Source organism: Shewanella sp. 125m-7 (assembly GCF_052977045.1).
In genome coordinates this window covers 1-57671 of sequence record NZ_JBRILQ010000031.1, presented here as the reverse complement: position 1 = coordinate 57671, position 57671 = coordinate 1, and the positions used below count along the sequence as shown (strand labels likewise).

The 57671-nt window shown below is 45.3% G+C and carries 53 protein-coding genes, 1 other RNA gene and 1 pseudogene (1 of these 55 running past the window's edge); 26 read left to right on the top strand and 29 right to left on the bottom strand.

Translation table 11 applies throughout. The annotated features are described in order from the left end of the window. The 6 genes from ACVBIL_RS14475 to ACVBIL_RS14450 all read left to right on the top strand — a co-directional run. A protein-coding gene (locus ACVBIL_RS14475; protein ID WP_447167675.1) for a hypothetical protein crosses the window boundary here: on the top strand, positions 1-84 show its 3' portion. Its footprint begins 195 nt before the window's first position; 84 of the gene's 279 nt are visible here — the last part of the coding sequence; its start codon lies off the left edge, out of view; it ends in the stop codon at positions 82-84. Between the two features lie 79 nt (positions 85-163). Further along, the gene (locus tag ACVBIL_RS14470) at positions 164-895 is read left to right on the top strand and encodes an ABC transporter ATP-binding protein (RefSeq protein ID WP_447167674.1); all 732 of its coding nucleotides are present in this window, start codon (positions 164-166) and stop codon (positions 893-895) included. 21 nt (positions 896-916) lie between these two features. Further along, positions 917-2218 carry an ABC transporter permease gene (locus tag ACVBIL_RS14465; RefSeq protein WP_447167673.1) on the top strand — a complete coding sequence of 434 codons (1302 nt, stop codon included), beginning with the start codon at positions 917-919 and terminating at the stop codon, positions 2216-2218. Between the two features lie 26 nt (positions 2219-2244). Continuing rightward, positions 2245-3456, top strand: a complete 1212-nt coding sequence (locus tag ACVBIL_RS14460) for an ABC transporter permease (protein WP_447167672.1) — start codon at positions 2245-2247, stop codon at positions 3454-3456. A 105-nt stretch (positions 3457-3561) separates the two neighbouring features. Next, positions 3562-5082 (top strand): sigma-54-dependent transcriptional regulator, encoded by a 1521-nt coding sequence (locus ACVBIL_RS14455; protein WP_447167671.1) that lies wholly within the window; start codon positions 3562-3564, stop codon positions 5080-5082. A gap of 42 nt (positions 5083-5124) precedes the next feature. Then, entirely contained in the window at positions 5125-6492 is a 1368-nt protein-coding gene (locus ACVBIL_RS14450; RefSeq protein ID WP_447167670.1) for a sensor histidine kinase, read from the top strand. Positions 6493-6626: 134 nt separating this feature from the next. On the opposite strand, the gene ACVBIL_RS14445 is transcribed toward ACVBIL_RS14450, so the two are convergent. The 3 genes from ACVBIL_RS14445 to ACVBIL_RS14435 all read right to left on the bottom strand — a co-directional run bounded on the left by ACVBIL_RS14445 (position 6627) and on the right by ACVBIL_RS14435 (position 9019). After that, positions 6627-6863 (bottom strand): DUF1272 domain-containing protein, encoded by a 237-nt coding sequence (locus ACVBIL_RS14445; protein WP_447167678.1) that lies wholly within the window; start codon positions 6861-6863, stop codon positions 6627-6629. A gap of 86 nt (positions 6864-6949) precedes the next feature. Next, positions 6950-7522, bottom strand: coding sequence for a TetR/AcrR family transcriptional regulator (locus tag ACVBIL_RS14440; protein ID WP_447167669.1), 573 nt, complete (start codon positions 7520-7522; stop codon positions 6950-6952). A gap of 69 nt (positions 7523-7591) precedes the next feature. Beyond that, positions 7592-9019, bottom strand: a complete 1428-nt coding sequence (locus ACVBIL_RS14435; RefSeq protein WP_447167668.1) for a coniferyl aldehyde dehydrogenase — start codon at positions 9017-9019, stop codon at positions 7592-7594. A 189-nt stretch (positions 9020-9208) separates the two neighbouring features. Here ACVBIL_RS14435 and ACVBIL_RS14430 point away from each other — a divergent pair, with 189 nt between their 5' ends. The 3 genes from ACVBIL_RS14430 (at position 9209) to ACVBIL_RS14420 (ending at position 10650) form a co-directional block, all read left to right on the top strand. Continuing rightward, a complete protein-coding gene (locus ACVBIL_RS14430) occupies positions 9209-9589 on the top strand; it encodes an STAS/SEC14 domain-containing protein (RefSeq protein WP_447167667.1) in 381 nt (126 codons plus the stop codon). A gap of 90 nt (positions 9590-9679) precedes the next feature. Continuing rightward, on the top strand, positions 9680-10111 hold the full coding sequence (locus tag ACVBIL_RS14425) for a universal stress protein (RefSeq protein WP_447167666.1): 432 nt from the start codon (positions 9680-9682) through the stop codon (positions 10109-10111). A 95-nt stretch (positions 10112-10206) separates the two neighbouring features. After that, positions 10207-10650, top strand: a complete 444-nt coding sequence (locus ACVBIL_RS14420; RefSeq protein ID WP_447167665.1) for a universal stress protein — start codon at positions 10207-10209, stop codon at positions 10648-10650. A gap of 184 nt (positions 10651-10834) precedes the next feature. On the opposite strand, the gene ACVBIL_RS14415 is transcribed toward ACVBIL_RS14420, so the two are convergent. Genes ACVBIL_RS14415 through ACVBIL_RS14405 form a run of 3 tightly spaced genes read right to left on the bottom strand, consistent with a single transcriptional unit; the run spans position 10835 to position 13750 of the window. Then, the gene (locus ACVBIL_RS14415) at positions 10835-11413 is read right to left on the bottom strand and encodes a DUF924 family protein (protein ID WP_447167664.1); all 579 of its coding nucleotides are present in this window, start codon (positions 11411-11413) and stop codon (positions 10835-10837) included. Positions 11414-11415: 2 nt separating this feature from the next. Next, complete coding sequence (locus ACVBIL_RS14410) at positions 11416-12921, bottom strand: PH domain-containing protein (RefSeq protein ID WP_447167663.1); 1506 nt, start codon at positions 12919-12921, stop codon at positions 11416-11418. Further along, positions 12911-13750: a PH domain-containing protein gene (locus ACVBIL_RS14405; RefSeq protein ID WP_447167662.1), complete on the bottom strand. Its 840-nt coding sequence runs from the start codon at positions 13748-13750 to the stop codon at positions 12911-12913. Before ACVBIL_RS14405 ends, ACVBIL_RS14410 begins: the two co-directional genes overlap by 11 nt. A gap of 232 nt (positions 13751-13982) precedes the next feature. On the opposite strand from ACVBIL_RS14405, the gene ACVBIL_RS14400 reads away from it, so the two are divergent. From ACVBIL_RS14400 to torR, 4 genes are all read left to right on the top strand, one after another. Next, positions 13983-14279: a winged helix-turn-helix domain-containing protein gene (locus ACVBIL_RS14400; RefSeq protein ID WP_447167661.1), complete on the top strand. Its 297-nt coding sequence runs from the start codon at positions 13983-13985 to the stop codon at positions 14277-14279. Positions 14280-14482: 203 nt separating this feature from the next. Beyond that, positions 14483-15307, top strand: coding sequence for an ion transporter (locus ACVBIL_RS14395; protein WP_447167660.1), 825 nt, complete (start codon positions 14483-14485; stop codon positions 15305-15307). A 182-nt stretch (positions 15308-15489) separates the two neighbouring features. Further along, positions 15490-16227, top strand: coding sequence for a TorF family putative porin (locus ACVBIL_RS14390; protein WP_447167659.1), 738 nt, complete (start codon positions 15490-15492; stop codon positions 16225-16227). Positions 16228-16459: 232 nt separating this feature from the next. After that, on the top strand, positions 16460-17170 hold the full coding sequence (torR, locus tag ACVBIL_RS14385; protein WP_447167658.1) for a two-component system response regulator TorR: 711 nt from the start codon (positions 16460-16462) through the stop codon (positions 17168-17170). 13 nt (positions 17171-17183) lie between these two features. On the opposite strand, the gene torT is transcribed toward torR, so the two are convergent. Then, the gene (torT, locus tag ACVBIL_RS14380) at positions 17184-18257 is read right to left on the bottom strand and encodes a TMAO reductase system periplasmic protein TorT (RefSeq protein WP_447167657.1); all 1074 of its coding nucleotides are present in this window, start codon (positions 18255-18257) and stop codon (positions 17184-17186) included. Between the two features lie 148 nt (positions 18258-18405). Here torT and torS point away from each other — a divergent pair, with 148 nt between their 5' ends. After that, a complete protein-coding gene (gene torS / locus ACVBIL_RS14375; protein ID WP_447167656.1) occupies positions 18406-21513 on the top strand; it encodes a TMAO reductase system sensor histidine kinase/response regulator TorS in 3108 nt (1035 codons plus the stop codon). Positions 21514-21665: 152 nt separating this feature from the next. On the opposite strand, the gene torD is transcribed toward torS, so the two are convergent. The 7 genes from torD to ACVBIL_RS14340 form a co-directional block, all read right to left on the bottom strand. After that, the gene (torD, locus tag ACVBIL_RS14370; protein WP_447167655.1) at positions 21666-22331 is read right to left on the bottom strand and encodes a molecular chaperone TorD; all 666 of its coding nucleotides are present in this window, start codon (positions 22329-22331) and stop codon (positions 21666-21668) included. After that, complete coding sequence (gene torA / locus ACVBIL_RS14365; RefSeq protein ID WP_447167654.1) at positions 22328-24826, bottom strand: trimethylamine-N-oxide reductase TorA; 2499 nt, start codon at positions 24824-24826, stop codon at positions 22328-22330. The genes torD and torA overlap by 4 nt, the downstream gene beginning before the upstream one ends. A gap of 14 nt (positions 24827-24840) precedes the next feature. Further along, positions 24841-26019, bottom strand: coding sequence for a pentaheme c-type cytochrome TorC (torC, locus tag ACVBIL_RS14360; protein WP_447167653.1), 1179 nt, complete (start codon positions 26017-26019; stop codon positions 24841-24843). Positions 26020-26060: 41 nt separating this feature from the next. Next, complete coding sequence (locus tag ACVBIL_RS14355) at positions 26061-26231, bottom strand: periplasmic nitrate reductase, NapE protein (RefSeq protein WP_447167652.1); 171 nt, start codon at positions 26229-26231, stop codon at positions 26061-26063. A gap of 266 nt (positions 26232-26497) precedes the next feature. Then, entirely contained in the window at positions 26498-26875 is a 378-nt protein-coding gene (locus tag ACVBIL_RS14350; RefSeq protein ID WP_447167651.1) for a DUF2956 domain-containing protein, read from the bottom strand. A 111-nt stretch (positions 26876-26986) separates the two neighbouring features. After that, positions 26987-27490, bottom strand: coding sequence for a YdcF family protein (locus ACVBIL_RS14345; protein ID WP_447167650.1), 504 nt, complete (start codon positions 27488-27490; stop codon positions 26987-26989). Between the two features lie 179 nt (positions 27491-27669). Then, positions 27670-28203 (bottom strand): dihydrofolate reductase family protein, encoded by a 534-nt coding sequence (locus ACVBIL_RS14340; protein WP_447167649.1) that lies wholly within the window; start codon positions 28201-28203, stop codon positions 27670-27672. A gap of 203 nt (positions 28204-28406) precedes the next feature. Between ACVBIL_RS14340 and ACVBIL_RS14335 the strand changes: the two genes are divergently transcribed. Continuing rightward, entirely contained in the window at positions 28407-30287 is a 1881-nt protein-coding gene (locus ACVBIL_RS14335; protein ID WP_447167648.1) for an ABC transporter transmembrane domain-containing protein, read from the top strand. A gap of 22 nt (positions 30288-30309) precedes the next feature. Here the strand turns inward: ACVBIL_RS14335 and ACVBIL_RS14330 are convergent, their stop codons facing one another. Next, the gene (locus ACVBIL_RS14330; RefSeq protein ID WP_447167647.1) at positions 30310-31284 is read right to left on the bottom strand and encodes a DUF4382 domain-containing protein; all 975 of its coding nucleotides are present in this window, start codon (positions 31282-31284) and stop codon (positions 30310-30312) included. 235 nt (positions 31285-31519) lie between these two features. Here ACVBIL_RS14330 and ACVBIL_RS14325 point away from each other — a divergent pair, with 235 nt between their 5' ends. Further along, entirely contained in the window at positions 31520-32032 is a 513-nt protein-coding gene (locus tag ACVBIL_RS14325; protein ID WP_447167646.1) for a lipocalin family protein, read from the top strand. Between the two features lie 82 nt (positions 32033-32114). Here ACVBIL_RS14325 and ACVBIL_RS14320 read toward each other — a convergent pair whose 3' ends face one another. The 4 genes from ACVBIL_RS14320 to ACVBIL_RS14305 form a co-directional block, all read right to left on the bottom strand. Continuing rightward, positions 32115-33713, bottom strand: coding sequence for an AMP-binding protein (locus ACVBIL_RS14320; RefSeq protein WP_447167645.1), 1599 nt, complete (start codon positions 33711-33713; stop codon positions 32115-32117). 596 nt (positions 33714-34309) lie between these two features. Continuing rightward, entirely contained in the window at positions 34310-35731 is a 1422-nt protein-coding gene (ccoG, locus tag ACVBIL_RS14315; protein ID WP_447167644.1) for a cytochrome c oxidase accessory protein CcoG, read from the bottom strand. Positions 35732-35955: 224 nt separating this feature from the next. Next, entirely contained in the window at positions 35956-37416 is a 1461-nt protein-coding gene (locus ACVBIL_RS14310) for a sigma-54 interaction domain-containing protein (RefSeq protein ID WP_447167643.1), read from the bottom strand. Between the two features lie 101 nt (positions 37417-37517). Further along, on the bottom strand, positions 37518-38060 hold the full coding sequence (locus tag ACVBIL_RS14305; RefSeq protein WP_447167642.1) for a thioredoxin family protein: 543 nt from the start codon (positions 38058-38060) through the stop codon (positions 37518-37520). A 278-nt stretch (positions 38061-38338) separates the two neighbouring features. Here ACVBIL_RS14305 and ACVBIL_RS14300 point away from each other — a divergent pair, with 278 nt between their 5' ends. After that, positions 38339-38953, top strand: coding sequence for a LysE family translocator (locus ACVBIL_RS14300; RefSeq protein ID WP_447167641.1), 615 nt, complete (start codon positions 38339-38341; stop codon positions 38951-38953). 94 nt (positions 38954-39047) lie between these two features. Here the strand turns inward: ACVBIL_RS14300 and ACVBIL_RS14295 are convergent, their stop codons facing one another. The 3 genes from ACVBIL_RS14295 to ACVBIL_RS14285 form a co-directional block, all read right to left on the bottom strand. Beyond that, positions 39048-39368 carry a DUF3144 domain-containing protein gene (locus ACVBIL_RS14295; RefSeq protein WP_447167640.1) on the bottom strand — a complete coding sequence of 107 codons (321 nt, stop codon included), beginning with the start codon at positions 39366-39368 and terminating at the stop codon, positions 39048-39050. 73 nt (positions 39369-39441) lie between these two features. Next, entirely contained in the window at positions 39442-39975 is a 534-nt protein-coding gene (locus tag ACVBIL_RS14290; protein ID WP_447167639.1) for a type II secretion system protein, read from the bottom strand. A gap of 59 nt (positions 39976-40034) precedes the next feature. Next, positions 40035-40592, bottom strand: a complete 558-nt coding sequence (locus ACVBIL_RS14285; RefSeq protein ID WP_447167677.1) for a type II secretion system protein — start codon at positions 40590-40592, stop codon at positions 40035-40037. Positions 40593-40870: 278 nt separating this feature from the next. Between ACVBIL_RS14285 and ung the strand changes: the two genes are divergently transcribed. Next, positions 40871-41539, top strand: a complete 669-nt coding sequence (gene ung / locus ACVBIL_RS14280) for a uracil-DNA glycosylase (RefSeq protein WP_447167638.1) — start codon at positions 40871-40873, stop codon at positions 41537-41539. Between the two features lie 79 nt (positions 41540-41618). Here the strand turns inward: ung and ACVBIL_RS14275 are convergent, their stop codons facing one another. The 5 genes from ACVBIL_RS14275 to ACVBIL_RS14255 all read right to left on the bottom strand — a co-directional run bounded on the left by ACVBIL_RS14275 (position 41619) and on the right by ACVBIL_RS14255 (position 45242). After that, complete coding sequence (locus tag ACVBIL_RS14275; RefSeq protein ID WP_447167637.1) at positions 41619-42356, bottom strand: DUF2182 domain-containing protein; 738 nt, start codon at positions 42354-42356, stop codon at positions 41619-41621. Between the two features lie 44 nt (positions 42357-42400). After that, the gene (locus ACVBIL_RS14270; protein ID WP_447167636.1) at positions 42401-43021 is read right to left on the bottom strand and encodes a DUF1326 domain-containing protein; all 621 of its coding nucleotides are present in this window, start codon (positions 43019-43021) and stop codon (positions 42401-42403) included. A 209-nt stretch (positions 43022-43230) separates the two neighbouring features. After that, positions 43231-43851, bottom strand: coding sequence for a 5-formyltetrahydrofolate cyclo-ligase (locus ACVBIL_RS14265; protein WP_447167635.1), 621 nt, complete (start codon positions 43849-43851; stop codon positions 43231-43233). A gap of 806 nt (positions 43852-44657) precedes the next feature. Then, positions 44658-44839, bottom strand: a non-coding RNA gene (gene ssrS / locus ACVBIL_RS14260) — 6S RNA. Positions 44840-44921: 82 nt separating this feature from the next. Continuing rightward, positions 44922-45242: a cell division protein ZapA gene (locus tag ACVBIL_RS14255; protein WP_447167634.1), complete on the bottom strand. Its 321-nt coding sequence runs from the start codon at positions 45240-45242 to the stop codon at positions 44922-44924. A gap of 359 nt (positions 45243-45601) precedes the next feature. Here ACVBIL_RS14255 and ACVBIL_RS14250 point away from each other — a divergent pair, with 359 nt between their 5' ends. From ACVBIL_RS14250 to ACVBIL_RS14220, 7 genes are all read left to right on the top strand, one after another. Beyond that, positions 45602-46177, top strand: a complete 576-nt coding sequence (locus tag ACVBIL_RS14250; RefSeq protein ID WP_447167633.1) for a UPF0149 family protein — start codon at positions 45602-45604, stop codon at positions 46175-46177. Positions 46178-46273: 96 nt separating this feature from the next. Next, complete coding sequence (gene ubiH, locus ACVBIL_RS14245) at positions 46274-47599, top strand: 2-octaprenyl-6-methoxyphenyl hydroxylase (protein ID WP_447167632.1); 1326 nt, start codon at positions 46274-46276, stop codon at positions 47597-47599. A 51-nt stretch (positions 47600-47650) separates the two neighbouring features. After that, complete coding sequence (locus tag ACVBIL_RS14240; RefSeq protein WP_447167631.1) at positions 47651-48871, top strand: FAD-dependent monooxygenase; 1221 nt, start codon at positions 47651-47653, stop codon at positions 48869-48871. A gap of 304 nt (positions 48872-49175) precedes the next feature. Next, positions 49176-50270 carry a glycine cleavage system aminomethyltransferase GcvT gene (gcvT, locus tag ACVBIL_RS14235; RefSeq protein WP_447167630.1) on the top strand — a complete coding sequence of 365 codons (1095 nt, stop codon included), beginning with the start codon at positions 49176-49178 and terminating at the stop codon, positions 50268-50270. 462 nt (positions 50271-50732) lie between these two features. Continuing rightward, positions 50733-51122, top strand: coding sequence for a glycine cleavage system protein GcvH (gcvH, locus tag ACVBIL_RS14230; RefSeq protein ID WP_447167629.1), 390 nt, complete (start codon positions 50733-50735; stop codon positions 51120-51122). A gap of 164 nt (positions 51123-51286) precedes the next feature. Beyond that, positions 51287-54175 carry an aminomethyl-transferring glycine dehydrogenase gene (gcvP, locus tag ACVBIL_RS14225; protein ID WP_447167628.1) on the top strand — a complete coding sequence of 963 codons (2889 nt, stop codon included), beginning with the start codon at positions 51287-51289 and terminating at the stop codon, positions 54173-54175. Positions 54176-54448: 273 nt separating this feature from the next. Continuing rightward, positions 54449-54913, top strand: a complete 465-nt coding sequence (locus tag ACVBIL_RS14220; RefSeq protein WP_447167627.1) for a hypothetical protein — start codon at positions 54449-54451, stop codon at positions 54911-54913. A 25-nt stretch (positions 54914-54938) separates the two neighbouring features. Here ACVBIL_RS14220 and ACVBIL_RS14215 read toward each other — a convergent pair whose 3' ends face one another. Both ACVBIL_RS14215 and ACVBIL_RS14210 read right to left on the bottom strand, forming a co-directional pair. Continuing rightward, complete coding sequence (locus ACVBIL_RS14215) at positions 54939-55991, bottom strand: transposase (protein WP_447167626.1); 1053 nt, start codon at positions 55989-55991, stop codon at positions 54939-54941. Positions 55992-56078: 87 nt separating this feature from the next. After that, a pseudogene (locus tag ACVBIL_RS14210) lies at positions 56079-56501 on the bottom strand (alpha-amylase family glycosyl hydrolase); the annotation flags it as partial. 436 nt (positions 56502-56937) lie between these two features. On the opposite strand from ACVBIL_RS14210, the gene ACVBIL_RS14205 reads away from it, so the two are divergent. Further along, complete coding sequence (locus ACVBIL_RS14205; protein WP_447167625.1) at positions 56938-57348, top strand: hypothetical protein; 411 nt, start codon at positions 56938-56940, stop codon at positions 57346-57348. The last annotated feature ends 323 nt before the right edge of the window (positions 57349-57671 follow it).

Genomic DNA, 57671 nt, shown 5'->3' with positions numbered 1-57671 from the left:
TCGGACGTTAGTGTTGCTGGTTGTGGGGTCGTTCAGCAACTACTTACCGCTGTTTTCGATACGCTGCAGACCTTTGTCGGCTAGCAGCGCATCGCTGTGGAGCTGCAGTCGTTACAGCATTTTATTATCAGATTAGATAGACAGAATTAAGGGAATATTAACCATGTTATCAATGAACAACATCAGCAAAGTATTTAAAACGGATTTAGTTGAAACGCACGCATTACGTGACTTTAACTTAGAGGTTAATGAAGGCGAATTTGTTGCGGTCACGGGGCCATCTGGTTCAGGAAAAACCACCTTTTTAAACATTGCAGGCTTACTCGAAGGCTTTACCCATGGCGACTATTTTCTGGATGGGGTGAATATTTCTAACCTGAGTGATAACAAGAGTGCGGCTATCCGTAATGAGAAAATCGGCTTTATCTTTCAGGGATTTAATCTTATCTCAGACTTGAACCTCGCCGAAAACGTTGAGGTACCACTGCGTTATCGTGGTTTTAACGCCAAAGAGCGTAAAATTCGTGTGGAACGAGCGCTTGAACAAGTTGGCTTAGCGGCGCGAATGAAGCACCTACCTACACAACTTTCTGGTGGTCAGCAGCAGCGAGTGGCGATTGCCAGAGCCTTGGCAGGCGAGCCGCGCTTTCTGTTAGCGGATGAGCCAACGGGTAACTTAGACAGCCTAATGGCGCGTCAAGTGATGGAGCTACTTGAAAATATCAATAAGGCGGGCACCACCATCATCATGGTCACCCATGATGCTGAGCTTGCGCGCCGAGCGCAGCGTAATATTCAGATAGTCGATGGTCAAGTGTGCGATTTCACCATGTACCAAGCTGGGCAGTCGGACCCAAAAGTGCAGTCTATCGCCGATGCAGTGTCAGTTGCTTAATCAACGGCTAGGGAGAGCATGATGTTTTTTTATTATTTGGATTTAGCTTGGCGCAGTATCAAGAAGACGCCTTTTTTATCTTTGTTGATGGTCCTCGCCATCTCTATTGGTATTGGTATCACTATCACTACGTTGAATATCTACAAAATGGCCTCGGTCAACCCTGCTGCCGAGCGTTCATCACAGCTGTTTTCAGTGCGTTTGATGAGTCAAAACATTGATACTTGGGAAGAGATCAACGAGCAAATTACCTATCAAGATGGCTTCAACCTGAGAGAAAGTAGGGTACCGGTTCGCCAAGCCGCGATGTTTCGCACCGGTCTTGCAGTGCAGACGGATGATGAGAACTTTTCGCCGATGCTAGAAGGGGTTCGCGTAACCGACGGTGATTTCTTTGAACTGTTTGATGTGCCATTTATTTATGGCGGTGTGTGGGATAAGCAGGTCGATAGTGAAGGTGGCTACAAGGTGGTGATTAACCAAGAGGTTAATCAAAAAGCATTTGGTGGGGGAAACAGTGTTGGTAAGACCTTACTACTCAATCGTAAGCCATATCAAGTGGTGGGGGTGATTGAAAACTGGAACCCAAATCCAAAGTATTATGACATTAATAATGGCGCCTTTAATGATTCTGAGCAGATCTATGTGCCGTTTTCTTTAGCGCCTATTGAAGAGTTTGAAAGCTGGGGGAATAACAACAGCTGGCGTCATGAAAATATCCAGAGTTATAGCGATAGGCTTAATTCAGAAATGCACTGGCTGCAGTACTGGGTAGAGCTTGATACTCCCGCATTGCAGCAAGAGTATCTGCAGTGGCTGTCTGCCTATGTTGAGCAGCAAAAGCAGCTAGGCCGTTTTGAGCGACCCGATGCCAGAGGTGAGATCTCTGATGTTGAAACTTGGCTGAACGTCAACAAGGTGGTTCCAGAAGATAATAAGATTTTGGTGGGGTTAAGTGCACTGTTTTTGATTGTCTGTTTGGTCAATATGCTTGGGCTGTTACTGGCTAAGTTTTTAAAGCGAGCCCCTGAAGTTGGGGTGAGACGTGCCATTGGTGCCAGTCGCATGCAGATCTTCTCTCAACACATAGTCGAAGTGGGCTTAATTGGTTTTTGTGGTGGCGCCTTAGGGCTACTTTGGGCTTGGACGGCGCTGCATTTCTTATCATCTAAGTTTGAGCTTGAGGCATCGTTGGCTCAGCTGGATCAAAGCATGTGGTTTATCGCACCGATTATTGCAGTGAGCGCTACCATTGTAGCTGGGATTTATCCCGCATGGCGTATCTGCAGCACCAATCCAAGTGTCTACCTAAAAAGTCAATGATTTACAGAGTGAGAAAGGAGCTTACGATGTTGCAAATTAAACCCATATTAAGCATGTTGATGCGTAATAAAAGCGGTCCTTTATTACTGCTTATTCAGATTGTTTTATCGGTTGCGATAGTGGCCAATGCCAGTTTTATTATTAGTGAGCGTATTGGCTTGATGAGCCGTGAGTCAGGGATTGCCGAGTCTGAAGTATTCGATTTCAGTATCTATAATTTCGATTCGAGTATCGAGCCGCTTAAACAAAACCCTCGCGATATCGAGATTATTCGTCAATTAGATGGCGTAAAATCAGCGACGTCTACCAGCATGACGCCACTTAGTGGCGGCGGCTGGTCATCGAGTTTTTCGCTAGGCACCAGCGAAGAGAACCGTAAAGATACACCCAGTGCAGCTATCTATTATGGTGATGAGCAGATGATCTCAACACTGGGTATCAAGCTGATAGAGGGGCGTAACTTTTATCCTGATGAGGTAAGAAGTGGTGGCCCTGAGCTAGGTAATTTGGCGATAGTGTCAGCAGCGTTTGCTAAGAAATCTTGGGGAGATGAGTCAGCACTTGGGCAGGTGATGTACCGCGGGAATGTGGGGGAAAGCCCGATGACGGTGATTGGTGTTGTTGAGCGTCTGCAAGGAGCCTGGGTAAACCACTCAAACTTTAATAACAGTGTGATTGTTAATGTGGAGCTGGCTTCATCGTTTACCAAGTTTCTGGTTAGAGCCGAAGAGGGCACATTAGTTAGTCTCAAAGAAACGATCCCCGCCGCATTGCATAAAGAGCATCCAAATCGTGTGGTGCGAGGGTTTACGTTAATTAGTGAACACCGCAATAAGGTGTATCGCAACCATGAGTTGATGGCGACTGTACTGTCAATGATGGTGGTATTACTGCTGCTTATCACCTCTTTAGGACTCGCTGGCATGGTGATGTTTAATATTGAGCGCCGTACTAAGCAGATTGGTACAAGACGAGCATTAGGGGCTAAAAAGCGCGATATTATCAGCTTCTTCTTAGTAGAGAACTATCTATTGTGTCTCGCGGGGGGACTGATTGGCGGCTTAATTGCGGTGCAGCTTGGTCAGCAGTTAATGAGCCTTTACAGTTTACCTAAGCTAGAGCTTATCTATCCGATAGCGACCGTAGCAGGCCTACTGGTTTTGACCACGATAGCAGTGATTTTACCGGCTCAAAAAGCGGCAAAAATTTCTCCGGCAACAGCGACGCGAAGCGTTTAGTCATATAAATTAATTGTTAGCCAAATGTGAGCTTTGCTTTAACTCTGTTTGGCTTTCAGTTAGTTTTATAGTTAGCCCTCTAAAAGAATAAATAATAAAGAGTTTATGGATACCATCCTAATTGTCGACGATAACCAAGCTGTGTGTAATGCACTGTCCTTAATGTTAGAGCTTAATGGTTACCAAACACTGACCTGTCTATCGCCAGAGATTGCCCTTGAGCTAGTACAACTACATGATGTGGCATTGGTGGTGCAGGACATGAACTTTACTCAAGACACCACCTCTGGTGAAGAGGGAAAAACCCTTTTTTACGCCTTTAGACTGCAGCAACCAAAACTTCCCATCATATTGCTTACCGCTTGGACCCAGCTTGAACTTGCAGTAGAGCTAGTCAAAGAGGGCGCGGCTGATTACATGGGCAAACCTTGGGATGATGCAAAGCTGCTGAACAGTATTAATAACCTCATTTCACTGCATCGATTGTCTAAAGAAAATGCGCAGTTAAGCCGTGTTGACAATCAACGTATGGTCGCGATTAAAGATGCCGATTTGTGCGGCATTGTTTTTAATAGCGGTGCGATGCAGCGCTGTGTTGATCTTGGCTTACAGATTGCGAAATCTGATGTGTCGGTGTTAATCACCGGCCCCAACGGCGCGGGTAAAGATAAGCTTGCCGATATTATTCATGCTAACTCTTCTTTAAAGCATAAGCCGTTTATTAAGGTCAATATTGCTGCGTTGCCGATGGACTTGCTCGAAGCCGAGCTGTTTGGCGCAGAGGCGGGGGCGTTTACTGGTGCCACCAAGGCACGCATTGGGCGATTCGAGGCGGCCGATGGCGGCAGCCTATTTTTAGATGAAATCGGTAATTTGCCATTATCGGGCCAAGTTAAATTACTGCGTGTATTACAAACGGGTGAGTTCGAGCGCTTAGGCAGCCATCAAACCCGTAAAGTGAATGTGCGGGTCATTAGCGCGACCAATGCTGATTTAGCCCAAGACATTCAGTCTGGACATTTTAGGGAGGATCTCTTCTATCGGCTCAATGTGATTGAGTTAGCGCTACCAGCACTTAATGATCGAATCGATGATGTGGTGCCATTAGTTGAGCACTTTATTGGTACCGATTTTTCATTGTTGCGGCAAACGGAGCTTGCGCTGCAAGCACATTCTTGGCCGGGTAATGTGCGTGAGCTAGAAAATGCCTGTAAACGCGCGGTGATCTTGGCAAATAGGCCTGAGTTGAGTGCTGAGGATTTTGGCTTAGCGTTACCAGCAGCGGTGAGCAAGCCCGTAACTGAAACGTCGAGTCGTGCTGCTGAAATGGCTCATGAATTGGCTCATGAATTGGCAATGAAAATGCCAGATGCTACATATAGCCCCTCACGCAATAATAGCTTAAGAGATGAAGCCTTAAACGACAGCAGCTCAAATGAGAAGAGTTCATTGAAGCGTTTCTCAGCACTGAAACTGGGTAAATCTGAGACAATACAAGCCGAAAAATCACATATCGAAGCTGCGCTCGAGCAACATAACGGCGTTATCGCACGAGTGGCTAAGGCTCTAGGCTTGAGTCGGCAAGCCCTATATCGACGCATGCAAAAATATGATATTGATAAATAGTGCTTTGTTATCTTTCATATTCCTAATTAGACATCACAATATATGAGCCAGAATATCGCTATTTCATTAAGAGTTAAGTTGATTGCGAGTACGGTACTTGCTTCTGCTGCGGGCCTGCTATTAGCCTTTACAGGCCTGTTATGGTTATCCCCTACAGAGTTGCAGCATAGCATGGCTCAACAGTCATGGTTGTATATAGTGGTATTTACGGTCTCGTTACTTTTAGTGGCAAGTGTCAGCTACTTTGGTACGCGAGGCTTAGCCACAAGTTTAATGGCGTTGGAGGTCGGCTTACTTAACTTCAAAGATAATGATTTTAGTGTGAGCCTTCCGGTAAGTGGCGACAGTCAATTACAGGCGTTAGCAAATTTGTTTAATGAGTCAGCACAGACATTACGCAAAGAGCGGCAGTATATTTATCAGCGTGAATTACTACTCGATAAGGTGATTCAAAGCTCGCCCAATGTGATGTTGCTGCTCGATGATGAACAGCGGGTTATTTACGCCAATGATGCGGCGCGCCATCTATTTTACGATGGTCATAGAATTGAGGGCATAAACCTAAGTCAGTTATTAAAAGATCTATCCCCCGAGTTAGTTAATGCCCTAAGTAATCCCAAGGATGGCTTGTTCTCATTCGTCGGCGACACCGACGGTAATGATGCAGAGACCTGGCATCTTTCCCGAGGCCAGTTTTTACTAAACGGGCAGTTTCACCACTTAGTGCTATTAAAGCAGATGACCCGAGAACTAAACCGCCAAGAGGTGGCGGTATGGAAGAAGGTGATCCGTATTATCAGTCATGAGTTAAACAACTCGGTGGCGCCGATAGCCTCAATGGTTAACTCTGGGCGTATGATCACCAAAGATTTAAATGATCCTAAACTTAAGCTTATCTTCGATACCATTGAAGATCGCACCAGTCACCTGAGTCAGTTTATCTTTAACTATGCGCGCTTTGCTAAACTGCCGCTCCCTAATAAAACGCCAGTTGATTGGCAGAGCTTAACTCAACAGTTGAAGCAACATTATCAATTTGAATTGCTAGGAACCTTGCCCACATCGGAAATTTACTTTGATCTCATTCAGATGGAGCAAGTACTGCTTAACCTGCTAAAAAATGCCCACGAGTCGGGTTCAGAACTAGACAAGATCACCTTAGAGGTTAAAGACTCAAACTTATCTGATAATACTCAAGGACTATGTATTAAGGTAAAAGATGCGGGGGGGGGGATGTCGGCCGATGTATTACGGCAAGCTCTACTGCCTTTTTACTCTACAAAGCAGTCTGGTACAGGATTAGGTTTGCCTTTATGTAGAGAGATAATTGAAGCTCACGATGGACGAATTAGCCTACATAATCGTGATGATAAAGGTTTGTGTGTGAGCTTGTGGCTACCTAACGCTTAGCGTGGCTTAGCGTGGCTTAGCGTGGCTTAGCGTGGCTTAGCGTGGCTTAGCGTGGCTTAGCGGCGTAATAGGTTGCGACGAGGCAAGTGTTTGGAGGGGAAAGCATCATGCAGACCCCAACAGAACCGATAAATCTAACTTGTGGGTGTTAACAGGGGCTCAGTTAAACAGAGTGTTTTTAAGTTAGCACTAGGCACTTTGAAGGGTTTGATTAATCTTGGTGGCCTAATAACTAACGTACCTTGGCAGTGTTCGCAGATAAAATGTAATTTCTCGCAGCAGCTTTTACAGTAAGTGCACTCGAATGAGCAGATATAAGCGATATCTTTACGTTCTAGCTTAGTTTCGCACAGCTCGCACTTAGTCTTCATTCTTAACATATTCACTCCTTTGAATAACTATCCATAACGTCATAACCGCTCTATGCCTTATCCATGAGTTGTTATTGGTTAACTAACTAGACTTTCATCGCATTCCAAAACATTGCAAAGCTTGCCTGTCTATACTGCTCGTCGTTCCATGCTTGCGGATTATCAAGAAAGAAGCGTGTGGCAGCAATATATTGGCCATGGCAACTCTCTAGCATCAAGGGTAGTGGATAATTAGCGAGGATGCCTGATTTTTGTCCCTGCTGGATAAGCTCTCCCATAAAGCTCAAAATACTGTGCATCGCCTGTAGTCTGACGTCTGATGAAATCGACGGTGACATCGAGTATTGCTGGAAAAACGCCTGTTTTAACGGATTAGCCATAGCCCAATTGATGGCGACTTGCCACAGATGCTGAGCATCTGCTTTTAAGTCGCTCTGTTGCCTCACCTGTGCCTGAATCGCATCGGCAAACTCCTGCTTGATAGACAGAAATAGGTGGTTCATCAGCTCCTCTTTTGAAGAAAAGTGATGGAATAAGGTGCCCGTTGCGACCCCGGCTTGCTTTGCTATGGAAGCGGTAGAAGTCGCATAAACGCCTTGGCTGACAAAAAGTGTCAGCGCGGTGTTTAATATGGCTTGTTTCTTGTCGATGGGACTCATTAAGTTGGCAGCCTAACTTAAATTTATAAAAGTAAAGTTTATGAGAGCAAAGCTCACAAAAGTATAAGGTTAACGTAAGAAAAACTTCATCAATAAGCGCTGGATAACCCCACCATAAGGAGGGTGTACCAGTTTACCTGTATTGAGGAACTTACCGCGGCTCAATACTGTTTTTGCATGGCTTAGGGTTAAGAAGCCTTCTTTACCGTGATAGTGGCCCATGCCTGAGGGACCGATTCCGCCAAAGGGGGCATCGTCGGCGGCGACATGGAATACAGTTTCATTAATACACACGCCACCTGAGTGAGTATTTGCCAGTACGCGCTGCTGGGTATCTTTATTAAAGCTCATCAGATACAGGGCCAGTGGGCGCGGGCGCTGATTGATGTAGGAGATGGCTTCTTCTAGGCTATCGTATGGGATCACGGGTAAAAGTGGACCAAAAATCTCCTCTTGTAGCAAAAACATATCATCTGAACTGTTTTGAATCAGCTGGGTTGGCACCTTGCGCTTATCTGTATTAATCGCTTCATCGTTTGCGCTAGTAATCATGGCTCCCTTGGCTTTAGCATCTTCGAGTACATGCATAATTCGGTCAAATTGGCGTTGATTAATCACGCTGCCGTAATCTTTATTGTCACTGACTTTGCCATACATGCTGGTAAATTTTTTCTTATAAGCTTGGATAAAGTTATCTACCTTGGCGCGCGGTACTAGAACATAATCAGGTGCGACACAAATTTGCCCAGCATTCAAACATTTGCCATAGATCATACGTTCAACAGCGATATTCATGTCGATATCATCGGCAACTATCACCGGAGATTTTCCGCCAAGCTCAAGGGTCACCGGCGTGAGATTATCGGCAGCGGCACGCATCACGTGGCGGCCAACGGTGGTTGAGCCCGTAAACAGCATGTGGTCGAACGGCAGCGCTGAGAATTCTGCAGCAACCTCTGCCTCTCCTTCAACACACACCACGTGAGTGTCATCAAAGATACTGCTGAGCATCGCCTTGATGACTTGATTGGTCTCAGGGGTGAACTCAGACAGTTTGATCATGGCGCGGTTGCCAGCGGCAAGTGCAGTAATTAATGGTCCAACCGAGAGCATGATAGGGAAGTTCCATGGCACGATAATGCCGACAACACCTAATGGTTGATAATGAACCTTTATTTTAGCTGGCGCGAGTAACAAACCTGCGTGGCGAGAGCTTGGCTTCATCCATTTTTTTAGGTGTTTTAGGCTGTAATTGATGTTGTTAATGCATGGCATGATGTCAGAGATCATGCTGTCATCTACTGAGCGGTTACCGTAGTCGCGATTAAGGGCTGCGACGAGCTGCTCTTGATAGCTGAGAATGGCGGCTTTAAGGCTTTTTAGGTGTTCAACTCTGGCGTCATAAGCGGGTGCGGGCTCGTTTAAATAGCTACTACGCTGTTTACAGAGCATTTGTGAGAGTGGTTGCGCAGTCTGATTGTCGATATGCATATTCATTAGCTTAGCTCCAGAGTTGGTTTTTAAATAACCGACTGATTAGTCGGTCTGATAGTAGTGAAGTTTGGATTAAAGGTCAAATACCCGATAAAAACGTGACGGAGATCAAACTCTGTTCTCGTCAGAGTTTTAAAATCGTAGTAGGTAAAGGTCTTATGGTAAGCATTCTTACAAACTAAGGAGCATCAAATGAGTCGTGATAGACATGGCATATCGGTGGGAATAGAACGCAGCGGGAGTAAGTTCTATATGACGTTTGTCGTAGTCGGTAAGCTTACCCATGAAGATTATGAATATATGGTGCCTATGTTGGAGTCTGCAATTGCCGGTGTTGAAGATGCTGAAATTAATGTACTCGCGGATATAACTGAACTTGATGGCTGGGAGTTACGAGCGGCGTGGGATGATCTCAAAGTCGGTGTTGCTCACGGTAAAGCCTTTGAGAAAATCGCCATTGTGGGTGAGGGGAGCGTACAAGAGTGGATGGCAAAAATTGCTGACTGGTTTACCCCTTACGATGCCAAGTTTTTTGAGAGTAAAAAAGAGGCGCGTGAGTGGCTTAATGACTAATCTTATTATTTAGGGTTAGCGCCTGTGCCATAAAGCAGTATTCACCATGGCAAAAGTGAGTGAATAGGTTCATGTTTGGAGGAAATCGTTATGCGAACACGTCAAATTTTATGTCCAACGGACTTTTCTGAAACTGCTTCTCATGCACTAAAGTATGCGATTGAAATGGCTAACTTATACCATGTAGGCTTACGCATTGTGCATGTGATTGAGCAGCCGATGGGGGTCGACAATTATCAAATTCTTACCGTTACGCCAGAAGAGCTGGCCAAAAGTATGGAAGATAATGCGGCTGAGAATATGAAGCAACTACTGACTGAGCTTAGGAGTGAACTTTCGGTTGAATCGGTTATTCGCCATGGCAGTGCAGCCGAACAGATCCTGAGTGAGGCTGAAGGTTCTGATGCTGGGATGATTGTTATTGCGAGTCACGGTCGTACTGGGCTGTCGCACTTTTTGCATTCTAACGTTTCAGAAGCCGTCGCTAATCGCGCACGATGCCCAGTAATGGTAGTCAAATAGCAGTGTTGTAAATTGTTCACTTTTTCCGTAACGCAGTGAACGCTTAAGTTAGCGCTAGAAGCTGTTAAGCGACTCGCTTGTATTGAGGATAGGTTATGCGAACTCGACAAATTTTATGCCCAACAGACTTTTCACAGACGGCATCCCATGCATTAAGTTATGCCATCGAAATGGCAAATTTATATGGGGTGAGTTTAAGGCTAGTACATGTAATGAGTTCGCCATTTAGTGAGCATCATTACGGCATTGCCGTTGAGTCAGTAGAACAGCTTGATCTACAAATTGAAGTCGCGGCTGATAACAATTTAGAAAAGCTAAAATCACAGGTTTTGCGGGAGCTAAACCACGGTTTAACAGTAAAAAGTGTATTGCGCAAAGGCGATACGTTAGATCAGATTTTAGAGGAGGCTGAGGTTGGAGAGATAGGGATGATTGTTATTGCTAGCCATGGCCGTCATGGGATTGCCCATTTGCTAAATCCAAATATAGCAGAAGCTGTTGCCAATAAGGCTAAGTGCCCAGTATTGGTGGTGAAGTAATAGTTAACGCTGGCTCGATTATTCGGACATAGGCTATATCGACGCTCGTTATATGAAGCTCCAATGTATTGAGCATCACTGTTTCGCTTATCTGTGAATTTTTGCTCGCCTGTTTATAGATAAAAAAATAGCCACTGAGTTGTATCAGTGGCTATTCTTTGGTTAATAATGGCAAAGGAAGGTATTAAAAGCTTGATCCTGGCTGCTGTAAAAAGGCAAGCTCCTCAGCGGTCGACTCTCTGCTCAAAACCGAATTGCGGTGAGGGTAGCGGCCAAACTTATCGATAATCGTCTTATGCCTTAATTCAAAATCCAAGTTCCCCTGAGCCGCCTCTCGGCCAAATAACCTTACCGCCACCTCATGGATAACTCGAGACTCGCTATGCATGTAGGGCATAAACAAAAAGGGCACATGTTTGGCTTTGAGCTCGGCATCGGTATTGAGTGCCACAGCCTCTTGGGCCAGCACTAACGCAACACTATCGGCGGCAAAAGACTGCGGTGTATCACGATAGATATTACGAGAGAACTGATCTAAGACGATGATCTCGGCAAGTCGTCCTTTTGGAGTCGCGCGCCAATGATATAGCTCACCTTGTTTCGCTTGTTCCAGCAAATTGGCAAAACGCTGCTTGATGACAGCATCAAACTCCAGATCTTTAATCCACCATTGTTTGGGGTCAATCTCTTCAAACCAAAAGTGAAGAACCATATCAGGGGTGATTGCTTGTTCAGAAGTTGGTGCCGGGGCCGTTGTGTTCATAGCTATATCCAGTTTCGGTGATCGTTATGAATAAGCGCAAGCGATCGCTCAGCAATCTCGCGCGCGGTGATGATAGAAATATACGGTATTTTTACTGTACCACTTGCAAGACCAATTTCAAGGTTGGCTAAACCACAGCGCTGCTGGTTTGGTGATTGAGTAATGGCAACGTGCTGTACTTTGCTAAGAGCAATGAGTTGCCATGCGTGGCCGAGTAATCCTGAATGAAACCATAGGTTATTAGCTTCAAGCACATAGCCAAATTGACGATATCTTAGATAAATACCCAGACAAAATAGTCCCGCGGCTATCCAAAGAATGTCGGTAAAGAGGTTTAGGCCTAAAAAGTAAGTGTTAATTGCTGGCACTAATAATGGCAGTAAGCCGCGACGCAAAAACCAACCTAAGTGAATATGTTGATAGCTTTTAGGCAAGGATATCGCCGTGGCTTCAATGCCTTTCAATTTTGGCAATAGTGCAGCAATATCTTTAGCCGTCATGCTTGGTACCAGCATATTGGTATTACCTTGGGTTTCAATTTCATGGCCTTGGACTTGTTTAAAGTAGACCGTCCATAGTTTGAGTAAGCGGCCTACCAACGGCTGATAGAACTTAATAACTTGTATGCGCTTAATGGCAAGGGCATCGTTTTGTTTGGCAATAATTCCGCCAGTGCGGTGCAGAGTGTTGCCGCTGCGGCTGAGTCGATAAGGTGCGTACTTTAGTACCGCAGAGCTGATAGATAAAATCGAAAATAGTAGATAAAACAATACTAACGCCATTGCAGCAAATAGCACTTGCAGCAAGATACTTACCGCGATATTGATATCGTACCAGGCCCAAAAAGATTGCAGCAGCTGCAGGTTTTCCATCGACTCCCAATCAAGCTGGCCCAAAATAGGCCCTAAAATAACCGCCAGCCAAATGGCATTATTTTGATATAGACCGAATAGCACTAGCTGTTTGAGGCTCTTGCGGCTGAGAGTATTGAGCTGTTTGCCAGTCTGCTTACTATTACCGGCTTCACTATGTTGATAAGCGTGGGCATCGTGTTCGGCCATTAATTGCTTTTTAAGACTAAGGGCATCCTTGTAAGCTAAGGCCGACAGTTCGGCTTCATTTCCTTTAGAGCCTGCGGTTTCGACCACTAGGCGATAGAGTCCCATAGGGCGAAAGTAAAGCGGCTGCTCTAAGCGTACATTTTGAATTTTACTAAAAGGCAGTTCATCGGCTTTCTTAAATATGATCCCATGCCTGATAATCAATTTGTCGGCTTCAACTCTAAAGCGAAACTTAAGCCATTGCAGCACACTAAAGATGAAGATTGTGCTGATCACGGCAACCATAGCAACAATAACCCAAGGGCTGCTAAACCCTTGTTGCCAGCCGGTATACACCACCGGAATGAGCGCATAGCCGCTGCTGAGAAGCTGTTTGGTGGCCAGCAAGGTAAAGCTGATGATTGACCAGGCTGATAGCGATGACCACAGGGAAAATTTATGTGTCATCGTGAGTGTTTTCCTGAGGTTTACCACCTTGCTCTCTACTTATTTCATCGCCTATATCATTGCGTTGAGCACATGGCTCAAGTGAGGGGGCTGGTGAGGGGGCTGGTGCGGAGTCAGGTGCTAAATCTGCTTGTGTGTTAGCGACTGCGCGAGTGTGCCTATTCACTTGAGCCGCTTGGGCTAGCAGATGTTGACGCAGATGTTCTGCCGCTTGCTGTTCAATGCCGGGCAGTTCAATTTCAGCTGAACCACTTCCGGCACTAAAACACTTTATGGTGGCTAACTTGAAGTGACGCTCTAATGGGCCATGAGAAACACTAACGTGTTGCAACCTTGAGTAAGGTAAAGAGGTGCGCTTTACCCACCAAAAACCTTGTTGCATTATCAACTCATGTTCACAACTGGCGTAAGCTAACGATTTGGCATGACGGTAGCGCAAATAGCCCACTGCAGAGATAAGAAGAACGACCGCGGTGAGAATAATGAGCACCATCTGTAAGCTCAACTCACCCGGGAGAATGACCCCCAAAGATGCGGCAATAAATAACAGCCCGCCAAAGATCAAGCTTTCGGTTAATACCTGAGTGTAATGGTTATCGTCTACTGGCTGTAGAGCAACTTCATCGAAAGTTTGCCATTGATTCGCGTCGACAGGAATGTGTGAAGCGCTGATGTTGTGCTTTGATACTAATTGAGTTTTTTGCTCTGTTGATAACGATGCGCAGCTTTGCTGTTCAAGGGGCTGTTGAGTGGTAATCACGACTTCTGCTGCACTCGTTATTCCATCTGACGTCTTGTGTTTGGCGTTAGCCGGTCTTGAATTATCCATTTCACTTTCCGTTTCTATGTCGCAGCCCATTACCAAGCTCATTTAACAGCCTAGTGGGGGCTCATTATCTCAATCGACTATATCAGGATGGCATGCTGTATCGCCATAGGAAGACATATTTAGCAACATATTGAAGTTAAGTCATCGTGGGAGCAGATTGTGACTTGTTATTTATTGTCATTCACGTAGTTTATCGGCAATGCCCTTATCGAAAGAAAAATAATAGAAAACCATGAGCCTCAACTTTACAGAATCTAAACAGCAAAAAGCTTTTTTACGAAAGCTCTATATCGCTTATTTGATTGATAGTGAAAGACATAATTTGTTGTCTTTGCATAAGCAAACCGAAATGCCACGCCGTACCTTGCAAGACGCGATAGTTGCATTGGCAGATTTGGCGATTGAGTGTGAATTCATTCAAGACGGTGAACGTAATAATGCTGGTTTCTATCGCATTAACCACTGGGGCGCGATTGACCGAGAATGGATTGAGCTGCATATCGCAGAGATAAAAAGTCAGCTTAGCTAACTATTTTCTATTCTTCGTTTTTTATGTTCGTGTTGCATGTTTATGGGGATATTTTCGATCCCCTACCATTCTTTGTTTCTCCCTCTTGTTGATTTAACACAAAATTAAGCATTGAACACTACACTGCGCGATCCTTTGACTCGCGTGGTATTAGCCTGCGCGGTCTAAAGCTTTTTTACTTCCATTTTGAATAGGAGCACGGCGTGCTTGCAAATGTTTCAGGCTTACAGTCAACACTAAAGAAAATTGATAATAGTAAGTTTTTCCAAGGTTTTATCATCTTTGTCATTGTCGTTTCGGCGTTGTCGATTGGCGCGCATACCTATCATTTGCCGAGTTGGATGGAAAATAGTCTGGTAGTACTCGATATTGGTATTACAGTATTTTTCGCGGTAGAGATTGTTATTCGCTTTTTAGCCAGTGACGGTCCTAAGCGCTTTTTTAGTAACGGCTGGAATGTTTTTGATACTATCATTGTGATTGGTAGCCTTATTCCTGCTGGTGGCTCTGCTATTTTGATCGCCCGTTTACTGCGTATTTTTAGAGTGCTACGTCTGGTTTCAATGATCCCAGAGCTACGGATGTTGGTTAATGCACTACTTAAAGCTATCCCCCGAATGGGCTATATCGCTTTACTCATGTTTGTGATTTTCTATATATACGGCGCGACTGGCAGCATGTTCTTCGCCCATATCAATGATTTTCTGTGGGGCGATGTGTCGGTTGCTATGCTAACGTTATTTCGTATTTCGACGTTCGAGTCATGGACATCGATAATGTACGAGACGATGGCGGTATATCCACTGAGTTGGATCTATTATTTAAGTTTTATCTTTTTAACGGCGTTCGTATTTTTAAATATGATGGTGGGTGCTGTGCTAGATGTCATGACCCAAGAAACTGCGGCGATGCGCGGTGAAGAAGAGTCTCAAGATCCAATGGATAAGCCTGCGAGTGTTGCCGACGTGGCAGAGCTTAAGGTGCAGATTGAGGAGCTAAAAGGGTTACTACTGAAAAAAGCGAGCTAAACTGAGCCGGGTTTAATTGCATTGGCATATTCATATTTTTTCACAATGTTGGTTTTTTAGTTCATATCTACTCTCAAAGTTGTTAATAATTTGAGAGTAAGATGCGCTTCAAGCTCAGATTGAAAATCTTAGATTAGCGTCTTGGATTAATACTTAGAAAGAAAACAATGGGGATGATGATTATGAAATTTACACATGCAATTATGCTTGGCAGCCTTGCAATGGCGGGTATGGGATCCGCTGTCGCGGCTGACGACAACGAACTGTTTGGTGGTCAAATTAGCGGTAATGTTAAGTTTGCGACTGACTATGTATTTCGTGGTGAGTCAGAGACCATGGATGGCGAAGTGCCTGTTGTTCAAGGTACGTTAGGTTGGGGCAACGACGACGGCTGGTATACAGGTGTATTTGCGTCAAACATCAAATTTGCCGATCCAAATCTTGAAATTGTGACAGCCCCTTATATTGGTAAAGCAGGCGCATTTGGTGATAGCGGTTTTACTTATGACGTAATGGTATTTTCATATCTTTATCCGGGTGCATCATATTCAAACTATACCGAATTATGGGTGCGTGTTGCTAAGCAATTTGGTCAGGCTAATGTGCAGCTTGAAGTCACCCCAACATTAGACGATTGGTTTGGTGTTGATGGCTGGCAGGGCGTTAACTACGCCGTTCATCCAAGCTATGATTTCAATAATGGGGTTAAGCTATCAGGTTCATTTGGTTACCAAGATCTTGATGGTGAAGGCGCAGAGGGCTGGACTCACTGGAACTTAGGTGTTGAAGCTAACTATGTCGGCCTTACATTCGATCTTAGATACCACGGCAGCTCAGTTGACGACAGCCACTTAGTTTACGGCACGCAAACTGAAATCTTCGATGACCGTGTGGTATTCGGCGTAAGCAAAAGTTTCTAAGTATGTTGTTGTTTTAATCAATTAATCATCACTAAATGAAAGCCAACTTGGAATAAGTTGGCTTTTTTGTGCTTATCACTTTGTGGCGATTTGCTATAACGGCCTCAACGGCTCGCTTTACGCGCTGATTTGTGTGTATTATGTGCCGCGTTTAATAGCAATCACATCTTTATTGCGATTGGTATAAGTAGACACTTTTATAGATAAGAGCGGTTTAAGGTTGAGGTGATATATGGGCTACCGAGTACTGGTTGTCGATGATGAAGCGGTTATCAGAGCTAGGTTAAAAGGCTATTTTGAGAAAGAGGGCTATGAAGTGCTCGAAGCTCAAGATGGGGACCAGATGTGGTATGAATTTGGTCGTCAACATATCGATTTGGTTATGCTTGATATTAACTTACCCGGTGTTGATGGTTTGAGCCTTGCGCGTGAGCTGCGTAGTAAGAGCCATGTGGGCATTATTTTGGTTACCGGCCGCGATGAAACCATTGATAAAATTGTTGGTCTAGAGATGGGCGCAGACGATTACGTTACCAAACCGTTTGAGTTACGAGAGCTGCTTGTGCGAGTGAAGAACCTGCTTTGGCGCATGTCTTTAGTCAAGAAAGCGATTGCTGAGAGCGCTGAGCATGTTGATCCTAATGACAATATCATCGCTTTTAATGATTACATTCTAGAGCTTAATAGTCGTCAATTGACCCATAATGACGAGCAAATCAAGCTGACAAAAGCTGAGTTTGAGTTACTTACCGCCTTTTCACTGCATCCTCAGCAGGTGTTATCGCGCGAGCGTTTAATGCTACAAACCAGTCACAGAGATCAAGATGTCAACGACAGAACCATAGATGTGATCATCCGTCGACTGCGCAATAAGTTATCCGCGGATCTGTTTGTCACCGTGCACGGCGAAGGCTATCTTTTTGCTGCCAAGGTTAAAGACTAGCACTCTAAAGCTGCTAGTCGTCATTAACCCGATAAATCGGATAGTAATCCGCGGGTGGCAGGCCGGTCTCAAGTACATCTTTACTGATATGCCCAGAATAGAGAGTTTGGATCTTAGGGCCTATATCGCCAAACGGTTTTGCGCCTTGAAGTTCTCTTACTGTGATATCAATGGCCAGCTTGCCTTGCAATACCACTTGGTCGTCATTACTAAACTCCACTTTTCCACGATAAATACCCCGTAATACGGCAGGTGATAAATAGCTGCTAATGAGCTTCACCTTATCGCTAAGTTTGTACTGGCGTAATATGCTTACTCCAGCTTCAATGGCGACCGCACTGCCTAAAATGTAATCTGGGGTTTGCTCACTGAGCAGCACTTCGAGTTCGTCGCGATACAAGTTGCGATTATTATCGGCATGATGCACGGCGCTAATGCTAACTGAGCTGTCTTTAAGTGCCGCTGACAGGCCTTGTTCGACAAGATCGCTACCGCCCAATTTATCAGGACCCGTTAACAACGCAAGGCTAACCGGTTTTTTAGCTTGTAGCTCGACTTGCTGTTTAATATAGTCGCCAGCAAGGTAGCCCATCTGATACCAGTTTACGCCGATACGTGTATTGATCTTTTCATGGTGGAGCCGGTTAACGAGTGCAATCACAGGTTTGTTAATCGGCGCCTGATAAAGATCTAAAATATCTGGGCGTACGCCGCCGAGTAAAATGGCATTAAAGCTATGCTTCATGCAGTAGTCAATTTGGCTTAATTGCTTGTCTACGGCGTAATAACCACCGGCTTCAAAGAGCTCGAGCTTAATCTGTAACTGTTTAGCCTGTTGCACTAACCCATAGTTAATCCCTGTCCAGTAGGTATCCTTTAAATGGGGAACTAAGGCGCATATACGCCACGTTTGCAGGCTTGAACTAAGTGGTGAGAGTTGGATAGCTGTCGTTTGCTGCTGTATGTGCTCGAAGGGCGTTCTTTGTTCTAGTGACCAAGGTAAAGGGGTTTCTGCCGCGTTAACAACTGAGCTTAATAAGCATAAGCCTACCAAGGCGAATAAACGCAGTTGCAGAGTTTTTACCATGGTTAACGTCCCTATGAATTGATTAAATAGTTAATGCAATTGGTATAGTATTGTACCAGCTTAACAGATAACCGTGAGTGTATTGTTTTTGCCAAAATCCCCGTTGCCTAGATTGTCTTTATCAAGAAAAAGCCTAACTGGACGCCTTATGTTGGCTTTTGGTTTGCTGGCTTTATTGTTGCTGCTTTTAGTTAGCCTTGGCAGTATCAGCTTGCGCTGGGTTCAAGAAGCAGATAAATACTTATATAACAGAGCATTGCCTGCATCTGAGGCGGCGAGTCAGCTTGCCATATCGAGCAATGCTCTTGCTGAAAATGCTAAGCAACTAGGCCAGACGCAGGATGAATCTCAACGTCAGTTTGTGGGGCGAAAGTTATCGATTGAAAGTGCGACCATGGTTGGTGCGATAACTATCCTCAAGGCGCTTGAGGTCAATTTCGACTTAAGCCTTGAGCAAAGCGCGTCTGAGATTATTGTTGATATCTCAAAGTTGGGCGAGCAGGTTGGCCTGCGTATTCAGGTGGGTCATAGCCTTAGGGTACAAGGCAAAGATCTGGTCAAAGCGGCAAATAAAAGTACAGAGCTATTGCTCGCTGAACTGGCTATTGTGGATTCAGGTATTTTGTCTAAATTGAGTTTGGCCTATCCCGATGCCGTAGGCGCTGATAAAACGGCGCAGTTACTCGATACCTTAATTGAGCAAGATCTTGATACCCAAGAGCGGCTTAATCGCGCGCTAAAGATAGTCAATAACATTGCGCTGATGGGACAGATGTTTCAGTCTCCAGAACTCGAGTCGGGTATTTATAGCTTACTTGGCAATATTAGCCGCCGCGCAGCGCCCGTTGTGCGAGACTTGTCATTTCAAAATCGTATACCGCAGCAATTGCCTGCAAAGCCTCGTAATAACGAGCAACATAGGCTAGATAAAGCTGTTGGCGATATTGAGATCCGCTACCTTGCATCTCTAACGAGCCTCACCAAGATCATACGTGACCCGAACCGAGCGGAAACGTTAGCAAAGCAGTTTGTTATATTGCAAAAGTTGCCGCTAAGTCTCGGTTTACAAAAAGAATATGCCCAATACAATCGGACTGAAGAGCTACAGCTTCAGAGCATTACCGACAAGCTAGATATACTCAATGAGGTGGTGGCTAATGCGATGCAGTTGCAGCGCTTAGAAGCTGACAATGCTAGACGCGAGTATTTAAAGCAGCTTACTTGGTCAAAGATAGGTTTGTGGGTGACTGGGCTATTGATGTTTCTGGTGATTTTTGTGGTGGTCTACAAGGTGATCTATAAAGGGATTGCTTTGAAGTTAGATGCCGCAACGAAGGCGCTGGCACAACTCAGCCTAGGTAATACCGCGGTAACTATTGATACCCAAGGTGATGATGAGCTTGCGGCGATGGCAAGTGCGATTAAAGCGTTTAAGCAGAAAACCGATCATAATCAAAAGCTACAAGCTGAACTGCGTGATACCGCCGCTGAGCTGTTTGAGCATAAACAAGCGCTAGAGGCTAAGGTTGAGGCGAGAACGCTTGAGCTTGCTGAAGCCAATATTCAGCTGGATAAAGAGTCTAAAGGCCATGTGTTGGCCCGAGATATGGCTGAACAAGCAAACCAAGCAAAATCACTTTTCTTAGCGACCATGAGCCACGAGATCCGCACGCCGCTCAACGGTTTACTTGGTACCTTAACCTTGCTGGGACATTCTCATCTACCACCAGTGCAGCAGCAGATGTTAGCGCTATCGCAGTACAGTGGCACCTTACTGCAAACAGTATTGAATGACATCCTGGACTTTTCTCGTTTAGAGCAGCGAAAGCTCGCCAATGAGCCGCGAGCGGTCGATATTAACGAGCTACTCGATCAAGTCGTTGCGATCATGCTTGCTGGTGCCGGACTTGCGGGATTAACCCTTAGCTCTAACCATGCAAATCTACCCCAATGGGTCTATATCGATGGCCCTAAACTACGACAGGTATTGCTCAATCTATTAGGCAATGCAATTAAGTTCACTCCTCAAGGAATGATTGAGCTCACGGTCGAAGTGAAAGGCCGTCAGTTGCTCTTTAAAGTACAAGATACTGGCGTAGGCATAGATCCGAAGGCGATGAAAAAGCTCTTCAAAGCCTACAGTAATGAGCCGGGTAAAGGCCGAGATAGAGGTACAGGGCTTGGACTTGCGATTAGTAAGCAGTTAGTCGAGTTGATGAATAGTCACGCCGATGCTGAAGCTGCGCCAAGTGGTGTATGGGTAACAAGTGAGCCCGGTAAAGGAAGCTGCTTTGGCTTTTCATTGCCATTAATTGTTTGTGAGTGTCCGAGTGTTAAGTTAACTCAGCAGGTAAGCCGTAGCGCTCCTAAGCATGTGCTGGTGATTGAAGATAACAAGATTAATGCCATGGTGGCGCAAGGTTTCTTGGCGCACCTTGGACATACATCAGAGCTGGCCAACAGTTGTGAGGCGGCTAAAATGCGTTATAACATCGATACCGCGTTGGAGTTTGATGCCATTATGCTTGATATTCAGCTGGGAGATGGCTCGGGGGTAGAGTTACTGGCACAGTTGCAGCAAGTGAATCAACAAGCTGGGCATACATTGGATATCGCGGCTTTTACTGCGCAGGTGCAAGCTGATGATATGGAGAACTACCAAGCCAAAGGTTTTAACATAGTCTTAATGAAACCGCTCGATATGCAAGCCCTATCAAGCTGGCTAGGAGATGCAGAGCCTTCGGCTGCTCTGAATCTTGCGCCTTCATCTAGCTTGAATCTAGCGCCTTCATTTAAATTGGATGCAGAATCTATATCCGAGCCGGAAAAAAACTCTTTAGCAGGAAAAAAGGCGAGCGTTTTAGGTCGTGAACAAGAGTCAAACCCGTCTATGGCGGCTGAATCGATAGGCAAGCCAAATGTGGCCCTACTCGATGAATCTCAACTTAGCCAAGACCTCACTTATTTAGGGTTGGATACTGTGGTAGAGCTTGCACAAATTTATCAGCAAACCAGCCTGGTGCATTTTGAAAGCTTACTTAAGGCCGATGCCGATATAGGCCATATTCTGCATGCACTAAAAGGCAGTAGTGCCAATATGGGCTTAGGGGCATTATCAGCTCAGTGTAAGGCGTTGGAAAAACTAGGATTGAATCAAACTCAATATCAAGCAGCAGAGCAGCATACATTACACGCATTGTGGCTCGAGTCCTTGGCTGCACTCGATGCTTGGATTGCACAGAAAAGTACTGAATGACCACAGCTATAATGTGTTTGGTATAAGTAGCCTGAACTCGGGTTAATTAATAAATAAGGTGTTAAATCTTATCTCTTCAATAAGAAACAGGCATAAAAAAGCGTGAGATGAACCCCGTTCACTCACGCTTTTTCAATTTAGCAATGTGTTGATTAGCCTAGTTCAGAAGTCAACCATTCCGCATCAGACTTAACCCAAGAATGAGTCAGTCTTGCCAAAGCTTGATAGAAGTTACCGTTATCAACTTCAGTCACTTTAGCCACAAAGTTATTTAACCAGTTAGCTAAGTTTGCTTGAATAAAGCTTAATTGCTCGGCCTCATCACTATGGACACAAAGGTGAGCAACATAAGCCAAGATCACTGCAAGGTGATCCGCAGGCTCTGGAAACTCACTTTGTACTTGCAGTTGACTCTGTTTTAAAAACTGAGTCATCTGCTGATGCTGCTCACCAAAGAGGAGTGGCTCATCGCCTTTTTTAGCTGGCTTACTGTCTAGATACAGGCTGGCATAGGGCGATGCACTGTATTTAGTGCCAATTAAGAACAGGCCGCAATAATCAGCAGCAAGTTCTAGTAGTGCCTTATCGGTGTTAAGCGTAGCAAGCTCTGCAACCAAGGTATTTACATCGGCTTCAAAAGCGCTTTCACTGCCCAGTTGAGCCCAGAAATTCTGCGCTTGTTCACTGGTTAAATCATGCAGTGTTTTATGATCAATTTCTTTAGCGAACAATGACGAAAGTAATTGATAAATCGTGCTTCTAACCTGATTAACGGGGTTAACCGCTACGGATTCTGTGTTTACAGCATCTGTACTCATAGTGCTATCTCAACCGGACCGCTGAATGAACTGACTGCCGGTACTTTACCTTGATACTTTTCGTAGTCAACAAGGCAAGTATAGGCCGAACAAGCTTGTGCAAGCTTAGAGGTACCGATATCTAGCGTTAGGGTATTTGGATCGCCATAACTATCTAGCGCGCCAATTTCAGCCCCGCCCTCTTTGCTACCGTCTTTACCAACAGGACCATACCAAGCACCCTCTTGAATACGGATAACGCCCTCAGGGAATTTATCCGATACGACGGCGCCGGCGATTAACTGGCCACGGTCGTTAAACACACGCACAATATCGCCAGACTTAATGCCGCGTTGCTTGGCATCTTCTGGGTTTAAGTACACAGGCTCACGCCCTTGTACTGTGTATGTTTCACGGTACTCTGTCGACTCACACATTTGTGAATGCAAGCGTTTGTCCGGGTGGCAAGACTGCAACCAAATAGGGTGCTTCTTAGAGCCTGGACCACCATGACTACGCTCTACTTTTTCCATCCAAGTTGGGTGGCCTGGGCAGTCATCATATTTGTAGTTAGCAATCTTACGGCTGAAGATCTCAATTAAACCAGATGGTGTACCTAGTGGATTGATCTCAGGGTCGTCTCTAAATGCTTGATGACGCACCCAAGGCTTACCTTCACCAAAGTACACGTAGCCGGCTTTCCAGAACTCATCAAATGATGGCATTTCAAACTTACCTTCATTCGATGCTTTACAATCGTTGTAAAGCATCTCTAGCCACTGATGCTCGTTCATACCGCGAGTGTATTCTTGCGCTTTGCCTTCGCCTAATAGTGCAGCAAATCGAGTGAATATCTCGAAATCTGACAAACTTTCGTATAACGGCTCGACCATTTTCTGCATAGCAAGCAGACCACGGTTAGCATAAGAGCCGTAGACATCGATATCGTTGCGTTCAAACGTGGTACAAGCAGGTAACACGATATCAGAGAAGCGACAAGCCGCTGTCCAGTTCATGTCGATAGACACAATGCACTCAAGCTTGTAAAAAGCTTCCTTCATGCGGTTACGGTCTTGGTGGTGGTTCCATGGGTTATTACCAGAGAACACCATCATTTTAATGTCAGGGTAGGTGACCTTAGAACCGTTTGCGTCAATGGTTTTGCCTGGCTCAAGGATTGAATCAATCCAACGTGCAACAGGAATAACACTGCTTGCACCTTTAAAATCAGTACTATCAAAAAGTTGCTTTTGCCCATCATCAAGATTACGTGGGAATGCACCTGGCGCTGCGGCACCAGAAGATGGAATACCAATCCCTGAGTAATGGTGGCCATAGCTAATACCGCCACCTGGTAAGCCTATTTGGCCAATCATGGTAGCAAGTACGGCTGACATCCAGTATGGCTGCTCACCATGTTGCTGACGCTGAACACACCAGCCCATCAAAATTTGGGTACGAGCTTTAGTCATGACTTTTGCAAGGTCACGGATAATCTCTGGTGAAACGCCACAAATTTTTGATGCCCATTCAGGTGTTTTTTCAACACCATCAGTTTGACCTTTTAGATAAGGTAAGAATCTGTCAAAACCTAGGCTATAGCCTTCGATAAACTCATTATCATGCAGATTCTTCTCTACCATTTCATGAGCAATACCTAGCATAAGTGGCACGTCGGTTTGCGGATTTATGTATAGATGCTCACACCCCAGGTATTTCTGTGTTTTGCTAACGACAGGGTCGATACTGATAACACGAATCTCGCCTTTAGCGACCTTCTCTTTTAATTGAGCAAGGTAAGCATAAGATTCATGGGTTTCAGCGTTCCAACCTACCTGTAGGTTTTTGTATGGATCGTTTGACCACAAAATGATGGTCTTAGAGTGCTCAAGGATCAATGACCATGAGGTACCTTGAGCATACACTTCGGTTGAGCCTAAGACGTAAGGCAAAATGGTTTGCCCTGCACCGGTTGAGTAGTCACCGACTTTCTTAACAAAATTACCGTGCATGGCAACAGCGCGCTGCATGTGGCTAGTACATGAGTGCAACTGACCCGTTGCACGCCAACCAGTTTGCCCCGCGTGCAGGCCAGATGGGCCATATTTTGTTTGAATTAGATCGAGTGAGTCTTTAAACAAACCCAGTGCTTTGTCCCAGGTCACACGAACAAAGCGGAAATCACCACGTTGTTTGGTGTCGCTTTGGTGACCTTTTAATAAAAAGTCTAAGCGAACCATAGGGTAGCGAATGCGCGATTCGTTATAAACTAAGCCTTTAATGCCGTTGATCATATCGGTTGGATACATATCGGTATCGAAAGGAATAACCTCAGAGATCACGCCATTTTTGCGCTTCATCTTGAACGCACCCATGTGCGAACCTGTGGTCAACCAGCCGTCAGAGGCATCGGCACCAGACGCTGCTAACGCATTGAGAGGCGCAAGTACTGATGATCCGCTAAGTACGACATAAGATGTTCCTACTAAGCCTTTTAGAAAGTCTCTTCTGTTCATTGCATTATGTCCTATTAATGAGCCGACTTATCGAAAGTTGATGAATGCTCTTGTAAATATTTCTGCACCAAAGCTTGTGTATCTTGATCCATATTGACGAATGCAATCATGCCTTGGAACATACCAGGCCAAGTGTTCGCGTCAAAGTGAGCCGGTGCTGGCTGAGTGTGACATACACTACAGCTTGTATCGTATGTGCTTCGAGCATAATCCCATAGCGGCTGTAGGTCGGTTAGCAAGTAGTCGGTATCGGTCCAGATGTCCGCTTCTACACGTTGCCAAATTAGGCCCGTCATAGGGTCTTCTTTCTCTTCGAATGTCTTAATCACACCTTCTTCTAACGCAGCATCTTTAGTGAGCTGGGCTGAAAGGATATTTAAGCCAAAGTCGTAGTAGATCACGCGGCCAGCTCCGATTTTCTTTCTCCAGCCATCGATACCAATCTTGGCGCGACTACCTTTAACCTCTAAGATTTTCACCTTAGTCGCAATGTTCAATGTACCCGCTTCAACATCAGTTTTGTCATTGAAGAATAATGGTTTAGTTAGTGCGGCAAAGTAAGTTTGGCCTACTTGTAAACCACTTACACCACGACCCACTTCAGCAATCAACTCAGGTGCGCGAGCTGTACCCATATTAGGTAGTGTGTGGGCGATGCCTTTGTGGCAGTCGACACAGCTTTGGTCTGTCTCAGCAGCACGTTTCATCTGCTTTTGGGCAAGCTTAGACATGGTGTCCCACTTCATAGAGTCGTACTGGTGACAGTTTTTACACGCTGCAGACTTATCACGATCGAATCGCTTCCACTCACGGCTTGCCATTTCAAGGCGCTTAGCTTCGAATTTTTCAGGGGTGTTAACGGTGTTAAACAACCAACCATATACATCGTGAGAGGCTTCCATCTTCCGCGCAATTTTACGGCTCCACTCATGAGGGACGTGGCAATCTGGGCAGGTTGCACGCACGCCAGAATGGTTAGAATAGTGGACCGTCTTTTTCAGCTCTTGGTATGGCATGCTTTCCATACTGTGGCAGCTGATACAAAACTCTTCGGTGTTAGTCGCTTCGAGTGCAGTGTTAAAGCCGCCCCAAAAGATAATCCCCATTAGGAAAGCAGCAATACTTACAGAGCCTAATGTTAGGTATTTAGCGGGTTTAGTTAGTGTGCGCCAGATGTTAAGTAACCATCTCATAACGGCATCCTCTTAATAAGATTTAAAATAAATTGTTGAAATTAGTGAGATGGAACGCCTGTAAGTGTCAGCATTAGCCAGACTATTAAGCCGTACGTGCTAACAAATGCAACGCTCAGCGCAGGGAATAGAATAAAGATAATAAAGCCCACTGCTTTTAGCTCATCTTTTTTGCTGCTAACGTGTTCTTTTTGGGGAGATTGCTCAGTCATGACTGTGTGCTCCAGCTAATCCATATTTTTTGATTGTCTAAGTATAGTTATAGATTGTGAATAGCGATGGGTGGATCAATGAACGGGATAAGACAACTTATGACAAATTATGAACAGAGAGCCCAGCAAGCCTTTCTATAAGTATAAAGTTAGTTTAGTAACAGCTAAACAATAGCTTGTAAGAAGGTGTTAAACAATGGGGCCGTATAGAAATAGCACTAATGGCTAATATTAGTGCTGCTTCTAGAGGTGAGCTTTAGGGGGGATTATTGATTAGCTAATATTAAATAGGCGATAAAACCTACCCAGCTTAAGGTCAGTAGTCCCCATGGAAGATAAGGACTCGCGGTGCGGTCTTCTATGTTGCTGTGGTCTTGATTTGCATAATTGGCTTCACGGGCTTTAACTCTGACTTCTTGTTTACGCGCTTTATCACGTTCTCTGGCTTTGCCTTTTTGCAATTTTTTATATTCAGCAATGCCTTTTTCGATACCTTGAGCAATCAGTTTCGTTTGCTCTTTGTTTTGCCCTGGTTTTTGGGTCGATTTTGCCACTTGCAGCGCCTCTTTCTTGCTTTCGTCTGAGATCACTTGCTTAGAAGGGGCTGATTTTGACTTAACCGTTTTAGGTGTAGAAGATGCCATAAAATAGATGAATGCCTAGCTAAGAATACACGCACTATATCAGCTCAATGGCTAGATGTGCAGTGCGCTTGTGCGAGTTTAAGTTATCTCAGCTTGCGATGACGTGTTTTGTCATAGCTTAGTGTTCGGAGCCAGATTGTCTCTCTCTCTGTCCATCACAGATAACTCATGTTGCATAAGTTGTTGTAACTTACTCTCAGAGACAGGCGTTTTTGCTGCTACATAGCTAAAGCTTAAATTGGGGAATAGGCTATTAAAAATAAGCTTGGCGCGGGGTAGGTGAAACGTTGATGTGACTAAACAGAGCTCACTAAATTGCTGCTGCTCAATGATCGGTTTCGCTAAGGTGGCATCTTCAAAGGTGAAGCGGCTTAGCACGATATCGGTAAAGGCTGTTTGGGGGACGCCGTGTTTGATTAAGTAGCGTTGGCAATATAGGGCATGGGGCGTCGAGGTTTGATTAAAGTGTTCACCAAATCCGCCTGTGAGTAACAGTCTACTATCCGGTCGCAGTTGATACGCCTCTAGTGCCGCTTGGCAACGAGAGACGGCAATCTCTGACAAGTTACCTTGATTATCATTTGGCGAGCCCAAAACGATGATGACGCGATTCATTATTACGCTCGTCGTTGATGAGGTTATCTTTGTCTTACGAAACTGTTTAGTACAAAGCAGTTTTGCATTAGGTCATCAATCCAGTATCCAGCTTTTAACAGGTTTAATCTTAGGCGTGATGCTGCTTAGCGAAACAACAATATACCAGCAAGCCATTATTACGCTCGTCTTTGATGAGGTTATCTTTGTCTTACGAAGCTGTTTTGCACTAGGCAATCGATTAAACGCTCGGCTTTAACATGCGTAAATTTAAGTGGCGATGCAAGTTCACCAAAGAGTGGAATGCCGCCGCCAAGTAGCACTGGAATGGTGGTGATAATCAGCTCATCAATTAAGTCTTCTTGTAAGAAGCCTTGAATGGTCTTACCGCCATCGATATAGAGATTGCTGTAGCCTTGAACATTTAGCTGATTCACGACTTGTTTGAGCGGACCATTTACTAAAAAAACCTTACCTGCCAACGCTTCTGGTAATTCAGTTAGCGTATTACTGAGAACAAAAACAGGTTTAGTGTACGGCCAGTCAATGCCAAAATTGAGCACGATTTCTAAAGTATTACGCCCCATTACCAGTGCATCAATGCGGGCCATAAAGTCACTAAAACCAAGATCTGAACCATCTGGATTAGGGATGTCGTGTAGCCAATCGACCTTACTGTCTTTGTCGGCAATAAAACCATCAAGGCTAGTCGCGATATAAACAATATTTGCCATAGTAAACTCTAAGTAAGGGCCAGCTGTTAATGTTTGGCTGTTAACTGTATTGGGGAGATGTAGAGTGTACTTGAAGTGTTTAAAAAAGCGAATCATAGGACTCTTCAAAGTATTCTGATACAAATAAACATAGCCCGCCTTTGCGCGGGGTTTGTTATTCTGCTGTTGTTTTCATTTTAACCTGAGCGGTTAAGGATATTGCATTGAATCAAAACGCTTCTACTGTTGCCAAAGACAAGCCGTACTCATCGACTGCTAATGGTGCTAAATCACATGTTAGCCAGCGCGCGGTATTACCTTGGATCGGTGCTTTTTTAAAGCCTTACCGCACTAAAGTCATCACTGCGATTATCTTCTTGTTTATTGGCTCTCTTGCTTGGTTGTCGCTTGGTCAAGGCGTGCGCTTGATGGTTGACGAGGGTTTCTTAAAGGAAAATAGCTCGCGCTTAAACGAAATTATCTTGTTGGTGATCGGCATTACCGCACTCAGTAGTAGCGCGATTTTTTGTCGCTTTTACTTGATGACTTGGCTGGGCGAGCGCGTCAGCGCCGATATTCGCTTAAAGGTGTATGACCACTTATTAAAATTGTCGCCGGGCTTTTACGCCAAATTGCGCACCGGTGAAGTGATCTCGCGCTTTACCGCTGACTCAACTTTGCTGCAGTCGGTTGTTGGCTCCAGCCTTTCAATGGCGCTTCGTGCCAGCGTTACCGTGATTGGTGGCATCGTAATGATGGCCATTACTAGCCTGAAAATGACAGGACTAGTGCTATTAGCCGTGCCACTGGTGCTGGGACCTATCTTCTTTTTTGGCCGCAAGGTACGTGACTTATCACGTAAGAGCCAAGATAAAGTCGGTGACTTGGGCGCTTATGTGGATGAAACACTGCACGAGATCCATACCGTGCAGGCCTATTCACACGAAGATCAAGACAGAGCTTTGTTTAATCATCGAGTTGAAGCGGTAATGGACGCCGCCAATGGACGCATTAAGTACCGCTCAATATTAATCTCGTTAGTGATGTTTTTAAGTATTTTAGCTATCGCGTTAGTGACCTGGGTTGGTGCCCACGATGTGATGAGCGGGGCGATTAGTGCCGGTGAATTGTCGGCCTTTATGTTTTATGCGGTCATGGTTGCAGGTTCGGTGGCCACTATTAGTGAAGTGATAGGTGAAATCCAGCGCGCAGCGGGCGCCACCGAGCGCTTAATTGAGTTGGTTGAAACCCCAATCGATATTCCAGTGATTGAAAATCCACTTACGCTGCTAACACCTGTGCGCGGCGAACTACAACTTAACGATGTGCGCTTTAGTTATAGCAACATGAGCGATAACAGTCCCGCAGCGGATAGCGCAGATGTGAACCACCTTGAGCCTGCCGTCGATAACAGCGAAGTCATTCGTGGCATTAATATTCACATCAAACCCGGTGAGCGCATTGCCTTAGTGGGCGCAAGCGGCGCCGGTAAAAGTACCCTGTTTGAACTACTGCAGCGCTTTTATGTACTCAATAGAGGCTCTATTGAGTTAGATGGCGTCGATATCGCTAAACTCACGCCGCAACACTTACGTCAGCAATATGCATTAGTGCCGCAAGAGTCGGTGATTTTTGCCACTAGCGTGTTAGAGAACGTGCGTTATGGCCGATTAGAAGCCAGTGAAGACGAGGTGGTACAAGCCTGTATTGCCGCCAAAGCTGATGAATTTATTAGCGAGTTTTCTGATGGTTATCACACCTATTTAGGTGAACGCGGCGTAAGGCTATCGGGTGGGCAAAAGCAGCGAATAGCCATTGCACGCGCAATTTTAGCCGATAGGCCTATCTTATTACTCGATGAGGCCACTAGCGCCCTCGATGCGATTAGCGAGCATAAAGTCAAGCAAGCGCTTGATAGTTTGATGGTGGGCAAAACCACCTTAATTATCGCGCACCGCCTCGCAACAGTCATCAATGTTGACCGTATATTAGTGTTAGATAAGGGGCTGGTCGTAGCAAGCGGTACTCACCAACAACTGATGCAAAGTAGCGAGCTATATCGTGAATTTGCCAGTCTACAGTTGCTGACCGACGAGGGTGGATAAGCTATTTCAGGGGCGGGCGTGTTTATCCATGTCCGCCATGCCCACCATGTCCATTACCACATTGGTGGTTAGTTTGCTGACCGCCATCAACAATGCTCACTAAACCTGCCTCTGTAAATAGACTAAATTGTCCCTGATTTATATCATCTGTGGCGGGATTATCTAGATGTGCTAAACAGCTGTAGCCAATACGATAATCGCCAGCTGGGAGGTATCCCGCAGAGAAAGACCAATTTCCCTGATGATCTTGATGAATAGGGCTGACTGCAAATGGGGGGTGCCTATTATCTGAACGGATAGGACTGATATCTGCCATCTGCTCTAGTTCGTTAACATCGGAGAAATACAGGTAAGCCATATGAGTGAACTGGCTTCCGAGAGGAGCTTTATCCATATGTTTAGTCTCGCAATCGGCAATCCATTGAGGGTCGACCTCTCCTATAAGGTGTCCCATATCTCTGTTATCAATAGAGTAAATCCCTCGATGGTCTAGGTGATATTCACCAGAGGTTAAATGCATAGATTGGTACAGATTGACCTCCATGGTTATCGACATTACTTGGTTGGGCTCAATCACAAAGTCATGCAGAGGCAAACGATTTTCTTCTATGTTTAGAGAGTGTCGTCCACTACTGTTCTCGATACTACAGCCAGAGCTATCGGCTTTATCGGCTAAGATAAAATGAACATCTTTGTAATGACCAGCGGCAATAGATAGGCCATCGACAACCAGATGACTTTCCATCCCTTGATAGTTGAGTAAGTCGAGATGGTGATTGTTTAGATTGTATTGATGTTGCTTCCCCCAAGAATCTGTCATAACCAGCTTATTGAGCACGAGTTCGACTTTATCAATATGTGCCATAGGTGCATCTGAAATGGCGACATTGAGTGTACCTAGTAAGGGGTCTTCTTGAGGCGATGAGGAGTCAGAACCTCCGCAACCTAATACAAGTAGTGATATGGCAGTAACGGGCAGAGTAAATAGGATACGCATGGCGATCACCTTATTCTTACAATATGCATTTATATTAATAGTGTTGTCTGTTTTTTGTTCGCATGTGTTGATCTGACTCAAGGCTAAGCCTCTTAATTTCTCTTTTGTGAGAGAGCGGGAAATCTTAAAGGAATAACTTGGATAATGCCGATCTCTTTGTTAGGTGAGCATAAGATGAGGTGATCTTTGCTTGTATTTCAAACGTAAATGAAGGGGGAGATGCTGGGGTAGCGCTATGAAAAAATTAATTTTGCTCTGTTCTTTCTTGCTTAGTGGCTGCACGAGTTTGCCAAGTGGTATTGAAGCGGTAACGCAATTTGAGCTACCGCGCTACTTAGGCACCTGGTATGAAATTGCGCGGCTTGATCACAGCTTTGAGCGTGGGCTCAGTCAGGTTACGGCGACTTACTCGATGAAGCAAGATGGCGGCGTTAAAGTGAAGAATCGCGGTTATTCAGAAACCGAGCAAAGCTGGGATGAGGCTGAAGGCAAAGCTTATTTTGTGGATAGACCGGATATTGGTCATTTAAAAGTGTCTTTCTTTGGACCTTTCTATGGCGCTTATGTGGTGTATGAATTAGAGGCTAAAAACTATCAATACGCTTTTATCACTAGCTATAATCGTGATTACCTATGGTTTTTATCGCGCACCCCGACAGTTGATCAAGCACTTAAACAGCAGTTTATTGAGCAAGCTAAAAAGCTCGGTTTTGCCACTGAACAGATAATTTGGGTCGAGCAAAGTTAGACTTATTCAGTCCAATTAGAAATGTTAACAATTAAAAAGGAGCCATTGGATCCTTTTTAATTGGCGATAGCAGTAAAGAGAGTTACTTGCGTAACTCGCGCCTCAGGATTTTACCGACGGTCGATTTTGGCAGGGCGGCAACAAACTCAATAATCTTCGGCACCTTATAAGCGGTAAGTTGCTCGCGGCAATAAGCTTCGATATCCGCTTTAGTGACTTCAATATCGCTATCAGGTTCGTTGAGTACAATAACCGCTTTTACAGCTTCACCACTGTGCTCACTGCTTACACCAATTACGGCGCACTCTAAAATAGCATCGTGATTAGAAAGCACGTCTTCGACCTCATTAGGGTATACATTGAAGCCGGAGACGTTAATCATGTCTTTCTTGCGATCGACTATTTTATGAAAGCCATCCTCAGTGGCTATCGCGATATCACCGGTTTTAAAGTAGCCGTCGCTGGTCATCACTTTGTGGGTTTCTGCTGGATTATTCCAATAACCTAGCATGACTTGTGGTCCAAAGACCGCCAGCTCACCCGTCTTACCAATAGCGACCTCGTTGTCGTCCATATCCAAGATTTTTACTTGAGTTGCAATCACAGGTTTACCTATGGTGCCAAGCTGCTCAAGCCCTGGTGAGTTAAGAGAGACCACCGGGGAAGTTTCTGATAAGCCATAACCTTCTGAAATTGTGCAGCCTGTGGTTTGCTGCCAAATCGAAGCCGCAGCTTGAGTCAGCGCGGTTCCACCAGAAATTGTCACTTTTAAGTGGCTAAAATCAAGCGCTTGAAATGAGGGTTGATGACACAAGCCAACAAACAGGGTGTTGAGTCCGGCAAAACCAGTAAATGGATACGCTGATAGGGTAGAGATTAACCCAGCAATATCACGCGGGTTTGGGATAAGCACCGAGCAGCCACCGCGCTCATAATAGAGTACAAGATTCACCATAAACGCGTAAATGTGGTACACAGGCAGCGGCGCCACAAAAACCTCTTCGCCCTCAACAATCTTGCTACCAAGGCGTGACTTAATCTGCATCGCATTGGCAATCAAGTTACGGTGTGTCAGCATCGCTCCCTTCGATAAACCTGTGGTACCGCCTGTGTATTGCAGCGCGGCAATTTGATCATGCACGCTGATCACGGGAACATAGGTCAGTGTTTCGCCTTTGGTCAACACATCACAAAAAGGTACTGTGGCAAACGGTACCTCAGGTTGTGGCTGCGGCGCAATTAAGTCCATGGCATGGGTCGAAATAACCGTTTCAATCTCAGTGCTAGCAATCACTTCGGTTAAGGTCGGTAATAGGTCTGACAGCACCACTAAAGCCTTAGCACCCGAGTCGTTAAACTGATGGATTAGCTCACGCTGAGTATATAAAGGATTCGTATTAACCAGCACTAGGCCCGCTTTAATCGCGCCATAAGCGGCGATAACAAATTGGGTGATATTTGGCAGTTGGATTGCGATTCTATCGCCCTGAACTAGGTTCGTTTCTTGTTGTAGGTACGCCGCAAATTGACGTGAATATCGATTAATCTCGTTGAAAGAGGTTTCTTTTCCTAAGCATGAATAAGCCGCTTTATCACCATAACGGGCACTGGCAAGTTCAATCAAATCGATGAGTGATGCGTAGCGTGAGAGGTCTAGTGTTGGATCTGAATCGTAAGCCATTGAAATACCCTTTAACTGTTATGTTTATGGTGTTTGTTATTATGCTTATAAAAATCAAACAGGCGTTTAGATTAGTGTGGATGATGGTCTAAGGTCAATGGTTGAAACGCAAACAGTTGCAATAAATTACTTTATTTAATTTCAGTGCTCGACGTATGTATCATTATGTATACCTTAGAGTTTTAACTCTAAATGTTGCAAGCGAACTCTAGGTTATAAGAAAGGTTCTGCCTTTTGGAAAGTTAATGCTGTGATGGATAATGGCAATAAGCCGCTTTAGTGGGGCGGGCTTATGTCTGCCTATGAAGTCGTACCATTGAGTCGATGCCTATCGACTTGTAAAGCGAGGGTTTTACTCTAAACGTAAAGTGAGCGCAATAGCGGGTAAGCAGAGAGGGTAAATAAAAGATGATATAAACTGCCACGGAAAACAGAAAATAACGGGTTTGTGCTTTGTTTATATGTGTTTACTTTTCCTATAGGACAAAGTCCGTTCTAGAAGCGCTGCGCTCTCGAAGCGTAGCGCCCTAGAACTTAAAACCAAGAACTTAAAACCTAGAACTTAAAACCAAGAGCTTAAAACCAAGAGCTTAAGCTTAAAGCGGCGCGAAGAAGCTCGATTGCTGTGATGCTTGGCCGTGGTTGTGCTGCTCAGCTACGGTAAATGTAATGTCGTTTCGACTGCTTGTTAGCTTAGCGGGTTCGGCAATAACCGTAACGGGATAATCGAGTTGCTCACCAGGTTTGATTTTTAAATTAGTGTCACCGATTAAGCGATAGCCGTTATTACCTGAAACATAAATGCGGTAGAGCCGCGCCTGCTGCGTCTTATTACGGATTTTAAGAGTAAAGCTATTCTCGACTTTATCGTCGAGTGTTTCACGGTAAAGAGTTTGCCTGTCACGTAGTACATTAAGCTCAATGTTATTGCGGCTATAAATATCCATTGCAATGACTGTGAGCATAATAATGGCGGCAATCCCGTAACCTATAAATTTGTACGACTCATAAAACGGCTCAGGTTTACCTGCAATCGCGTTTTCACTGCTGTAACTAATGAGGTTAGTTTGATAACCAAACTTAGCCATCGTCTGGTTACAAGCATCAACGCAGGCACCACAGTTAATGCATTCGTACTGCAAGCCGTTACGAATATCGATACCTGTTGGGCACACCTCTACACATAAGTTACAGTCTACGCAGTCACCTAATGAGCTAGTCTCATGACGCTTACGAGGGCCGCGGTCTTCACCTCGAGCGGCATTGTAAGTCACTGTTTTAGTATTGGCGTCGAACATCACTGATTGAAAACGCGAGTAAGGGCAGCAATGCAAACACATCTGTTCGCGCATCCAGCCTGCATTTAAATAGGTACAAATGCCAAAGAACCACACCCAAGTGGTGACCCAAAAGCTGGCATTAAAACTAAAAATATCAACATAGAGTTCGCGAGCTGGTACAAAGTAAGCAATGAAACCGCAACCAGTAAGCAGGGCTATAGCAGCCCAAACCAGGTGTTTTAAAGCGCGTTTTTTCAGCTTGTCAGCATTCCATGTTGCTTTGTCTAAGGCGGCGCGTTTATTGCGATTGCCTTCAATGCGAGTTTCGACCCAGACATACATAAAGGTCCACGCTGTTTGTGGGCACAAATAACCGCACCAAATTCGCCCCCAAAAAACGGTGATGAAAAACAGTAAAAAAGCGGCGGCAATAAATACCCAAGCCAGAATGGTAAAATCCTGTGGCCAAAGGGTGGTGCCAAAAAAGATAAACTGCTGCTCATTAAGATCAAACAAAATAGCCTGACGACCGTTATAAGAGATAAATGGCAGCAGGAAAAACAGCGCAACTAACAGGCTATTCATACTGGTGCGAACTCGCTGGAAGTAACCTTTCTGCTCTCGAATATGGATTTTACTGTTGGCACTGGTACTCGTGATGATTTTGACCGGGATCCGTTGCTTTGTCGCAAACGTATCTGTGCTATCTACAGGGTTATTAGCATTATTATTTAGCATTCAACTTCTCTACTAGGCGCGTTCGTTGTTCATCCGCGCACTTTTTATTAACGGGTTCTTGCAAGAGATATAGCAAACATTAGGCCAATCTGCATTTTGGTTTAATCATTGATTTTAAAGGTAAAACTGATTTACCGATAAAGAGCGTGACGCGATATATCGCGAGTTGGTGATATATCGTGTCTCATTGGCTGCAAATGGATTTGTAAGGGGGGGGACGGCAGTTAAATTGGTCGAATAATAGCAAGTTTATTCATTCTCGAACGTAAGGTGCTCGGCGGAAGCCCTAGTATTGCTGCTGCGCCACTGGCCCCAGAGATCCGCCATTGGGTTTGCTTGAGTACATTCATAATGTGCTGTCTTTCAACGTGCTGCAGTGTTTGGTTAGTCGCTATTGCAGCCGATACTGACGCTGGCTCAAGTATGGTTGGCAGTGTAGCTAGCTCAAGTATGGTGCCGTTAGACAAGATCATCTCGCGTTCCAGTACATTTTGCAGCTCGCGTACGTTACCGGGCCAATCATGCAGCATCAATTTTTGCATGCCTTTTTGGCTAACGTGGCGGACTTTTTTACCGAGTTTACGGTTTAAATCCTCAATTAAATGGTTCACTAATTCAGGGATATCGCTTAAACGCTGCCTGAGAGGTGGTACAACAATTGGAAATACATTTAAACGATAATACAGATCCATACGAAACAAGCCTTGCTCTACTCGCTTCAATAAATCGTGGTGTGTTGCCGTGATTAGGCGGATATCAACCTTAATGGTTTGGCTACTGCCGACGCGTTCAAATTCTTGCTCTTGAATAACCCTTAGCAGTTTTGATTGCGCTTCTAGGCTAAGTTCTGCGATTTCATCTAAGAACAAGGTTCCCTGATGGGCGAGTTCAAAGCGGCCTTTTCGACGGCTGGTGGCGCCGGTATAGGCGCCTTTTTCGTGACCAAATAGCTCGCTTTCTAACAGTGCAGTTGAAAAAGCGGCGCAGTTAACACTGATAAGTGGTTTGTCGGCGCGGTTACTTAAGCGGTGCAAGTTACGCGCTACCAACTCTTTACCTGTGCCATTTTCTCCGCTAATCAATACCGTACTTTCAGTATTAGAGACTAACTTAATCTGTTGAATAAGTTCATTAATTGGCTGGCTGCTACCAGAGATCTCGACATCACCAGTACGATCGGCAAGCTCTAACTGTAGATATTGATTCTCGAAAGATAGCTTTTCAGACAGGGCTTGTACTTGCTCTAAAGCTTGACGTAAAGAGCGTTCAGTTTGCTTTTGAATGCTAATGTCACGAAATATCGCGACTACGCCAATCAGCTTTCCGTCCTTGTATACCGGGGTTGAGCTGTAGTGCACCGGAAAGCTGCTGCCATCTTTACGCCAAAATACCTCGTGAGATATTTCACGAGCGGTTCCATCAATGAGAGTGTTATAAATTGGGCAATCATCTTTGTGATAATGGCTACCATCGCTGTGGCTATGGTGATGACAATCATGGATATTTCTACCCAACAATTCATGCGACTTCCAGCCGGTCATTTGCTCAGCAGCAGGATTAATAAATACTGCGTTACCGTCTAAATCAAAACCATAAATACCTTCACTGACCGCGTTTAGGATCAGTTGATTTTCTGGAAGAAAGTCGTCGTGATTATTGTTGTCTTGGAGATTGATGGCAGACATATAGGGCTTAACGAGTCAATATTAGATAAATGGAGTATATCAGAAATAAAACAGGTCACGATATCGCGTGACCTGTTTTTAAGGGAAAGGGGAATTCTGGTTTAGCCTTTGGCTTTTTGGAGTCCTTGCAGTACCGACTCCATGGTGAGCTGAGTGGGCAATATCACGCCGTTAGGTGCGCCAGGGCCATAGACTTTATTATACGGCGTGCCGCCACGTCCTTGTGTTTGCATGTAGTTCTCGACCACAACATTGGGCTCGGTCCAGTCACCCTGCATAAGAATAATCTTATTGTCAGATAAGGCATTCACGATTTTCTCTCTATGGGTAACGCCTATTTTATTGGCGTAGCAGATATTGCACCAGTCGGCAGTGATATCCACAAACACGGTATAACCATCGTCGACAAGTGGTTGAATTTGCGCAGGGGTTAGGGTCTGCCAGTTGAGCTTCTTATAAGCGTCATAGTCTTCGCCATAATTGAGGAAGCCAAACACAGCCCCAACGCACATCGCCATAAATCCCATCACCACTATCACGCCGTTAGGAATGACTCGGCCCTTAATTTTTAGTGTAATGAGCGATGCGATAACGATACAAATTAGCGTGAAAAAAATCAGAATAGAAACAGAGATGCTGGTCATTAATACTCCGTGAAATTAGCTTAATAACGGTTCGACTGACATGAGCCGGATCGTGTTTAAAAGAGATAAAGTAAGACATATTGCATGAGTTTGATGAAAATTACCTGAGTAAGACAGATATTTATTGGCATAACCTTAGTCAAGCACAAGCGGCTTTGTTGCTGTTGATGCTGTATATTGTGGCGATTAAAGCCCTTACTCAACGATGACGAGTACTTTTGATGAGTACTTTTATGAGTAATAAATAAGATAAATGATAAAAATAATAGAGGAAAAAGATGACTGTTAGCACTTGGCTAGGCTTATTAGCAATTTGCTGTTTGGGCGCAATGTCACCGGGGCCGAGCTTAGCGATGGTGGTTAGGCATACCTTAGGCGGCGGCAGAGACAAAGGTATTGTCTGCGCTTGGGCACATTCTATCGGCATCGGTGTCTATGCGTTAGTGACCTTATTAGGTTTAGCAGTCGTACTTAAACAAGCGCCTATGGTGTTTAATGGCATTGCAATTCTTGGCGCGCTTTATTTAGCGTATATGGGCGTTCAGGCACTGCGCTCAAAAGGTGGTATGTCAGAAAAGCTTGCAGCCGGTCAGTCGACAGATGCCCTCACCGCGGCGCGAGATGGACTGGCTATTTCGCTATTTAACCCTAAAATTATGCTGTTTTTTTTAGCGTTATTTAGTCAGTTTGTGATGGTGGCTGATAGCATGACGGGCAAAGCGCTCATCGTATTAACGCCGTTGGTCGTCGATGGTTTGTGGTATACCTTTATCGCATTGTTGTTGTCTCACTCGGCAGTGCTACCTAAGTTAAGAGAAAAAGCTGCGTTGATTGATAAGCTGTCTGGTGTCGTGCTTATTTTATTGGCGGTACGTGTGCTGGTGACGATATAAACAGCTCCGGCATAAATACAAAAACGCCATCAAATTGATGGCGTTTTTTGGTTTAGCGTTTCATACACTAGTCACTAATTCTCATTAGCATAGCTTAAGAGTTAAATACCTGTACGGCATCATCTTTAGCTGGTTCAGGCTCACGCGATTGCACTGGGTTCTTGATATGGTCTTCAAGATTGTCCTTTAGCATGGCCTTGTATTCATCTGTAAACCATTCAAGAGCATTGTCTTTTTCTGCAGCAAGATCTGATGACTTTAATGAGGCTTCAAATGCGTTGAAGCGCGATGCAGCGAAACGCATAGCTGTGCCGACTTTACCGACATCTTGCTCTTTACCTGCAAGTTCGTTTGCCAATGCAATGAATTGATCGGCTAGTTCAAAAATTGTGGTTTCTTTTTTAGCTTCTGACATCTTGCTTTTGCTCTTGTTTACTTAGGATAGGACTCGATTCTAACTTAAATTAGCCGTTAATAAATCATTGTTATTAACTATTGGGATCTGAATCGGTAATAACGCTGCCGTTGCGGGAGTCATAATAGATAGACATGGTTTGATCTGGAAGGTAGAAAAAACGGCATTGGTCAGGGTTAATGTAAGTTGCCAAATACTCAGCATCTGCAGTATTTGTATTACTCGAAACTACTGGCGCATCTTGTAATACAGTGCGCCATACCGACATGCAGTCTGCAACGTTATTGAGCCTTGAGCTTGACTCAAATGGCGGATAGTTCTGCGCCGGAAAGCCCCACTGGTTGATATCGAGCTGGCCATTACTGCCATCACCAAAGACTTGCAGATTATCTACTGGCCCAGTCGCTCCTTTTGATACCCACTTGACATTGGCTAGGCTAATGCCCCCTTTAAAGGAGCCTCCAGTGGCTTTTACAGTAGCAATTTCAGCATCTTGCTTTAGATTAATAAATTTAGGCACGGCGATAACAGCTAAGATCGCTAAAACGATGATAACGACAACCATCTCAATGAGAGTAAAGCCAGAAGGTGTTGTGCTTCTAATCATGAACTAATCCGTTATTCCAATTCTGAGTGTTGCTTTATCCTAAGCTAGCATTATTTATACTAGCTGCTGGGATCAGAGTCCACCAACACGCTGCCATTATTCGAATCGTAAGTAATCGATAAATGGGCGTTATCTGTGTAGTGATAGACACAAACACCTGCAACGGAACGGTCATAAGTTGCCTTGTAGTCCGTTTCATCGGCGCTGCCAGACTTAGAAATGGTAGGCTCACCGTTTTGAAATAGCACTTGCCATACTGATATACAGTCTTCTACGTTATCTAACTGAGGCGAGGCTTCATCGGCGGTGTAATAATGCTGCGCAGGCCAGCCGTTAGCATTAAAGTCGACGTGGTTATCATCAGAGTCACCAAATACTGGCAGGTTTTCAGCGGGGCCGTCACCGACTTTCACCGCCCATACGGCTCTAGCTAAATCGACGCCAGACTTAAAGGCGCCGCCCGTTGCTTTAACCTGAGCGACCTGCGCATCTTCTGACAGGCTTAAAAATTTAGGTGCGGCAACAACGGCCAGAATGCCCAAAATAATAATAACCACAACCAGTTCGATCAGCGTGAAGCCAGAATGTTGTTTAGAAGAGTGGGCTGGATAGTACATCGTTTGCCGTCCAAGAGTATAAAGAGTGGCTATATTACCACTGACACTTTTTAATAACATTGTTAATACTCATTTTAATGCTGATGGGTAGGCGTTAGTCATTATCGGGATTAATAGAGGCTAAGAGGCGAAATTGTTGAGTTTTGCGGTGTAACTAGCAAGGTTTGTGGTCGATGATGCTGTCACTAAGGCGCTAATATTGGCATTTTTAAAGGTGGTGATTGCAAGCCTTGTGCTGACCTTTTAAGCTTAGGCAAATTTTACATCAAGGTTTAGTCATGGCGCAGCATTCTAGCTGGTCCTCTTTTATCAAAGAGCAGCAACAGCAAAGCTACTTTCAAACTTTACAAGACTTCGTCAGTGCAGAGCGCGCTGCGGGCAAGGTCATTTACCCGCCAGAGAATGAAGTGCTAGCTGCATTTGATTCGACGCCACTGGGTAAGGTGCGCGTGGTGCTGATAGGCCAAGATCCTTATCATGGCCCCGGGCAGGCTCATGGTTTGTGCTTCTCGGTTAAACATGGAGTTAAGACGCCGCCGTCACTGGTGAATATGTACAAGGAGCTGGCAACAGATATTGATGGTTTTACTATTCCAGAACATGGCAACTTGAGTCACTGGGCTGAGCAGGGAATATTGATGCTCAACACGGTGTTAACCGTCGAGCAGGGCAAGGCACACTCTCACGCTAAAGCGGGTTGGGAAACCTTCACTGCCAATGTGCTTGAGTTACTGGATCAGCAAGCTCAGCCGATAATCTTCGTGCTTTGGGGCGCCCACGCGATTAAAAAGGGCAAAGCTATTAACGCACCACAGCATCAGATAATCTCAGGGCCACACCCATCGCCGTTATCGGCTTATCGCGGTTATTTTGGCTGTAAGCACTTTTCAAAAATCAATGAGCTATTACAAGCAAGAGGCGAAGCGCCAATAGACTGGCAGGTTTAACCATCATCTATATAAGATAAAAAAGAGCCCTTGAGCTCTTTTTTATGGTCCGTTTTTTACGACAACAGTGAAGCGCTTCTTAACCCACCAATAAGTAGCCCCCAAATCCAAGGCAACCCAGACAAATACTGAGGTTGATAGCTTCGGGCCAGCGAACGACTTTTTCGAGTAAAACCAGAATCGACAGCGCTAAAATCCAACCAATATGCATCACGCCAACAACTAACAATAGCGCCATTAGTAGCCAGCAGCAGCCCACGCAATAAAAACCGTGTTTGAGCCCCATCTTGATGGCACCTAACCTGCCTTCTTGCCACTGGGTCATAAGAAAATTAAGCGGTGAGCGGCAGTGGTTTAAGCACTGCTGTTTCAAGGGCGAGATCTGATAGATGCCAATAACAATCAATAAAATACCGCTGAAAATAGAGTTGCCGCTCTGCATCATAGAGGTCATTAGCGCCAGTTCATGTAGTTGCCACTGAACAAGGGTGATGCCAAGGCTGTACAAACTCCATATTAGTAGGTAACCGAGAATAAATAGATTAGAAGAGACAAACTCTGCATTTCTTTGCTTACGAGTACGGCTGATTTTGGCAAACAACATAATCATCGGAGTGGCTGAAGGCATCATCATGCCTACCATCATTACGGCCCACATGATAAACACCATGGTTAGTTCATAAATATGCCAGTGCGGTGACATCACCATGGTCATATCAAACAGCATGTAATACCAACTGAAGCCTGTAAGCAGGATAATGCTAGCCCAAGTGACTGGAGAGTGGAGGTGATGAGTTATTTGCGAGATATTGACCATTTACCAACCTCTCTATTAGATAAATATTCCCGCAGTAACGCGATTTATCCATTAGGCCATTGTACATTGGCTTTAGCGGCAAATTTACCCGCATGGTTAAAGCTAAGCGCATCATGTTCGATCCACATACTTTCAGTGGTCCCAATTCGGCCATCGTTCCAGATAAATCCTCCGTCAGGAAAGGTGATATGCACGTGTTGCTCCTCGCCAGTGACAGGGTTCATCAATGGTTTCTGCTTAACCTGCATAACCCCGTTAACATCGAAAGAAGCATTGTCTTCACTGGTATCCATATTGATATCGACCATGACTGGGCCAACAAGCGTGGTAAAGGTCGTAGCCAAGGCTTCTAGCGGCATACCACCGGCAGCACCCGTAAATATGCTGGCTAACGCTGAGGTTTGTTCATCAGTTGCACTCGAGTCAATAAATAAGATGCAAGTACCGTTGCCCTCATGGATAGCGGCGGGCCACTTTATGGCGAGAACAAGCTTTAACCCGTCGAGATTAACGTCATTGTAATGCCCCTGATTGACCTTAAACCCGAGTAACGCCTCGCAGGAACCAAAGTCGGGAAAACCATCAAACTGACAGCCGCAACCGTGATTACAGTTACAGGTTTCAATCTGGTGCATGTTTAGCGACCAGTTATTTTCAGCACTCATAATCGCTGTCCAAATAATAAAAGGTGCTGTTAAGTATAGTCCTACCTCATCACTGAAATAGGCAGTGAAAAGGTAAAGTGGCGTGGAATATATTTAGGGGGTAAGTGGTGATTTTAAGCTGTTGTTTTCACAGCCGCGATGAGTGAAACATATAGCCAAAAGCGTTAAACAGCCTGTTATCAGCAGCAATTAGTCTAAAGCGCGTATTGCTAAAATTGGTAGCTATGGCTAGGTGTGAAAATATATGGCAATGCTACGTCCCAGTGTTCACAGGGAAGGGCGTCGACCAACTGGCAATCATGGGCATAGCCTATGGGTAACGGCTTACCCTTAAGCTGCCAGTTAGCAAGAGTCCTATCATAGTAGCCGCCGCCCATGCCCATTCTGTTGCCTTGCAGATCGAAAGCGACAAGCGGGGTGATCACCACATCAAGCTGATGCGCCAGCAGCATCTGAGTAATATCAAGTTTTGGTTCCCAAATACCTAAGTGACTCTTTATTAGCTCGGAGTCTCGCTCATAGCGTAAAAAGATCAGGTTACCTTTGCTGAACGGGTGTAATCGAGGTAAATAAACCTTGATGCCTTGTTGCCAAAGCGCCTCGATTAACGGTTTAGTATCGAGCTCACCGTCATTGCTAAGATAAAGAGCCACACTGTTTGGCCTGTATTTTTCAAGCTGTGATATTGCCCTACTTGCCGCGGTTATAGAGTCATCTTTTTGCTGCTTTTCAGATAATGAACGGCGCGCCTCACGTACAAGCGAACGAATCGCCTTACGGGAAGCTTGTGTATCGACGTTGCTAGGGGATAGCTCTGATTTTGGCAGCATAAAAAGACTCCATTCAATGAGCGATGAAGTTTATCACAAAGAAAGTAAGGTACTAGGTAAAGCAGGATCTAGGTGTAAGCCAAGACGATATAAGCCAAGACGATACAAGCTGAGACGGTTCAAGCTGAGACGGTTCAAGCTGAGACGGTTAAAGCCAAGAAGGTATAGGCCAAGACGATACAAGCCATGACGGTTTAAAGCCGACAAAAGCGTTAGAGAAAAGCAGATATATTTTTGTAGGTTGGGCTTTAGCCCATCAATTTTAACCTCATGCGCAAGGTCTGTCGGCATAAATGCCGACCTACAAATAAGATTCTAGGAAAAGCACTGAGCAGTTCTGTTTCTGTTTTGGTTTTGTCTTGTTCTTTTGCTTTTCCTAGAAGGGCGAAGCCCGTCCTCGAAGCGAAGCGCCCTAGGATCTAGGACCAATAGAAGCCCCCGCACTCTCTTTATCAAGAGTCCGACGGGTCGGTATCACCAATGCGCAGAAACAAAAAAGCCACTCAGTCATCGACAAAGTGGCTCAATATTTTTAGGACCTAGGACCTAGGACCTAGGACCTAGGACCTAGAAATTAAATTGCTCCCCGCACTCTCTTTATCAAACGTCTTCATAAAGAGTCCGATAGGTCGGTATCACCAATGCGCAGAAACAAAAAAGCCACTCAGTCATCGACAAAGTGGCTTGATGTAAGAATTAAATTGCTCCCCGCACTCTCTTCATAGAGAGTCCGACAGGTCGGTATCACCAATGCGCAAATAAAAAAAACCACCGTTATTGCTAACGATGGCTTTTTCATAATTAAATTGCTCCCCAGAATACCGACCGCTGGTGTAGCCCTTGAACCGTAGGTTCAAGGCGGGTAAATGAATACCTCCTAAGGCTTCTCGGTACGAGCCGAGCTTGCACAATGTCAGTAAAACATTCACCCTGGGTTTGTAATTATCGGCACAGGGACATTACCAGCTAGCGAATATCCCAGGGAGCAAAACTTGTGTTCGTAAACCAGTCGGGTGACTAAAATGGGCTTACGATAAAACGGTTAACACCTGCTTGTTAAGCAAGCTCTATTATAACGACTTTTCGTCAGCTTTTGTAGTGCGCTCAACGAGTGCATCTTCAATGGTTGACTGTAGCAGACCGATTCTATTGTCCATCTGCTTGATATAATCTTGATTCTTTTGCTGTTCTTCTAACAGCTCATAACCGATATTTAATGCTGCCATAATGGCAATTTCTTCACGGCTAATATTGTTAGTACGTGCTTTAAGCGAGGTTAATTGTTTTTCGAGATTGATAGCCACATGCCTAAGCGCAGCTTCTTGTCCTTGTGGACAAGCAATAGAGTAGGTTCTACCCATAAGGGTAATTTCAATCGCCTTGCTACTCATCCCGAGAAGAATCCTTTAACCGTGTACTTGAGCGGACTATATCGGTCTCAATAGCAAAGTGCAACACGATCAACGCGCAAACTGCCCGAGTTTAGATTAATTGTTGTTTAGATCGCCATTGGCGTACAAACATAGAGCTAATCGCTAGATTCGATTTCACTTAATCGAAAACTTTACAGCATGGTAGACACTTAACATTAACGGCTTTGTCGCTAATAAGGATAACGTGGCTGAGTATGATTGCAGCATTTGTGGCTAACCCCACAAAGTTTTAGCGACTTTATGGTGGCGACTCTTGGTCGAGCCCATCACTTCTGCTAGCATGAACAATAGTAAATTTTGTGATTGGATAACACTTTATGGCTAGCCTCCCTACATTGCACATGGATAAATTACTTGCTGCACTTAACGCCGCTGAAATTGGTCAGCACCCAGTCGAAGTTCATGGTGCACTCGTCGGACTCATTTGTGGTGGTGTTGAGCAAAATGCATCGGGCTGGACTCAGCCTTTACTTGAGCTGATGAACGACGGTCAAGCGCTACCCAAAGAGCTGCAAGTCATGATTGAAGACTTGTATCAAGATGCGGTTACCCGCCTATCAGATACCGACTTTGGCTTTAGCCCAATGCTTCCAGAAGAGGAAGAGTCGCTGTCAAAGCGTGTCGAAGCCCTATCTTTATGGGTGCAAAGTTTCTTAACCGGTATTGCGATTATCCAACCAAAACTGAATCAGGCACCGCTTGATGTGCGTGAAGTCATCCAAGACCTGTCTGAAATAGCCCAAGTCGAGTTTGATGTTGGTGAAGACGAAGAGTCAGAAGCTGCATTCATCGAGCTAATGGAGTTCACTCGTATGGCAGCCTTAATGTGCTACGCCGAGTTTGGCCCTGCGGTTGATGACGACGAGCCAATCGATGTCGGTGTTCTTCACTAACTCACACTAGACCGTATACCGCCATCGCACTGAGTTGCATGGCGGTTTTTGTATCGGCAACATCACCTATTTATTGTTATTGGGTTAATACATTCCATGACGGCTCCTAACAAAGACTCAACGACAGTCAACGCTCTGCAAGACTCGCAAGATGCGCACGCAGTGCAAACCGACATTCATCATGTTGATATCGCAATTGTCGGCGGCGCAATGGCTGGGGCAACACTCGCCTTAGGGCTCGACGCCCTGTCTAAACAGCTCAATAGCGGCGCAGATGCTCTCAAGCGACCGCTTAATGCTCCAATCAAAATAGCCTTGATTGAAGCGCACAAACCCAGTAGCGAACACCCAGGCTTTGATGCGCGCTCAATAGCCATCTCTCATGGCTCGATATTCCAGTTAAAGCAGCTAGGGCTGTGGCAACAACTCGACTCATTAGCTACGCCAATTAAAAACATTCATGTGTCCGAACGCGGTAATTTTGGCATGACCGAGCTAAATAGTGAGTCACTGCATCTGCCATATCTAGGTCAAGTGGTTGAGCTTGAAGCCGTGGGTAATAAACTCTTTAGCCTGCTTGAAAAGAGCCATGTGGCGCTATATTGCCCCGCTAAACTGCAACGTGTCGATGCACAAACTGACGCGCAGCTCCTGACGCTTGAAGACGGTCAGCAGATCTCAACTAAGCTATTAATTGCTGCCGACGGGCTTAACTCAAAAGTGCGCCAAGCCTTTAAGCTGCCATTAGAGCAAGTCGATTTTGGTCAACGCGCCATTATTACCAATATTCATACCGAGCAAGCGCATCAAGGTTGGGCTTATGAGCGCTTTACCCAAAATGGGCCATTAGCCTTACTGCCCATGGCCGATAGTAAAAGTGAGTCACGCTTATCTATGGTGTGGGCAATGCCAGAGGATGACGCCGAGCAGCTATTAACGGCGCCAAAAACCGAGTTTATTGAGCAACTGCAGCAAGCCTTTGGCTATCGTGCGGGGCGCTTTATCGATATTGGTGAGCGTTTTAGTTATCCGTTAATGCTGTCGTATATGCCAAGGCCGATTTACCATCGCACGATATTTTTAGGCAATGCGGCGCAAACCCTGCACCCGATAGCGGGCCAAGGCTTTAACTTAGGTCTGCGTGATGTGGTATGCCTAATTGATGTGCTCAAGCAAGTGCTGACTAACACGGCTGGCACAGCTGTCGATATCGGCAGCACGACTGTAACCCACGGCTACCTTGAGCGCCGCACAGCCGACAGACAAAGCACAATGAACAACATTGAGTTCTTAGTGCGTGGATTTTCCAATGATCACTGGCCATTGGTGATAGGCCGCAACTTAGGGCTGCGATTATTGTCATGGTTTCCGCCACTTAAAACACCCGTGGCGCAAAAAGCAATGGGCTGGATTAACCGCTAACGCATTGTTAATGGATCATATAACCGAACGTTTAATGAGTAAGGGTAAAAGATGTTAAGCACACAAACTTATGATGTTGCTATCGTTGGTGGGGGCATGGTTGGCCTTGCTACGGCCATAGGCTTGGCGATGGAAGGCATTAAAGTCGTGGTGATTGATGCGGGCCAAACCCATGCGGTATCAGGCGCGCCTAAGCTTAGAGTTAGCGCTATTAATAAAGCCAGCCAACAGCTTATAACTAATTTAGGTGCTTGGCCTTACTTGGCTGCAGCAAGAGTGAGTCCTTACCAAAAGATGCAAGTGTGGGACAAAGACAGCCTAGGTAAAATTGATTTTGACGCGCATTCTCTAAGCGAAACTCATCTTGGCTCGATCATCGAGAACGACGCCATCGCCTTTGCACTGGCTGAGCGTGCATCAGAATTTAGTGAGTTAACCTATATTGAAAACCAGCGTTTAGAGCGTATCGCCTTTGGCGAGCGCGAAGCCTGGTTAACCTTAGATAATGGCGACAGCTTAAGTGCCGCGCTCGTTATTGCTGCCGACGGCGCTAACTCATGGGTGCGCGAGCAGTGCAAGATCCCCATGACCTTCTGGGACTACAACCACCACGCGATAGTGGCCACGATTCGCACCGAGCTGCCCCATGGTGATACAGCAAGGCAGGTGTTCGACAAACAAGGCCCATTAGCCTTTCTGCCTTTATATGAAAAAGATTTGTGCTCAATTGTCTGGTCAGTATCGCCAGAGAAAGCAGACGAGTTACTTGCATTAGATAAGGTGAGCTTTGAGCGCGCATTAACCGCCGCCTTTGATGGCCGTTTAGGCATGTGCAGTCTTGAGAGTGAGCGCCAATCCTTCCCACTGCGTATGCGTTACGCACGTCACTTTGCACGGCCGCGCTTAGTGTTAGCGGGCGACGCTGCACACACTATTCATCCGCTTGCAGGCCAAGGGGTAAACTTAGGTTTTCTAGACGCCGCCAGCATAGTCGAGGTGGTGAGCGAGCTTAAACAGCAAGGTAAAGACATTGGCGATTACCGTCATCTACGTGATTTAGAGCGTTGGCGTAAAGCCGAGGCACTAGAGATGATAGCGGCAATGGAAGGTTTTAAAAGGTTGTTCCAAGGCAGCAACCCGATAAAAAAAGCCATTCGTGATCTTGGCCTAAATATCGTTGATAATTTTGCGCCATTGAAAACACTGTTTATTCAACAGGCGTTAGGCAGCAAGAACAACTTGCCGGCACTGTGTAAGCGCAAACAAAATTAACAATTCGGACTCATTAGTTCGGTCTAGATAAGCCTTTAATTTCATTGGCTTGCCTCGCCTTTGTTGTTGCGGGCTATTTTTGTGTGAAGATTTCACAAATTTATAATGAGAAAAACTAATGACAAAACTGTTCGGATTAGAAAATTCTTTTGTATACAAAGTCGAGTCTCAAGGTATAATTTCGCCGCATTTTAATACGACGACATTAATCTGATGCCAGTAGATTGCTCGAGTACCCTACATAGTACTCTCTATAAAGAGCCGGTATCAGCAGCAGACTAAAAGACCCCAAAAAGGGATAAAAATGGCTAACAAAACTGTACTTTTTAACAAGCATCTAGAATCGAACGGCAAAATGGTAGATTTCCATGGTTGGGACATGCCACTTAACTACGGTTCACAAATTGAAGAGCATCACGCGGTTCGTCAAGACGCGGGTATGTTCGACGTTTCTCACATGACCGTAGTCGATGTGATTGGTGATGATGCTTGTGCCTTCTTACGTAAATTGCTAGCCAACGACGTCGCTAAGCTTAAAGTGCCAGGTAAGGCGCTATACGGCGGTATGCTTGACCATAACGGCGGCGTTATCGACGACCTTATCACTTATTATCTATCAGATACCGAGTACCGTATTGTTGTTAACTCAGCAACCCGCGAAAAAGACCTAGCATGGATTAACGAGCAAGTTAACGGTTTCAGCGTTGAAGTGACCGAGCGACCAGAGCTGGCGATGATCGCCGTTCAAGGCCCAAATGCTAAGGCAAAAGCCGCTACGGTATTTAACGATGCGCAAAACGCAGCAATCGAAGGCATGAAGCCATTCTTTGGTGTACAAGCTGACTCACTATTTATCGCAACCACGGGCTACACCGGCGAAACAGGCTACGAAGTTATCGTGCCTGAAAATGAAGCTGAAGCACTATGGCAGGCATTTTTAGACACAGGCATTAAGCCGTGTGGCCTAGGTGCGCGTGACACGCTTCGTTTAGAAGCGGGTATGAACCTTTACGGCCTAGATATGGACGAAAGCGTTAACCCACTAGCTGCTAACATGGGCTGGACTGTGGCATGGGAACCAGCGGAGCGTGACTTTAACGGTCGCAAAGCGCTAGAAAAGATTAAAACTGAAGGTACCGACAAGCTAGTGGGCCTTATCATGGACGCTAAAGGCGTTATCCGTCACGGCATGTCAGTATTCTTTACCGACAGCGACGGCGTTGAGCAGCAAGGTACCATTACCAGTGGCACATTCTCGCCAACCCTAGGTTACTCAATTGCCATGGCTCGCGTACCGCGCAGCATTGGTGACGTAGCTGAAGTTGAAATGCGTAAAAAGCGTGTACCGGTAAAAGTGATTGCACCGTCTTTCGTGCGCAATGGCAAGCAAGCCTTCTAATTTTCTGGCTTAATACTGGCTATTTAGTCCTACTTTGGCGTCGCCAGTGCTCATTGATGCTTATCAACTGCGCGCTGGCTCCTAGAATTAGCACTAAATCTCTGCGTATTTAGCTCAGAAAATGTTTTGTTTTGGCCTAGTTGATGCAGCTAGTTGATGGAGTTAGTTGATGCAGTTAGTTGAGGGATTGGGCCAATAGCGTAAAATTTGTGATTTCAGTTACAGTCTTCAACTAGAGTATTAACGTAAGTTTAGCTAAGGTTTACTTGGCAATAACGGTGACATAAAAGTTGTTGATTTGCGCAGTTGAACAAAATCAATGTCACAAACATTAAAAAGTAGATGAAATCGCAGCACTTATGATGTAAAAAAGGTGCAAAAATTGATATAAGCCTTATAGGCAAGTCAGTGTAACCTCTTATTAAATACAGAATTAGAACTATCGAATAAGGATTTAGACCAATGAGCAATATCCCAGCTGAACTTAAATATGCTTCTTCTCATGAGTGGGTTCGTAAAGAAGAAGACGGTAGCTACACAATCGGTATCAGTGAGCACGCTCAAGAGCTTTTGGGTGACATGGTGTTCGTTGAGCTTCCAGAAGTGGGCGACGACGTTAACGCTGGTGAAGACTGCGCAGTCGCGGAGTCTGTAAAAGCCGCGTCAGACATCTACGCACCATTGTCAGGTGAAGTTATCGCAGTTAACGAAGCACTAGAAGATTCTCCAGAGCTGGTAAACAGCGATGCATTCGGTGATGGTTGGTTCTTCCGCGTCATGCCAACCGACCTTGCTGAACTAGACAATTTGCTTGATGCCGAAGGTTATCAAGCAGTTATCGACGACGAATAAGCGTCGATGATAAACAAAGCCCCAACTCATCGCTGAGTGGGGCTTTGTTCGTTATATGGCTAGCAATTGCTTGCATGCCAAAGATAAATCGAATTCTAAACTAAAGAGACCGGTAGCACCGCCCCCTACAGGCAGGATACTGGCAAATAGGAACTAGGTTACTCATGACCACTGAAACCCTTACGCAGTTAGAGCAGCACGAATTATTTCTACGTCGTCACATTGGCCCAGGTGCTGATCAGCAGCAAGAGATGCTTAACTTTGTTGGTGCTGAATCACTAGAAGATTTGACCGCACAAATCGTTCCCGGTGCAATTTTACTAAACCGTGATTTGGCGGTAGGCGACTCATGTGGCGAAGCTGAAGGCCTAGCGTATATCCGCAAAATTGCCGACAAGAACAAGGTCTTCAAGAGCTACATAGGTATGGGCTACCACGGTACTGAAGTACCGAGTGTTATTCAGCGCAACGTGCTTGAAAATCCAGGTTGGTACACAGCGTACACGCCATACCAGCCAGAGATTGCTCAAGGCCGCCTTGAAGCGATTCTAAACTTCCAGCAAGTGTCTATGGACTTAACCGGTCTTGATCTTGCCTCTTCATCACTACTCGATGAAGCCACTGCTGCCGCCGAGGCAATGGCGCTATCTAAGCGTGTATCTAAAGCTAAAAAAGCTAACATCTACTTTGTGGCAGACGATGTATTCCCACAAACTATCGACGTGGTTAAAACGCGCGCAGAGTGCTTTGGTTTTGAGGTTGTCGTTGGTCCAGCTGCGGACGCGGTTAACTACGAGCTATTTGGTGCCCTGTTTCAGTACACCAACCGTGTAGGTCAAATTTGCGATCACACTGAACTGTTTGCCAAGCTGCATGAGAAAAAGGCACTTGTGTCTGTTGCAGCCGACATCATGTCGCTAGTGATCCTTAAGTCGCCAGGCTCTATGGGCGCTGACGTGGTATTGGGTAACTCACAGCGTTTTGGTGTACCAATGGGCTTTGGTGGTCCACACGCTGCATTCTTCGTGACGCGTGACGAGTACAAGCGTTCACTACCGGGTCGTATTATCGGTGCATCACAAGATACCCGTGGTAACCGTGCACTGCGTATGGCTATGCAGACGCGTGAGCAACATATCCGCCGTGAAAAAGCTAACTCAAACATCTGTACCGCGCAGGTACTGCTTGCCAACATGGCATCGTTCTACGCGGTATTTCATGGCCCACAAGGTCTTAAGACCATTGCTGAGCGCATTCACCGTCTAACCGATATCGTGGCTGCTGCACTAACAGCAAAAGGCGTTGAGCTAGTGAACAACACCTGGTTCGACACCCTATCAATTAAAGGCTTAGACGTTGCAGCTGTACAAGCGCGCGCAGTCGCCGCAGGCCTAAACCTACGCATCGACAGCGATGGTATTGTGGGTTTAAGTTTGTCTGAAACCACCACTCGCAGCGACGCTGCCGAGCTAATCGCGGTTATCTTAGGTGATGATCACGGCCAAGATGTTGCAGCTCTTGATGCAGCGATTATTGCTAACGGCAGCAGCTCAATTCCAAGCGAACTTGTGCGCACCGATGCCATCTTGACGCACCCAACGTTCAATCGCTACCAGAGCGAAACCGAGATGATGCGTTACATCAAGCGTCTCGAGAACAAAGATTTGGCGCTAAACCACTCAATGATCTCATTAGGCTCATGCACCATGAAGCTTAACGCGGCAACTGAGATGGCACCTATTACATGGCCAGAGTTTGGCAATATGCACCCATTCTGCCCACAAGATCAGGCGCAAGGTTACGCGCAGTTGCTTGAAGAGCTATCTGCATGGTTAGTGGATATCACAGGTTACGACGCGGTATCGCTACAACCTAACTCAGGCGCACAGGGCGAATACGCGGGTCTGCTAGCGATTAAGCAGTACCATGAGTCACGTGGCGACGCGCACAGAAATATCTGTCTTATCCCACAATCAGCTCACGGTACTAACCCTGCTTCAGCGCAGCTTGCAGGCATGAAAATCGTGGTAACCGCCTGTGATAAAGCCGGTAACATCGACATGGCAGACCTAAAGGCAAAAGCGGCAGAAGTGGCTGATAACCTGTCTTGTATCATGGTCACTTACCCATCGACTCACGGTGTGTATGAAGAAACCATCGGTGAAATCTGTGAAGTTATTCATCAGCACGGCGGTCAGGTTTACCTAGATGGCGCTAACATGAACGCACAGGTAGGCCTAACATCACCAGGCTTTATCGGCGCAGACGTATCGCACCTTAACCTACACAAAACCTTCGCTATTCCACATGGCGGCGGTGGACCAGGTATGGGCCCAATAGGTGTTAAAAAGCACCTTGCGCCATTCCTATCGGGTCACGCGGTAGTTAAGCATGGTCTAGAATCTGACAACAACGGCGCAGTATCTGCTGCACCATTTGGTAGTGCAGGCATCTTGCCTATCACTTGGATGTACATCAAGTTACTGGGCAAGAAAGGTCTACGTCAGTCAACGCAAGTGGCACTGCTTAACGCTAACTACATGATGAAGAAGCTGTCTGAGCATTACCCTGTGCTATACACAGGCCGCAACGACCGTGTAGCGCACGAGTGCATCATCGACTTACGTCCGCTTAAAGAAGCATCTGGCGTAACTGAGATGGATATTGCCAAACGCTTAAACGACTACGGTTTCCACGCGCCAACCATGAGCTTCCCAGTTGCGGGTACCTTGATGATTGAGCCAACAGAGTCAGAGTCTAAGGTTGAGCTAGACAGATTCATCGAGGCAATGGTGTCTATTCGCGGCGAAATCGCCAAGGTAGAAGCAGGCGAGTGGCCAGTGGACAACAACCCACTGCACAACGCGCCGCACACCCTAGCTGACATCATGGATAGCGCGTTCGATGAGCGTCCATACACGCGTGAACAAGCCGTGTTCCCAACGGCAGCGGTGAAGGCGAACAAGTTCTGGCCAACGGTTAACCGTATTGATGATGTGTTTGGCGATCGCAACCTAATGTGTTCATGCGCCCCAATCTCTGACTACGAATAATTGCTGCTTGGGCTTGATAATACTGCCTCAGTTTGACGTTTTCGCTGCTCATTGACTGGAGTCAACTCCGCGGCGAAAACGACAAACTTCATTGTCTTATCTGCGCCAGCGACGCAATTACGGAAACTGTGAGTTTGGTGGTTTCCGGTAGTTATAGAATTGAAAAAGCGACCTTTTGGTCGCTTTTTTTGTTGGCTGGGGTTTAGAACAGTTGATGGTTGCATCGAGTAGAAATAGCTAGCAAAATCTAGCTTATAAACAGAGTCAGACCTAATGACGACAGACGAAATGACAAAGGCTGAAGTGGCTATGCAAGAGAAACTCCCTATTACGATTAGCGCCGATAATGGCTTTTCTAGTTCGCTGAAACCGTTATTGATTGAGCTGGAAATGTGGCTCAACTTTCAAGCCTTAAAAGCCGATTGGTATGGCGATGAAGCCTGTATCTTAGCTTTCGATTTTACCTTGGTTAGGAGCTTGGAAGATAAAGGGCTGGATGTTAGTGAAAAGAGTGGGAGCGCTGCGGCGGGAAAAGAGTGGGTCTTGGGGGATGGTTATGCTTATTGCTATGACTACGCGAGCTTAAAGACCACAGCTTTTATTGCGGTTGCAGACTTGCTTACGCCTATAAAGGGCGGTGTGGGCATAGAGCAGGCGATAAAGGGGCGGTTGGTGAGTGTGGTTAATGCGGTTGCCAGTTCTGCGGGAAGAGGGCGTAGGTTGTTAGCTTTGGGTTAGAGTCGCTAGCTCATGTCTCTACTAACTAAGGCGACGGATGAAGTGCATGACTACAAGCTTTTCCCTTGCTCCACTTTCCGCTTTGCTGCTGCCTTTTGAACTCACACATAGCGTCCCAACGGCCGCTAACTCCACTGTATTGACGACGAAACTCTTTGGCCGAGGTTATCCAAGCATCAGGTGCAATACCGAGTTCATTTAGTAATTTAGGTTGTTTTGAATCTATGACGCCTGTTTTATCATGTCGAATCGCTCTGCCAGTCCAGTCAATAAGCTCTAAGTAATCACAAAAGTGAAACGGGATCCCCGATTGACTAGCAAGATGGGTTGAACCATCAAATTTAGCGAGTGGTTTAAATGGGTCATCTACAGCAAGTTCTGGTTCTTGATTGGTGGACTTGATGGGGGTAGTTGGCTTGCTGGCGTTGCTATTAAGCGAATTTAACTCGGTAATACGCTCTTGAATAGAGGTGAACTCAGAAGTTTGAAGTGTGTCTGCTATTCCTGCTCTAATAGGGTTTAAATCCACGTACATCATACATGCAAGTAATGCCTGTTCATCGAGCAGGGCTTGAGACTTAAACCTTCCTTCCCAGAATGCCCCCGTACACTCATCTTCACGATTTGCCCTACGTGCTACTTCCTCATTAAGGCAACGCATAAACCAGGATATACTCGATAAACGCTGGTGCCACTCAGCTAATAATCCATCAAGTAGTAAACGCTCACCCTCAATTAATGTCTCACCATTCATGTATTTGGTTGCTACAGGATGCCCTTTAGTGATTTTACACCATCGACTAATGACCTCTTTGTTACTCAATGATTTAGCTTTGTCAGTGTCGATTTTAAGGACTAAATGATAGTGATTATTCATGACAGCATAGGCACAAATATCGATACAGAAGATAGTTGAAAGCGCTTTGATTTTATCGACAATCCAGCCACGCCTATGTTCAAAGCTTTTACCTGTAAGCTTATCCTCGCCACAGAGAAATGCTCTTCTGACACAACGATTTATGATGTGATAGAAAGGAGTCGATTCAGGATCTATCAAAGTTCGTCGAGCAGAGGTCATAATCGCGATCCTACACTAGGCCAAGAGGAGGTACGACAAAGCCTAGTAGAGGATGTGCTAAAGCACAAAAGATATGGCTGTCCTGTCTTTTATAAACCAAGATATACTCGATAAACGCTGGTGCCACTCAGCTAATAATCCATCAAGTAGTAAACGCTCACCCTCAATTAATGTCTCACCATTCATGTATTTGGTTGCTACAGAATGCCCTTTAGTAATTTTACACCATCGACTAATGACCTCTTTGTTACTCAATGATTTAGCTTTGTCTGTGTCGATTTTAAGGACTAAATGATAGTGATTATTCATGACTGCATAGGCACAAATATCGATACAGAAGATAGTTGAAAGCGCTTTGATTTTATCGACAATCCAACCACGCCTATGTTCAAAGCTTTTACCTGTAAGCTTATCCTCGCCACAGAGAAATGCTCTTCTGACACAACGATTTATGATGTGATAGAAAGGAGTCGATTCTGGGTCTATCAAGGTTCGTCGAGCAGAGGTCATAATCGCGATTCTACACTAGGCCAAGAGGAGGTACTACAAAGCCTAGTAGAGGATGTGCTAAAGCACAAAAGATATGGCTGTCCTGCCTTTTTCGTATAGGCAATAAAGTCTTGTTCTGAAGTAAAGCAGGCTTGGCGGTTGTTGCCGCGTTGAATGATATGTTGAGGTATACCTATCGGGTTGGCTCTCGGTTTTCTAGACATGTGCAAGTTCCCTTTGCAATGTTCACTATGTTAATGAGTATAGATGAATAACTTTAGTTTACTCTGACCCCACTTTTCCGGCAATTGGAACCACAAATGCTATAGGAGCGAAATATTCTTAAGATAAACTGGAATCACCTTTCGCTGGTTGGCGGTTGCAACCTATGGCATTAGCTAGCAGAATCAGCTCTATAAAGTAAGAACTAGACCAGAAAAAGTGACGGTAAATACCGATGACCAAGATTGATATAGAGCAACAACTTCCGATTACGATTAGTGCCGATAGCGGCTTTTCTAGTTCGCTTAAGCCGTTGCTGGTTGAGCTTGAAATGTGGATTAACTTTCAAGCGCTGAAAGCAGATTGGTATGGCGATGAAGCCTGTATCTTAGCTTTCGATTTTACCTTGGTTAGGAGCTTGGAAGATAAGTCTCTGGACTCTAAGAATCAGAGCTGGATCGTGGAGGCGGGTTACGCCTATTGCTACGACAGCGAGAGCTTAAACACCACGGCTTTTATTGCGGTTGCGGACTTGCTTGAGGCTGGTGTTGGGATTGAGCTGGCGATAAAGGGGCGGTTGGTTGCTGTGGTTAATGCGGTTGCTAGGTCTGTGGCAAGAGGGCATAGGTTGTTGGCTTTGGGGTGAGTGGTTTTGGTGGTTATAGAGTTGAAAAAGCGACCTTTGGGGTCGCTTTTTTGTTGAGACAGGAAAGTTTACTCTGACCCCACTTATTGAGCAGGCGATAAAGGGTAGGTTGGTTGGGGTGGTTAACTCTATAGGTAAGCAGCATGGATTAGTGTTTTTGGGGTGAGTGTTTTGGTGGCATTGGAGGTGAAAAAAGCGAACTGAGTAGTTCGCTTTTTGCTGGATTTAGGAAAGTTTACTCTGACCCTGACGAATCCCCACAAAAAGATAAACAGAAATAATGAGATAGGCAAAAATATGAGGAACATTCATGGCATTTGGTG

Bases quoted from the DNA above. Each gene is read 5' to 3' on its own strand.
- ACVBIL_RS14470 (WP_447167674.1), top strand. From the start codon at position 164: ATGTTATCAATGAACAACATCAGCAAAGTATTTAAAACGGATTTAGTT.
- ACVBIL_RS14465 (WP_447167673.1), top strand. From the start codon at position 917: ATGTTTTTTTATTATTTGGATTTAGCTTGGCGCAGTATCAAGAAGACG.
- ACVBIL_RS14460 (WP_447167672.1), top strand. From the start codon at position 2,245: ATGTTGCAAATTAAACCCATATTAAGCATGTTGATGCGTAATAAAAGC.
- ACVBIL_RS14455 (WP_447167671.1), top strand. From the start codon at position 3,562: ATGGATACCATCCTAATTGTCGACGATAACCAAGCTGTGTGTAATGCA.
- ACVBIL_RS14450 (WP_447167670.1), top strand. From the start codon at position 5,125: ATGAGCCAGAATATCGCTATTTCATTAAGAGTTAAGTTGATTGCGAGT.
- ACVBIL_RS14445 (WP_447167678.1), bottom strand. From the start codon at position 6,863: ATGAAGACTAAGTGCGAGCTGTGCGAAACTAAGCTAGAACGTAAAGAT.
- ACVBIL_RS14440 (WP_447167669.1), bottom strand. From the start codon at position 7,522: ATGAGTCCCATCGACAAGAAACAAGCCATATTAAACACCGCGCTGACA.
- ACVBIL_RS14435 (WP_447167668.1), bottom strand. From the start codon at position 9,019: ATGAATATGCATATCGACAATCAGACTGCGCAACCACTCTCACAAATG.
- ACVBIL_RS14430 (WP_447167667.1), top strand. From the start codon at position 9,209: ATGAGTCGTGATAGACATGGCATATCGGTGGGAATAGAACGCAGCGGG.
- ACVBIL_RS14425 (WP_447167666.1), top strand. From the start codon at position 9,680: ATGCGAACACGTCAAATTTTATGTCCAACGGACTTTTCTGAAACTGCT.
- ACVBIL_RS14420 (WP_447167665.1), top strand. From the start codon at position 10,207: ATGCGAACTCGACAAATTTTATGCCCAACAGACTTTTCACAGACGGCA.
- ACVBIL_RS14415 (WP_447167664.1), bottom strand. From the start codon at position 11,413: ATGAACACAACGGCCCCGGCACCAACTTCTGAACAAGCAATCACCCCT.
- ACVBIL_RS14410 (WP_447167663.1), bottom strand. From the start codon at position 12,921: ATGACACATAAATTTTCCCTGTGGTCATCGCTATCAGCCTGGTCAATC.
- ACVBIL_RS14405 (WP_447167662.1), bottom strand. From the start codon at position 13,750: ATGGATAATTCAAGACCGGCTAACGCCAAACACAAGACGTCAGATGGA.
- ACVBIL_RS14400 (WP_447167661.1), top strand. From the start codon at position 13,983: ATGAGCCTCAACTTTACAGAATCTAAACAGCAAAAAGCTTTTTTACGA.
- ACVBIL_RS14390 (WP_447167659.1), top strand. From the start codon at position 15,490: ATGAAATTTACACATGCAATTATGCTTGGCAGCCTTGCAATGGCGGGT.
- torR (WP_447167658.1), top strand. From the start codon at position 16,460: ATGGGCTACCGAGTACTGGTTGTCGATGATGAAGCGGTTATCAGAGCT.
- torT (WP_447167657.1), bottom strand. From the start codon at position 18,257: ATGGTAAAAACTCTGCAACTGCGTTTATTCGCCTTGGTAGGCTTATGC.
- torS (WP_447167656.1), top strand. From the start codon at position 18,406: ATGTTGGCTTTTGGTTTGCTGGCTTTATTGTTGCTGCTTTTAGTTAGC.
- torD (WP_447167655.1), bottom strand. From the start codon at position 22,331: ATGAGTACAGATGCTGTAAACACAGAATCCGTAGCGGTTAACCCCGTT.
- torA (WP_447167654.1), bottom strand. From the start codon at position 24,826: ATGAACAGAAGAGACTTTCTAAAAGGCTTAGTAGGAACATCTTATGTC.
- torC (WP_447167653.1), bottom strand. From the start codon at position 26,019: ATGAGATGGTTACTTAACATCTGGCGCACACTAACTAAACCCGCTAAA.
- ACVBIL_RS14355 (WP_447167652.1), bottom strand. From the start codon at position 26,231: ATGACTGAGCAATCTCCCCAAAAAGAACACGTTAGCAGCAAAAAAGAT.
- ACVBIL_RS14350 (WP_447167651.1), bottom strand. From the start codon at position 26,875: ATGGCATCTTCTACACCTAAAACGGTTAAGTCAAAATCAGCCCCTTCT.
- ACVBIL_RS14345 (WP_447167650.1), bottom strand. From the start codon at position 27,490: ATGAATCGCGTCATCATCGTTTTGGGCTCGCCAAATGATAATCAAGGT.
- ACVBIL_RS14340 (WP_447167649.1), bottom strand. From the start codon at position 28,203: ATGGCAAATATTGTTTATATCGCGACTAGCCTTGATGGTTTTATTGCC.
- ACVBIL_RS14330 (WP_447167647.1), bottom strand. From the start codon at position 31,284: ATGCGTATCCTATTTACTCTGCCCGTTACTGCCATATCACTACTTGTA.
- ACVBIL_RS14325 (WP_447167646.1), top strand. From the start codon at position 31,520: ATGAAAAAATTAATTTTGCTCTGTTCTTTCTTGCTTAGTGGCTGCACG.
- ACVBIL_RS14320 (WP_447167645.1), bottom strand. From the start codon at position 33,713: ATGGCTTACGATTCAGATCCAACACTAGACCTCTCACGCTACGCATCA.
- ccoG (WP_447167644.1), bottom strand. From the start codon at position 35,731: ATGCTAAATAATAATGCTAATAACCCTGTAGATAGCACAGATACGTTT.
- ACVBIL_RS14310 (WP_447167643.1), bottom strand. From the start codon at position 37,416: ATGTCTGCCATCAATCTCCAAGACAACAATAATCACGACGACTTTCTT.
- ACVBIL_RS14305 (WP_447167642.1), bottom strand. From the start codon at position 38,060: ATGACCAGCATCTCTGTTTCTATTCTGATTTTTTTCACGCTAATTTGT.
- ACVBIL_RS14300 (WP_447167641.1), top strand. From the start codon at position 38,339: ATGACTGTTAGCACTTGGCTAGGCTTATTAGCAATTTGCTGTTTGGGC.
- ACVBIL_RS14295 (WP_447167640.1), bottom strand. From the start codon at position 39,368: ATGTCAGAAGCTAAAAAAGAAACCACAATTTTTGAACTAGCCGATCAA.
- ACVBIL_RS14290 (WP_447167639.1), bottom strand. From the start codon at position 39,975: ATGATTAGAAGCACAACACCTTCTGGCTTTACTCTCATTGAGATGGTT.
- ACVBIL_RS14285 (WP_447167677.1), bottom strand. From the start codon at position 40,592: ATGTACTATCCAGCCCACTCTTCTAAACAACATTCTGGCTTCACGCTG.
- ung (WP_447167638.1), top strand. From the start codon at position 40,871: ATGGCGCAGCATTCTAGCTGGTCCTCTTTTATCAAAGAGCAGCAACAG.
- ACVBIL_RS14275 (WP_447167637.1), bottom strand. From the start codon at position 42,356: ATGGTCAATATCTCGCAAATAACTCATCACCTCCACTCTCCAGTCACT.
- ACVBIL_RS14270 (WP_447167636.1), bottom strand. From the start codon at position 43,021: ATGAGTGCTGAAAATAACTGGTCGCTAAACATGCACCAGATTGAAACC.
- ACVBIL_RS14265 (WP_447167635.1), bottom strand. From the start codon at position 43,851: ATGCTGCCAAAATCAGAGCTATCCCCTAGCAACGTCGATACACAAGCT.
- ACVBIL_RS14255 (WP_447167634.1), bottom strand. From the start codon at position 45,242: ATGAGTAGCAAGGCGATTGAAATTACCCTTATGGGTAGAACCTACTCT.
- ACVBIL_RS14250 (WP_447167633.1), top strand. From the start codon at position 45,602: ATGGCTAGCCTCCCTACATTGCACATGGATAAATTACTTGCTGCACTT.
- ubiH (WP_447167632.1), top strand. From the start codon at position 46,274: ATGACGGCTCCTAACAAAGACTCAACGACAGTCAACGCTCTGCAAGAC.
- ACVBIL_RS14240 (WP_447167631.1), top strand. From the start codon at position 47,651: ATGTTAAGCACACAAACTTATGATGTTGCTATCGTTGGTGGGGGCATG.
- gcvT (WP_447167630.1), top strand. From the start codon at position 49,176: ATGGCTAACAAAACTGTACTTTTTAACAAGCATCTAGAATCGAACGGC.
- gcvH (WP_447167629.1), top strand. From the start codon at position 50,733: ATGAGCAATATCCCAGCTGAACTTAAATATGCTTCTTCTCATGAGTGG.
- gcvP (WP_447167628.1), top strand. From the start codon at position 51,287: ATGACCACTGAAACCCTTACGCAGTTAGAGCAGCACGAATTATTTCTA.
- ACVBIL_RS14220 (WP_447167627.1), top strand. From the start codon at position 54,449: ATGACGACAGACGAAATGACAAAGGCTGAAGTGGCTATGCAAGAGAAA.
- ACVBIL_RS14215 (WP_447167626.1), bottom strand. From the start codon at position 55,991: ATGACCTCTGCTCGACGAACTTTGATAGATCCTGAATCGACTCCTTTC.
- ACVBIL_RS14205 (WP_447167625.1), top strand. From the start codon at position 56,938: ATGACCAAGATTGATATAGAGCAACAACTTCCGATTACGATTAGTGCC.